This window comes from Staphylococcus hyicus (genome assembly GCF_000816085.1).
Lineage (GTDB): Bacteria > Bacillota > Bacilli > Staphylococcales > Staphylococcaceae > Staphylococcus > Staphylococcus hyicus.
This window is the reverse complement of sequence record NZ_CP008747.1, coordinates 1,153,433-1,211,103: the sequence shown is the minus strand read 5'-3', so window position 1 is coordinate 1,211,103 and position 57,671 is coordinate 1,153,433. Positions and strand designations below refer to the sequence as shown.

Below are 57,671 nucleotides of genomic sequence, written 5' to 3'. Positions count from 1 at the left end.
TGCTCAATTGGTAACTCTAAATCATACAAGCGTTTGAAGTTATTAGGTTGTTCGATGACTTCTAGAACTTTTTGAGCTAAGTCAACGCCGCCTTCTCCGCCTTTTTCCCAAACTTCCGTTAATGACAGACGGACATTATTTTGTTCCGCCCATTTTTGAACAAATTGCGTTTCTGCTTCCGTATCATGAATAAATGCATTTAATGCAATAACAGGTTCAACACCAAACTTACGAATATTATTGACATGGCGTTCTAAATTTTTAATACCTAATTGAAGCGCTTCAACATTTTCTTCTTTAAGATTGTCTTTTGCCACGCCACCATGCATTTTTAAGGCACGTACTGTTGCTACTAATACAACTGCACTCGGTTCGAAACCAGCTTTTCTTGATTTAATATCAATGAATTTTTCAGCACCTAAGTCTGATCCAAAACCAGCTTCAGTTACAACAATATCCGCAAGATCACGAGCAGTTTCAGTCGCAATAATAGAGTTACAGCCGTGTGCAATATTGGCAAATGGACCACCATGCACTAATGCTGGCGTGCCTTCAATCGTTTGTACTAAATTCGGTTTAATTGCATCTTTAAGAATCATCGCTAAAGCACCCTCTACTTTTAGGTCTTTAACTGTCACTGGTTTACGATCACGTGTATAACCAATCGTAATGTTCGCAATGTTTTGTTTTAAGTCTGTAATACCCGTGCTTAAACATAAAATAGCCATAATTTCAGATGCAACTGTAATATTAAATCCATCCTCACGAGGCACACCTTGTGTCGGTCCACCAAGACCAACAACAACATTTCGCAATGCACGGTCGTTCATATCAAGGACACGTTTCCATTCGATACGACGTTGATCAATGCCAAGTTCATTACCTTGATGGATGTGATTATCGATAAATGCAGAAAGTGCATTATTTGCTGTTGTTATCGCATGGAAGTCGCCATTAAAGTGAAGGTTAATATCTTCCATAGGTAAAACTTGTGCGCGACCTCCCCCAGTTGCGCCACCTTTAATACCAAATATTGGTCCTAACGCTGGTTCACGTAATGCTACCATAACGTTTTGATTAATTTTTTTAAATGCATCTGCTAAACCAACTGTTACTGTTGATTTACCTTCACCGGCTGGTGTTGGACTCATCGCTGTAACAAGAACAACTTTACCCTTTTCACCTTTTGTGTTGATTTTAGAAATATCAATTTTAGCTTTATAGTGACCATATTGCTCTAAAGCATCCTCTGAGATGCCTGCTTGATTCGCAATTTCACTAATATACTTCAATGTAGCTTGATTCGCAATTTCTAAATCTGATAAATGACTCACAATATTCAGCCCCTTAAATGATATTCATTAACAATAACGCGCGTGTAAACGCATACAAACAATTATAAAAAAACTATTTCCACGTTTAATAATAACGAACTCTTGCGCTATTGTCGAATAAAAGCGGTTGAATAGTGAGGATTAAAGTCAGAAATAAATCATGGTGTGGGATATTAATGTCCACACCATGATTTAAAGGTCACATAACGACTGCTATTCCATTATTGCAAGCTTAATCTTCCATCGTACTTAAATCACCAGTAGGAAGGTCTAATTCCCACGCTTTAAGCACACGTCTCATTATTTTACCCGAACGCGTTTTCGGTAATTTGTCTTTAAATTCAATTTCTCTTGGTGCGGCATGTGCTGCAAGTCCTTCTTTAACAAATTTACGTATATCTTCTTTTAATTCATCTGAAGGTTCATAGCCTTGTCTTAAGGCTACAAAAGCTTTAATAATTTCACCCCGCACAGGATCAGGTTTCCCTATCACACCTGCTTCTGCAACAGCTTCATGTTCTACTAATTTTGATTCAACTTCAAACGGCCCTACACGTTCCCCAGCCGTCATGATAACATCGTCAACACGCCCTTGGAACCAGAAATACCCATCTTCATCTTGGTACGCAGAGTCCCCAGATACATACCAATCTCCAATAAAATAAGATTGATATTTTTCGGGATTTTTCCAAATTTTATACATCATCGATGGCCAGCCTTTTTTAATTGCAAGATTACCCATACGGTTCGCTGGTAATTCGCGACCTTCATTATCAATAATGGCAGCCTCAATACCCGGAAGTGGTTTACCCATTGATCCTAGTTTGATATCCATACAAGGATAATTAACAATCATATGTCCCCCTGTTTCAGTCATCCACCACGTATCAAGCACACGTTTTCCATAGACTTTTTTCGCCCATTTGATGACCTCTGGATTAAGAGGTTCGCCAACAGATAAAATTGTACGAACAGAAGATAAGTCATATTTTTCTACCAAATCATCTCCTGCACTCATCAACATTCGTAATGCAGTCGGAGCAGTATACCAAATTGTAACTTTGAATTTTTCTAACATACTGTACCACGATTCTGGAGAAAATCGACCACCAGCAATACAGTTAGTGGCACCATTAAGCCACGGTGCAAATATGCCATAAGATGTCCCTGTAACCCAACCTGGATCAGCTGTACACCAATAGACATCATCTTCTTGTAAATCTAGTACATAACGCCCTGATATGTAATGCACTAACATCGCATTTTGTACATGTAATACCCCTTTAGGTTGACCAGTAGAGCCAGATGTATAATGTAAAATCAATCCATCTTCTTTTTCCAACCATTCAATGTCAAAAATGTCACTTTCATCATTTAGTGCTTTATTAAAATCAACATATTGCGCATCGACCTCATCGTCTACGATAATGATTGTTTCTAAATTCGGCAGTTCATCTTTAGGAATACGAGACAGTAAACTGTTCGTTGTAATAATTACTTTTGCATCACTATTTTCTAAACGATCTTTCACGGCCTTTTCCATAAACGCTTCAAATAATGGTCCCACTATCGCACCGATTTTTAAAACACCTAAAAATGCAAAATAGAGCTCTGGCGTACGCGGCATAAATATAAACACACGGTCACCTTTTTGTACATTCGCCTTATTTTTCAAGACATTCGCCGCTTGGTTCGATTTTTTTTGCAAGTCTTTAAACGTATATTGTTCGGTACGTAAATCATCTTTATAATTCAAGGCTATTTTATGTCCTTTACCTTCATCAACATGACGATCAATACACTCATAAGCCATGTTTATTTTTCCTGTTTCATACCAGGAAAATGCTTTTTCAACTTCTTCCCATTTAAAGTTTTTATACGTATTCTCATAATCCTTTAAATTGAAGTTTCCTTGTTCCCCTTTATAAACTTCGACTTTCATGTGGATTACCCCCTTGTTTGAAATCGCTTTCATAGCAATTATAGCTTAAGGGAGACGCGTTTTCAAAAAATTATACTTATTCTGAATAATGCGTGAAAATAACACACTTCTTGGCTATACTATGGGTAGTATAGAAATTGGAAAGGAGTCTCTCATGGAACATATTAAGACATATGAAAAAGAAACTGTCATTGTGAATGATAAGTCAATTATTATAGAGGGCCCTGTTGAGAAAGACCAATTACAAAAAATGACATTTGACGATGGTCTTAATGCATTTCGCACACCAATTGAACAATTTGAAGCCATTCAAGATATCAGCACATTGGATGAAGGTCGAATTTATATCATTCGGGATGATATGCATATTGTGGGCTATGTGACCTATTTATATCCAGATCCAATGGAACGATGGTCGACAGGCAATTTGCCATATTTATTAGAACTTGGTGCAATTGAAATTAGCTTACCTTTTCGGAACTTTGGACTTGGTCGTGACCTCTTAAAAATAAGTACACGCAGTAAAGAATTAGAGGATTATATCATTATTACCACTGAATATTATTGGCATTGGGATTTAAAGAATTCAGGACTCGATGTTTTTGAATATAAAAAATTAATGCAACGTATGATGTCAAATGGTGGCCTAGAAGTATTCGCAACGGATGATCCAGAGATTACAAGTCATCCGGCCAATTGTTTGATGGCACGTATAGGCAAGAATATAACTGTTGAACAAATGCGCGCTTTTGATGACATTCGATACATGAATCGGTTCTTTTTTTAATGGGGGTATAATGATATGGGAGATATTCAAGCACTTCAAACGGGCTATGTTTATGCCGATACACTTTTGCAATATCGGTTTCATAATAAGCACCCTTTTAATCAAATGCGCCTAAAACTAACGACGGAATTATTACTTTCCACTGGTTTATTACAACCATCACAAATAATCAAACCTAGAATCGCAACCGTAGATGAAATTGCAACGGTGCATAAATATGATTATATACAAGCAATTAAACGGGGTGAGCGCAATTTATTAAATCCTGACGAAAAAATAAAATACGGTTTGGATGATGAAGATACGCATGTGTTTCCAAAAATCCATAAAAGTACCGCAACAATTGTTGGTGGTGGCTTAAATTTAATCGATGCGATTATGGACGGACAATATGTCAATGGGTGTCATTTAGGGGGTGGTTTACACCATGCATTAGAAGGTCGTGCCAATGGTTTTTGTGTGTATAATGATGCAGCCATTTATATCCATCATCTTATTCATAAATATCATCAGCGCGTATTATATGTAGATACCGATGCCCATCATGGTGATGGTGTACAATGGTGTTTTTACACTTCTGATGATGTCATGAATTATTCCATTCATGAAACGGGTAAATTTTTATTCCCAGGCTCAGGACATTATACTGAACGTGGTGATGATCAAGGTTTCGGTTACACCGTAAATATTCCCCTCGAACCTTATACGGAGCACGAAAGTTTTATGACAGTTTTTAAAGATACTTTAGAATCTGTAGCTGCTACATTTAAACCAGATTTTATAGTCAGTGTCAATGGCTCTGATATACATTATTTAGATCCACTGACGCATATGCATTGTGACTTAAATACGTTATACGAAATCCCATATTTCGTAAATGATATTGCTAAGAAATATGCGAATGGAAAAATCATGATGTTAGGTGGCGGTGGGTATAATATTTGGCGCGTTGTCCCTCGAGCTTGGAGCCATGTATATTTAAGCTTAATTGATCACCCTAAATTAGAGGGACGCTTGCCAGAAGCATGGTTAAATAAATGGAAACATTATAGCCCAGTACCTATTCCAGAGTATTGGGAAGAAGACTTTCCTGAATATGAAGCTATACCGAGAGTAAGTGAAATTACTCAAAAAAATCAAAGTGTGGCCTCTAAAATAAACAATTGGTTTTAATCTCATTATTTAAGATATATTAAAACCCTTGTATAATAATTGCATGACCGTGACATATGTATCTATGTGTCAGTCATGCATGAATACAAGGGTTTTTTATTATACTTTAGTCGTTCCGCGGTATCTTAATTTATGCGGCAAAATCACATTCGGTTCTTCTATATCTTCGTTGTTCATATACTTAGTAAGGAGACGCATTCCCACTGCACCAATATCATAAAGTGGTTGAATCACACTTGATAATTGTGGTCTAACCATCTCAACAAGACGCGTATTATTAAAACTGATAACTTGTAAATCTTCAGGCACACGAATACCTTGATCCATTGCACCATGGACAATACCAATCGCTTGTTCATCACTAATTGATAGCACAGCATCTGGTTGATACGTGCTTAATTTTTCAAATGCACGCAATCCATCTTTGTATGTTTCATTCCCCACATACATCAAATGTTCATCTACTTCTAAACCATGTTCAGAAAGCTGTGTTTTTAATCCTTTTAAGGCATCTTCTTGTGCTTTCTTAGAATAACCGCCACCAACAAATGCAAACTTTTTCGCACCAGTCTGTATTAAATGCTCTGTAATTTCTTGACTCGCTTTTTCAAAATCAATGTTTACAGAAGCAATACCATCATCTTTACCGTTTGTTCCTGAAACAACGACTGGAATGGAAGCTTTCGAGATTTGTTCTTTTATTTCAGATGTCAGTGTACCACCTAAAAAGATGATGCCATCTACTTGCTTACTTAACAAGTTATTGAAAATCTCTTTTTCCTTTTCTGGATCATCATCTGAATTCGAAATGATAGTGTGATATTTATACATCGTTGCGATATCTTCCAACCCTCTAGCAAGTTGAGAATAATATATATTTGATATATCTGGAATGATCACACCTACAGTAGTTGTTTTTTTACTTGCAAGACCTCTAGCTACTGCATTTGGACGATAATTTAATCGTTTAATTACTTCATTAACCTTTTCTCTCGTCTCTGGTTTAACATTTTGATTCCCGTTCACAACACGAGAAACTGTCGCCATTGATACACGTGCTTCACGTGCCACATCATAAATGGTTACCGTCATAATTTTTACCTCCTTGGAAACGCTTACCCTATTATTATATTCCGTTTTCATCACATTTTCAAAGTTTACCATATTATGAGTGGATAAGAAATATAAAATTGAGGTTGTCATACGTTTGTCACGAATAAAAATACATGTTAGGTATTATAAATAAAAAAATGAGGCAAATCGAATACATTTGCCTCATTCCATCGTATTATTTTAACGTTTTATTGTTATACATCTCAGATAATGGTTTGATTTCATTGTAAAATGCATCAAATTCGTTTAAATCCATTTGTTGTGCACTGTCGCTTAATGCAACAGATGGATCAGGATGTACTTCTGCCATCACACCATCTGCGCCAATGGCAAGTGCCGCTTTAGCCGCTGGTAACATAATATCTTTTCGTCCTGTGCTATGTGTAACATCAACTAAAACTGGTAAATGTGTCCCTTGCTTTAAAATAGGAACCGCTGAAATATCTAAAGTATTTCGTGTCGCTTTTTCGTAAGTTCTTATACCGCGTTCACACAAAATAATATTTTGGTTACCTTGTGCTGCAATATATTCAGCTGCATACGTAAATTCTTCAATGGTTGCTGATAAGCCTCGTTTTAATAAAATAGGTTTATTGGTACGTCCTGCTTCTTTTAACAGTTCAAAGTTTTGCATATTTCTCGCACCAATTTGAAAAACATCTAAATATTGATCTGCAAGTGCAAAATCATTAGGATGAACGATTTCGCTTACAACATTTAAATCATATCTATCTTTAATTTGTTTTAAAATCTTTAAGCCTTCTTCACCTAAACCTTGAAAATCATAAGGTGACGTACGCGGCTTAAATGCCCCACCACGAATAAATCTTTCACCTTTTTCCTTTAAATTTTTAGCGACAGCTTCAACTTGTTCATACGACTCGACAGAGCATGGACCAAATACGAAGGATTTCACACCTTCTCCTAACTTGCCACCATTTTCAAAAGTTACAATCGTATCCTCAGGTTTTAATTTACGGGATACGTATAAATGCTTTTCATTATCAGATTTTTGTAAATCAGTTGAGGCTTTAAAAATTTCTTTAAACAATTGTTTAATAACATTGTCATTAAAAGGACCCTGGTTTTTATCAATTAATGTATTTAACATTTCTTTCTCTCTTTGAGGATCATAAATGACTGTACTCTGTTTTCGCTTTTCCTCACCAATCTTTTTAGCAAGTTCACCTCGCTTAGAAAGTAATGTTAATATTTGCTCATTAATGTTTTCGATTTCTTTTCTGTATGTTTCTAAATGATTTGTCATGAAAGTCACCCCAACTTAAAAATTCTCACTTGCTTTAAAGCGGTAAAATAAATAGTGATATTTGGTATTCTAACAAGAAAAAATATGAATTTCAACCCATCTCTCAAAATAAGCCTAAATTTTAAGAAAATTCAATTAATACGAGTCAGTTTTCTCATTTCAATTGTGCTTCATTGTCTTACTTTTAAATATAACACGACATACAAAACGAGGCGAGAACAAATAAATTTGTTCTCGCCCCATCAACTCGTCACTAAGAAGTTAAATATTTATTTATCAAATGTATGTTTATCAACTTTACTATTCGTTTTTTTAGCTTCTTCACTTACTTTATCATTGTGACTCGATAATTCGAAATCTGAATCTTTTTCTTTATCATGCGTAATGACACCATTTTCAAGGCGTACTTCTTTTTGATCTTGTGTTGTTTGAGCTGTTGAATCAGTAGTTTTATCACTTTGATTCATATTTAATAAACGACGCTGTGCTCCTAAAGATGAAGAAGATGCATCTGTGTTATTTTGAGATTTAACAACATCATTGTTTTCATGTTCCACAGTTTTTGTAGGACCTGTTTGACCTTCTAATCGGTCTGAATCGACTTCTGAACGAATCGCTCTTTTTTGCGCAGCTAATGCATCATCACTTACTTCAGTTTGACCATTTTCTGTCTTCTTCTCATTATTTTGTTGTGAAGCGTGCGCAACGCCTGTTGCAGTAACGCCTGCTGTAGCAACCCCAGCTGTAGCTGCTCCATTAGATGAGTGGTTTTCATCTGAAGCATCAGTAGCAAGAGACGTCGATGCTGATTGACTCGGCTTTTGACCTTCTAAACGATCACTATCTACCTCACTTTGTATGGCACGTCGTTGTGCGGCCAATTCTTTTGATGACGGATCATTTGAGTCTGTTAACGCTGTACGTTGCTTCTTAGAGTCTTCTCTCACTCTACGTGCTTGCGCTTTTAATGCATCTGCTTTTCTTTTAGCTTCATCACGTAAAGTAGAATCTTGATCATTCACCTTTACAAATTTTTTTTGCTTATTAGATGATGTTTTGCTTTTCTTTGATTCTACTGTAGGTTTCAAAATGAGACCTAGCGCACTTCCTAAAATAGCCCCTGCTACAAAACCAAACACTAAATCCAAACGTGCGCGTGGTTCACCCTCGTATTGCGGTACTTCGTAACTTTCTAAACCTTTTGTATGCAAATCACGATTATATTTTTCCATTTAAAATTGCCTCCTTAAAATAAAAGCACTTAAACAAAGGTATTACCTCATTTAAGTGCGTAAAATCAAGACTTATTTAACTAACCGTCAACTTACTTACGATTTGAATCATTATTTAATGTTGTATATTTTGTGTTTACTGATTCAGGGTTAGTGTTGAAATCATTCAAGTCTTTGTTTTCATACTCACTATTAACTAAATCGTCGTTTGATAATGAAGAACTTGATTTAGAACCTTGTTTTGCATCAGAAGACACATTATTTGTTTTGTAAGCTGCACTATTTCGACGACTTTGACGGTTTTGCCATTTGTCGGCAATTTCCATTGCAACATTTGACCATTGAACAACTTGAGAAATTTTGTCTTCATTTTGTGAAATGTTGTTTGTTATTGAGTGCGTTACACGATCAACTGAACCATTCAACGTTTGAACTGATTCACCAACACCTTTAACAGCATCAACTACTGAGTTTAAACGATTTGATTTATCTTGGATATCTTCAGTTAAGCGATTTGCTTTGTGAAGTAAATCCGTTGATTCACGTGTAATACCTTGGATTTGGCCTTCAACACCATCAAGTGTTTTAGCAACATGATCCAAGTTTTTCTTAACAGAAATTAAAACTACAACAATTCCAATACATAAAATTAAGAACGCGATAGCAGCAATAATTCCTGCAATTGGTAAAATCCATTCCATTCGAAAACGCCTCCTATTGACTTTTAAAATATGCTATTTATTTTATATAGATACCCAAACAGCTCGTACTCAAACATTAAAAGCTATGTTCAACACCAATTTTTTCTAAATATGCTTTTAAAACTTTTTGGATGTCTCCAGCACCCATAAAAAGAATAACTGCATTTTCATGTTTTTCAAGTGTCTCAACAGTAGACTCAGATATTAAGCGACCATTGTCCACTAAATCTAATAAATCATTTATTGTGAGTTCACCTGTATTTTCACGAATAGAGCCAAAGATGTCGCATAAATACACAGCATCTGCTTGATTTAAAACATCAGCAAATTCTTTTAAGAATGCTTTCGTTCTAGAGAAAGTATGTGGTTGGAATACCGCCACCACTTCTTTATTTGGATATTTTTTCCTAGCTGACTCAATTGTAGCACTAATTTCTCTTGGATGGTGAGCATAATCATCAACTAACACTTGATTTTTTGTAAAAATCTCATTAAATCGACGCTTTACACCACCGAAAGTGATTAATGCATCCTTTATATTTTGCGTATCAAGTTTTTCTAAATATGTGATCGCTAAAACTGCTAACGCATTTAAGATATTGTGATCTCCATATTGTGGTGATATGAAATGATCATAATATTCACCACGTATATACACATCAAAAGCTGTTCCTTTTTCTGTAATTTCAATGTTATCGGCATAAATGTCCATCGACGAATCAAAGCCATAATAGTAGACTGGAATATCTACGTTAATGTTTTTAACATACGGATCATCGCCCCACGCGATAATCGCTTTTTTTACATTGTTCGCCATACCTTGAAAAGCGTTTACAACATCGTCTACATCCGAGAAATAATCAGGATGATCAAAATCAATATTTGTAATGATGGCATAATCAGGAGAATAACTTAAAAAGTGACGACGGTATTCACATGCTTCAAAAGCAAAATATTCACTTTGAGGCAAGCCCATACCCGTACCATCTCCGATTAAGAATGATGTTTTTTTATCACCATTCATCACATGTGATAATAATCCAGTTGTAGAAGTTTTACCGTGAGCACCAGTAACAGCAACGGAAGTATATTTATTTATGACTTCTCCCAAGAAATCATGATAGCGCACAACTTTTAAATTCAATTCATGTGCGCGTTCAACTTCTTCATGCGTGTCTTTAAACGCATTTCCTACTATAACAGTAAGATCTTCAGTAATGTTATCCGCATTAAACGGTAAAATAGTAATTCCTTTATTGTTTAATGCAATTTCTGTAAATACATATTGTTCAATGTCAGAACCTTGAACATCATATCCTAAATCATGAATAATTTGAGCCAATGAACTCATTCCTGCGCCTTTAATGCCGACGAAATGGTATTTGGTCATGATTTTATGCCCCTTTCTATATTTATGAGTCTTGTAAGTCTGCTTCAGTGAGAAAGACATCGCGCGGTTTGGAGCCATTAGCACCTGAAATATAGCCCAATTGTTCTAATTGATCTATGATACGGGCAGCTCGGTTGTAACCGATTTGAAAATGTCTTTGAATAAGAGATGTTGAAATATGTCTCTCTTTAACCATAAATTCACAAACTTCATTGAATAATTCATCTTTTGTTGGTTCTTCTGTTTTCTTTAGGAGCTCTTTCTCTTGAAATAAATATTCAGGTTCTCTTTGTGATTTAATGTATTCCACTACTTCATCAATTTCTTCATCTGAAACGAATGTGCCTTGAACTCGAATTGGTTTATTCATACCTCCACCAAGATAGAGCATATCACCATATCCGAGCAAGCGTTCTGCCCCACCACTATCCAAAATAGTCCTTGAGTCAACACTTGAAGATACCATAAAAGCAATACGCGTAGGGATATTCGCTTTAATTAATCCTGTAATGACGTTAACAGAGGGTCTTTGAGTAGCAACAAGCATATGAATCCCACACGCACGTGCTTTTTGAGCAATACGGGCGATTGATTGTTCAACATCTTGTGGTGCCATCATCATTAAATCTGCCAATTCATCTATCACAATGACAATTTTTGGCATACGTTGATCATAATTCACTTTTTTGTTAAATGCAGTAATGTTACGTACATGAGTTTGTGCAAACAATTTGTAACGACGTTCCATTTCCTCAATAGCCCATTTTAAACTTTGGGTTGCCGCTTTAACATCAGTAATGACTGGTGCAACCAAATGTGGAAGATCGTTATATGGAGCTAATTCAACCATTTTTGGGTCTATGAGAAGTAATTTTAATTCTTCAGGATGATTGCGATAGAGTAATGATAATAAAATACTATTAATTGAAACAGATTTACCTGAACCTGTAGCACCAGCAATCAAAGCATGTGGTGTTTTAGCAATATCCATTAATAACGGTTCATTGTTAATGCGCGTCCCCATAGCAACTGTTAATTTAGATTCAGCATGTTTAAATGCTGGTGTTTCTAAAATTGAACGTAAATTCACTTTAGTTGGATGTTGGTTAGGAACTTCGATACCTACCAAACTTGTCCCTGGAATAGGTGCTTCAATTCTGATATCTTTAGCTGCTAATGCCATTTTAATATCGTCTTGTAAAGCTGTAATCCGAGAAACTTTAACACCACGTTCAACTGATAACTCAAAGCGTGTGACACTTGGTCCTTCAATGACATTCACCACTTCTGCAGGAACATTAAAGTAGTAAAATGCATCATTAAGTTGTTGTTGTTTTTCTTCAATCCATGCATTATCTTTCTCGTGAATTTCAGGTTGATCAAGTAAATCAACGCTTGGTAGATTTAACACTGGTCCTCTACGGATTTTTTTCTCTTCGTCTTTAACTTCAACATTCACTTGTGATGCCGATACAATTTCCGGACTATTTACACGCTCACTTGATGGTTTTACCTTTGAAGCTATCGACTCTTCTGACGTGGCTTGTTTATCTTGGACGATGACTTGAGTCTTATTATTTGATGTAGAAGGTTGCGCGTTTTGTTCTGCTTTTCGACGCTCTAACATTCTTTTTTTGTCAGAAGGTGTCATTACAACATTAAATGGCTTACTCCCTTTTCGTATAGGAACTTTATTTACATTTTGTGTTTGTTTTACCTCTGGTTTTAGTATTGGTTCATTTTGTTTAGCCACAGGTGGATCCGCTTTAATGTCATCAAAATGCCCTTGACTATCCCGATATTGTGCCATGTTGTCATTTGGTTGAGGTACATCGACATTCGTTGATGATTCCACTCGGACAACTTCTTTGTTCGATTGTTCTATGTTAAGACTCTCAGCCGGTGCATCCTCATCTTGAACTTCATTTACATTTGAATTTGAGTAATCCATGTCATGTGAATGCAATGTCGTTTCAAATGTATGCTCTTTTTTGGAATCTTTCATATCATAGCCATCTACTTCATCAACGTCTAATTGGCTTTCTTGGGTATTTTGCTCTAAGTTTAAATCAGAGTCATTTGTAGTTGCCAGTGATGATACGTTGGATTGACGTGCATGTTGCGAATTTGCATCTGATATCACATGTTCACACTCAGACTCATCTTTATAAGAATTATTATCATCATTATCATCTATAGTAGCTTCAGGCTCTTCATTGACATCTGTACCAATTTGACTCAAATCTATTTCTTCATATTCAATACTTGATACATTTGTATCAGGGTTTGTGAAGTCTTTATCTTCATGTGGCGAACATGATGTCGCTTCATTGCTGTTTGAGCAGTCATTTTCAGCCGATTTAACATAGTCTTCCCCTAATAATTGTCGTGCTTGAGAAGCATGCATCGCATCAATTGCTTTTTGAATATCTGCATGCGGATCTTCTTCTTTAATTGCACGTTTTTGCTGTAAGGCTTCTTTAAAACGCTTCTTCTGTTGTATTTTCTTTTCGCGTTCTCGACGAATTTCATCAACAATTTGTGATGCATAGATATTTTCAATATTAATTGTGTTGTCACGTTTTGAATGGTTCGGCGTTTTCTTACGTTCACCTTGTTTGTTCATCGATGTTTGTGAAGAATTTGCTCGTGTACCTGGAGGTTGGCTTAATCCACTATTTTTAATTGATTTTCTTTCTTGCGTTCCAAAAATAGCAGAAGGCACTTCACTCGCTTTAAATTCTTTAGTTGGTTTCACGTACGTTGTATGTTGATATTGTGTCCTAGATGAAGACGCCGCTTGATTTGGGTTTGAATCACGATATGTACGTTGTAGGTGGTCGTTATTTAACTTTTCTTTAGATCCTGAACCTATATCTTGGAAAAGTTGAGAAGCCGTATGTTGTTGACTCGGACGCGTACGATTACTTTGATAAACTTGTGTTGACTTGCCATGTGAAACGCCATGCGTACGATGGCGACGTGATTTACGATCAATACCATATGACGGTCTTGAACTGATTTGAGCGTCACGTCGTGTTTTATTTTCTTTAACATTCTGTTGTTTGTTCGTATTACTTGTTTCATAATCCATCGTGATTGGAAAACGAAACTTCCCTCGAGGTCGTTGATACACATCATTTGTTTGAGGTATCAAATGATGACTCGTTTTTTTTGGTGCTGTCGAGCGTTTATTTTCTGAAGATGTTTGGTCTGATGGTGTCTCTTCCCCAAACAATTTATCAAACCAGCTCATATATTCACGCCCTCCTTTTAAGCATTAAAAAATGATTGACCTGTTTTATAACGATCGTCTAAAACCATAATACCTTTTTCTTGTGGCGCATTAGGTAAATTAAGTTCTTTCATCGAACATACCATACCACTTGAAGCAATCCCTCTCAATTCCGCATCTTTGATTAACATACCGCTTGGCATCACTGCACCAACTTTCGCCACGACAACCTTTTGTCCAGCTTCAATATTAGGTGCACCACAAACGATTTGTAAAGTTTCATCACCTACATCAATTTGACACACACTAAGTTTATCCGCATCAGGGTGTTTTTCTTTAGATTGAACGTATCCTACGACAAACTTTGGTGAAAAATCAGCTTCCAACTTAAAATCAATATTAGACTGATCTAATAAATTTTGAATTTCTGTCGCATGTGTTTCATTGAAAGTAATATGACCATTTCCCTCTAAAGAAAGATGTTGATTAGCGTTGAATATGTTTAAACCAACGACTTTTTGTGCTTTCTTAATGAGTACGATATCGTTGCATTTTTCGTATTCAAATGGCCCTTCAACTGTTTCTATTTGTAAAAAGGCTACATTGCCAACACCTTTGGGATTATAAAATAAATTCATGTTATTCATCTACTCCTTATTTGCGGTTCTTTTGTTCCTTAGTAGCCCCTAAATGCTGAATCACATTAGGAGATGTATTGGGTTTGTGTTTATTATTTTTACCAAGTATGAAAATTGGTTCAAAGTGACCATCTTTATAACTTAATGATAATGATGTAATCGGAACAAGTCCATTCGTAAAAAATTCCATCGTCATATGTGCCATAATATCATATCCTGTTTTATTCCTAATATCTGCGATGATTAAAACATCTTGATGTGGCACAGCTACAAGCATTTCACCTTCAATACGTTGTTCATAATCACTTAATAACGCGGTGTTTAAGATACGACTTGCATCATATCCATCATTTGTATTAATAAAATAAAAAATGTTCCCTTGCACTTCGTCTGATTTAAATGAATTGACAAGCTTCCGCACATTAAATCGAGCCATTTCTTTAAGTTGTTGTGTCGTTAAATTTAATTCATTAATTAATACATCATCTATAAGTCGATACGATTTACCTAAATCTAATGCATAATAAATTCTTGTTTCTGCTGTATGCGACTCTGTTATAAACGCGTTTCCTGCTTGCGTATGAGTGGGGAAACTCGTTGCACGGATGACTGGCATAATCCGTTTTTCGTTTAACGTTTTATGCGCTTCATCTTCCATTTGATATATGGTCTCTTCAACATAATATATTATTTCATCAATAATTTGCGTCTGACCTTTATTGTATTTAGCTACAATAGGAGATAATTTTACAGTAACTCCTTTTTGATTGTCTATTCGATATATTCTCAGCGATTCCTTATCACGATTAAATTGATAATTCACATCTAAATGGGATAATCGTGATTTTATTGCATCTCTCATTTTAAAGACATTCATTTTTTCACTCCTAAATACATGCCTTATATTAGTTTACAATAAAAACACCCTCAGGACTAGAGAAAAACGATGTCCTAAGGGCGAAAAAGTCATTAAAATTGTGATAAAAATGTATCAATTTGTTCTATTGATTTTCTTTCTTTACCAATATAATCTCCAACACGTTCTCCATCTTTATAGACAATAAAACTAGGAATTCCCATTACACCTTCTTTTATCGCTAAATCAATGTGCGCATCGCGATCAACAGAAACAAAATTAAAGTTTGGATATTTAGATTCTAATTGTGGTAAATCTGGTTCAATCACTCGACAATCTGGACACCAACTTGCTGTGAACATAAAAACGGTTTGAGCTTGACTGAGTTGTTGATATTCAGTTTCATTTTGAATGGCTTTCATTATATATTCCTCCTTTAGTCCTCATATTGTAATTGATGGATGGCCCTGTCGTCTAATTGTTGAATTGAAAAGTACAACCATTTTTTAGCATTTTCATAATCTCGAATATCAAATACCGCATCCGTACTGTGTATATATCGTGCACAGACACCAATGACTGCAGTTGGCACACCCGTTAATGCTTTATGTATGACACCCCCATCTGTACCACCTGGAGAGATGTAATGTTGAAATTGAACGTGGTGTTCATTTGCCACATCTATTAAAAATGATTTGAATGCAGGCTTTAATAACATTGTGCCGTCTTTGATACGTAATAGCGCACCTCCACCTAACTTCCCTGAAAGGCCTGATATCCCTTTCATATCATTTGCTGGGGAACAGTCCACGACAAAAGCGACATCTGGTTGTATAAGTTCAGTAGCTGCTTCAGCGCCCCGCAATCCAACCTCTTCTTGAACATTTGCACCTACATACAAATCAAAATCTAATGACACGTCTTTTAAAGCTTCTAATATTTCTATTGCTAATACACAACCATATCGATTATCCCACGCCTTCGCTGCAAAGCGATGTTCAGATAATTGTAACAGTTCCGTGTGCGGTACTATTGGATCACCTAGCGCAATCCCCTGATTATATACATCATCCTCATTTTCCGCACCGATATCAAGTAACAAATCTTCAATTTTAGGCTTTGTTTCATTACCGGTTTGAAAATGTTTCGGTATGTTTGCTACCACGCCGACAATGTCGTTCCCGTTTGCAGTTCTAACTTTCAAACGTTGACCTTGCCATATATCACTCGCAACACCACCTAATGCTGTAAATTTGATGAAGCCGTTTTTTGTTATTTCTGTTATCATAAATCCAATTTCATCCATATGTGCAGCAACCATCACTTTTGAGGCGTTTGGATTCCCACTTTTTTTCACGCCATAAATTCCACCCATTTTGTCACGAACGAATGTGTCAACATAAGGAGCCATTTCTTGCTTTAAGTAACGCCGTATCGGTGCTTCGAAATTAGGTGCCCCGTGCATTTCTGTTAAAGTTTTAATTCGATTAAATGTTTTATCATTCATATGCCTCACTCCTTTAAATAAATTCACTTTATTACAGTATATCATTTAAATTATGATAAACTGTATCTAAGTCTTTCAAGGAGGAGATAGCAATGTTAAACAAAAAAAATTGGCCGTTATTAATACCAATTGCAATCGGCACATTGTTAGCTGGAAGCTATTTCTATATTCTTCGTCTTGAACGTGATAGAAATCATACCCCTCATGATGTATTAGAAACTGTCAAACAATATTTTAATAATGTGACAGGGTCATACATTTTATACGAAGTCGTTGAATTTCAAAAAGGTTTAGAAACATATTCGGCATATAAGGGTGGAATTACTACTTCACGAAATGATGTTACACATCACTACACTTTTTATGCAAACGCAAAGACTGGAGAAATATTAGATATTACTGAAAATCAAACCACTTAAAATCAAACGCGTTAGGAAACGTAATAGATACATGAATGTTACGTTTACTAACGCGTATTTAAATTATATCTTTCTTTTGATAACCTCTTGAATCTCCTTACCATCCTCAGTAAGTTTGATTGCCAAATGGGATGCGTCATGATAAAACAATATCCAATATCCTTGTGCGGCATATAGTCGTGTTAATCGTTCTTTTTCGTATATAGATTGCATCGGATAATCGTCATAAGCAGTGACCCATAATGGATTAATGTGTGCTGAAGTTGATAAAATATCTGCCATATGAACGGCACGGTCATTTTCACTTTGAATTTCGATAATACAATGACCAAAACTATGCCCTCCCGTATGTTTTATTTTAATCCCAGGATAAGGCTCCATTTCTTTCTCGAATAAAATTAACTTTGATTCATAGCTCCCTCTATTTTGAGACCAATACGTCGCTTGGCTTCTCATATTAGGGCTTATAAATTCATGCCATTCATCTTGTTGAACATAATGCCAAGCATTAGGAAACGTTGCATTTCCTTCACTATCTGTTAAACCTGTAGCATGATCAAAATGCATATGTGTCATGAGGACCATATCAATATCATTCACAGTTAAATCCCGTTTTGCCAAATCTTTTTCAAGTTGGCTTTCATTTTGAACCCCATAATTTCGATGTTGTTTTTCAGTTAATTTTCCATTACCTATACCAGCATCTATTATAATATTTTGATCTCCGGTTTGAATTAATAACGGATGCGTAACGAGAGGAACTTGATTTTTAACATTTGCAGGATATTTTTTAGACCACAATGGTTTAGGTACCACTCCAAAAATAGCACCACCATCCATTTGTGTATCCCCTCCATTTAGAGCTGTAATTTCAAATGATCCAATTTTCATTAAACTCTCTCCTTAAAAAAAGTGAGACACGAATCAAATCATGTACATTTGATTACAGTATCCCACTTTTAACTTTATAAATCATGTCGTAACACTTTAGTCCTGATTTACGTAATCAGAAAAATGGGGGTGAAATTTAGCTTCCATGCGATAAATTCGAGATCCTTTTTCTGAAAATTTGTGTTCATATTCGGTTGTAATATTGTCACCTTCATCTTCTTGATGTAAATGCAAATTGATTTTAGTGAAATACATCCCAAATTGAGACATACTTTCCAGACTATAGGCATATAGTCCTCGGTTATCTGTTTTAAAGTGAATTTCTCCATTTTGATGCAATATTTCTTTATAAATTGCTAAAAAACGATGATTTGTCAGTCGGCGTTTCGCATGTCTCGTTTTAGGCCAAGGATCAGAAAAGTTCAAATAAATACGATTTATCTCATGTGACTTAAAATATTCCGTTAATACAACTGCATCATTACATAACAATTTGATGTTCGTCAAACCTTGCTCACGTACTTTGTCTAAAACCCGAATCATCACATTTTTATCGCGCTCGATGGCAATATAATTAATATCGGGATTTTTTGCCGCTAATGACGTTATATACTTCCCCATACCAGATCCTATTTCAATGTGAATGGGTTGCTCTTTATCAAACCATTGAGACACCTTTTGCTTATGAACACAGTCTAAATCCACAATATTTGCGTGCGCTCTTAAATATGTTTCTGCCCATGGTTTATTTCGCATTCTCATGATTCATTATCTCCTTAAATAAACACATCACTCTTCATGACAGCATGCAAAAACTTGAGCCATGTATTCATATCTTTAAAACGTTTATGTTCTTCATTCCATTGAACCATTCCAATAGATTGAATGACTGTATACCATTTCATTCGTTTCTTTAAGTTCATCGTTTCTTTTACATCGTATATTTCAAACCAGTTAGACCATTCATTTTTAGGAACGTAATTGTACAAGAGCATTCCTATATCTATGGCTGGGTCTGCAATCATTGCGCCTTCCCAGTCCACTAAAAAAAGCTCATCTTTATCAGATAATAACCAGTTATTATGATCAACATCACCATGTACAACCGTATAAAAACGTGGATCATATTCTGGCACGTGTGATTCCAAATAACTTAACGCGTGGCGAATAATATGATGCGTTAATACATCACTTGATAATGATGCATTAATTTTATGTAACATAATATCAGGTGTTATTGGTGTCATTTCCATACGCTTTAACATCGTTAAAAGTGGACGTGATTGATGAATTTTTTTCAATAAGTGAGCAACTCGGTGTTGATTCATTTCATCAGCCTCAAGTTCGCGGCCGTTCTTCCAATGTTGTGCCGTCACAACTTCTCCAGTTTCTATTCTTTTCGTCCAAACAAGTTTTGGCACTATACCTTCAGCAGATAACGCTGCAATAAAAGGGTTAGAATTACGTTTTAAAAATAATTTTTGACCATCTTGTTCTGCCATATATGCTTCACCAGATGCGCCGCCAGCTGAATCGAGCGTCCAACCTAGTTGATAGAACTGCTCCACAACACGTTCACCTCACTTTCAAAAGAGAAAAGGCTCAAGAAAAAGTATTCAAGAGCCATATTAATAACAATTATTTGCTACATTAACGTTCAATATCTTATTTAGCACTCATTAAAGATTTTATAATTAATAGGCGCTTTTTTCAACCAAAAATGAGACACTAAAGGTCACTTTTTTCTATTTTTAAATGTTTAAGTTAAATCTAGTAAGTATTCTTATATTAACACATTATTCAGAGTGAGATTGAATATATTTTTCAAATCCCTTTTGTAACTGTCGTGTGATACGCCCCACCTTACCGTCTGCCACAGGTTCGCCATCAATTAAAACAACGGGCATAACTTCAACTGATGTACTTGAAATGATGACTTCATCTGCTGATTTGAGGAAATCTATTGTAAATGGTTCTTCATTAAATTCAATATTCTGATCTTCACAAACCCATTGAATCACGCGTCGTGTAATACCATTTAAAATAAAATTGTTTGCTGGATGCGTATGAACGACACCATCTTTAATAGCATAAACGTTACTAGATGCGCCTTCAGTGACAATTTCGCCACGATGTTGAATCGCTTCTTCTGCGTTATATTTTGTAGCATATTCTTTAGCTAACACATTGCCTAAAAGATTTAAACTTTTAATGTCACATCTTAACCAACGAATATCTTCAGTTGTAACAACAGAAACGCCTTCTTCTAACGCTTTATAAGGACGGTCATAGGATTTTACAAAGCCTGTTAAAACAGGTTCGACACTTGGCGTTGGAAATGCATGATCACGCGGAGCAGCACCTCTAGTTACTTGAATATAGACTCCACCGTTTGTAACTTGATTGACTTGCGCAAATTCACGCACAAGTGTTGTTAATGATTCTACCGTATGATTTAAATCTAAACCAATTTCACTCGCACTTCTTAAAAGGCGTTCAAAATGTTCTTTTGCCGTAAATAATTTGTTATCGTATATACGCACATATTCGTAAATACCATCACCAAAGTTATATCCTCGATCGTTGTATGCAATTTTAGCATCTTGTTCTTCAACAAATGATTCGTTTAATAAAACTTTTACCATATTACCCCTCCACGCAAATCGAATAAATTGCCTCTAAATAAATACTAGTTGCGTCAAACAATTGTTTTTTTGTAATGTATTCATTTTTTTGATGCATTAAATCTTCTGAATCCTCAAACATCGCTCCAAAAGCTACACCTTTTTCAAGGTTTCTTGCATAAGTTCCTCCGCCAATTGTAAAGGATTCACGCAAATCACCTGTTTGATTTCGATAAGCAGTTAATAGTTTCTGAACAAATGGATCTTTAGGATTAACAAAATGTGGCGTTTGAACTTTTCCAACTTTTATTGAAAATCCTTGTGTGTTGATTTCTTTTTCAAACTTGCGAATAGCTTCTTCAAAGCCAAAGCCTTCAGGATATCTTAGATTTATACCGAATTGTCCCCCTGTAGCTTTAGTGTATTGAATTATGCCGATGTTGGTTGTCAAGCTTCCCATTGCTTCTGTATGGAATCGCATACCCATTTTTTCACCAAAATGAGATTCAAATAAATAACGTTCACTAAATTCCACCCAATTTTTTGCATTAATGTCTAATTTCAAGGCACTTAGGAAGTGAATTAAATGTAAACCAGCATTAACGCCTATAGATGGATCCATTCCATGCACCGCTTTACCTTCAACAAATAATTTGAGTACACCACTATCCACTTCATGCGCTCCTTTTAAATGATGCTTTGAAAGGTAAGCTTCAAATTGTTGAATACAATCGGTCATATTTTCCTTAACTAAAATATCGGCTTTCGCCTCGTCAGGAACCATGTTATAGCGTTCTCCGGATGCAAAGCTTATGAGTTCATGCTCAGGTTCATCGTGATCAGAAGACATCTGACTTTGTTTAATATCAAACGTTGTAATCCCTTTCTCACCATGAATAAGTGGAAATTCTGCGTCTGGTGCAATTCCTATCGTAGGCATTTCTTCTGTTTTAAAATAGCGTTCAGTACATAACCAATCAGACTCTTCATCTGTACCCAAAATGATATGAATACGTTTCTTCCAATCTACATTCATATCATTTAAAATTTTCACAGCATAATAAGCTGCAATTGTAGGCCCTTTATCATCTAAAGTTCCCCTAGCGATTACTCGGTCTTCCGTCACTACAGGTTCAAATGGATCAGATGCCCATCCCTCACCAGCAGGTACAACATCTACATGTCCTAAAATCCCAAATAATTCATCGCCTTTACCCGCTTCGATACGCCCTGCAATATGATCAACATCAACAGTTTTAAAACCATCACGTTTTGCTAGATGATACATGTATTCTAACGCCTCTCGCGGACCAGGTCCTACCGGCATATCTTCTGTAGCTAGCGCATCATCTCTTACTGATTTAATCGCGAGTAATCCTTTTAAATCTTCAACGATTTCAGTTTCATATTCTCGTACTTTGTCTCTCCACATGACGATCATCTTCCTTTTATGTATTCTGAATTCTATTTTACATGATTTAAGATATAAACAACAGTAGAACCCTCGATATTATTTTAATTTTTCTGAAAACAGAATGGTCAACAACTCTATTTGTGAAAACGATATTTTAAGTGCAGCATTTTTACATAAATAAAAACTAGGACATGCATTCACGTCCTAGTTATCAAAAATTTATTGATTTACACCGCTATTTTTATTTGATTTTAAATCCTCTTCAGTGACAACACGAAGATTGTTAGAAGGATCGCCGCCACCTTCGTCATCAAAAGCCGCTTCTCTTTTACCATCATGTGACACTTGACTGTTTTGAGCGAATTGGTCTTTCTTTTGATTCAAAAATGCTTTTGGATCTTGTTTCGCTTCATTCATATAAGCTTTTGGATCTGCTTTCACCTTATTAAATTCTTCAGTAGCTAAGGCACTAACATGAGAAACCTTTTCTCGTGCATTTTGCTTATAACTTTCAGGATCTTCTTTATATTTATCAATTTCTTGTTTCAAGACATCGCGATTTTGTTTTTTTGATAAAACAACCGCTAATGCTGCACCACCAATACCAATAATTGCTCTAAGTAAACTTGTTGACTTCGCCATTTTAATCACCTCTTTAAATTCTAACTATACCATACCCACATAAAAAGATATGAAACATCTTTGTATATCTTTTCTTAATTTAATGATGCCTCAAAACCTAATGCTTTAAAGTCATCCGCCGTCAATTTGCGATATGCACCAGGTGCTAATGACGTATCTAAAGATAAGTTTGCAATTTTAACGCGTTTTAAATATACCACTTCATTACCCACACTATGAAACATGCGTTTAACTTGGTGAAACTTCCCTTCTGAAATGGTTAAAAATGCATGCTTTGCACTGATAATTTGAAGTGTCGCGGGTTTTAATACACCTTCTTTTAAAGTCACACCAGTTTTAAATACAGTAATATCTGTTTCACTTATAGGATTTAAAGTTTCTACATAGTACGTCTTTGGCACATGTTGGTTTGGGTTCATCAATTGATGGTTAAATTGACCATCATTCGTAATCAATAATAATCCCTCAGTATCTTTATCTAAACGTCCGACTGGAAAGAGGTTGAGATGAGCATATTCTTGTATCAAATCAATCACTGTTTCATGTTGATCATCTTCGGTTGCTGATATGACATTCTTAGGTTTATGCATCATTAAGTAAACATATGGTTCATACTGGATACGTTGACCATCCACTTCAATGACATCTTGTGTCGGATCAATTTTTAATTTAGGTGACTTAACAACATGTTCATTAAGTCTCACCTTGCCTGTCTTTAACAACGTTTTCACTTCTGTACGCGTTCCTTGTCCCATTTGAGATAAAAATTTATCGATTCGCATTATAGAAATCTCAGTCCTAACTTGCGACGTAACTTATTAGGGATATCCCCTAAAAATTTATCTGCTAAGCGTGTACGCATTGTTATCGAACCATAGATGAGTCCCCCTACAATCACACATAGTATCGTTATAACTAAAGCGCCGACTTGTGAAGCTGGAGATATAAATAATTGAAGTACAAAATAGGTGATTTCTACACCTATCATCATCATAAAACCAACTAATAAAATTCGACACACATCAAAGATAGTATCTTCAAATTTAAATTTCGCATATTTCTTTAACACGATAAGATTACATAGGATTGCAAATGTCAAAGCAATACATGTACTTAAAATAGCACCTGCCGTATGCAATAAAAATACTAATGGCGTGTTTAAAATAAATTTAATCATTACAGAACCTATGACAATAAATACAGTAAGCTTTTGCTTATCAATACCTTGTAGCATCGATGCGGTTACACTTAACAATGAAATTAAAATTGCAGCTGGCGCATAATAAAACAACAGTCTACTGCCATCAAAACTAAATTCATAAAAGACGGTATACAGTGGTATTGCTAATGCCATAATACCTAAACTTGCTGGCACAGTAATAAACATTAATACACCTAAAGAGGTACGAATTTGCTTATGCATTTCTATATAATCGCCAGATTCATACGTTTTGGTAATATATGGAATTAAACTAATAGCAAAACCAGCAGCTAATGACGTTGGTATCATCACAATTTTATTCGTAGTCATATTCAACATCGTAAAGAACATATCTTGTAATCGCGGCGCAAAACCAGCCATGCTTAATGCGTTATTATGCGTAAGTTGGTCCACAATAATGAATAACGGAAAGTTCAGACTTACGATAACAAATGGGATACTGTAAGAAATAATTTCTTTGTACATTTTTCCGTAAGACACATCGATACCCGTCGTGTCAGATTCAACCATTTTTTGAATATGTGGTCGACGCTTTATCCAATACCACCAAAGTGTTAATAATCCTACTATCGCTCCAATGGCAGCACCAAATGTAGCAATACCATTTGCAAATAATACAGATCCTTTAGCGATATTTAAAACGATATAACTCCCAACTAAAATAAATAAAATACGCGCTATTTGTTCAGTAACTTCTGAGAGTGCTGTCGGTCCCATGGATTTATATCCTTGGAAAACGCCTCTCCATGTTGCGAGTAACGGGATAAAAATAACTACGAAACTTATCGTACGAATAATCGAAGTGATTTCTGCAACTGTCCAACCATCAGCATCATTAGTGTTGTTGGCAATTGTAATCGATGCAATTGTTGGTGATAGCAAATATAAAATAATAAATCCTAAAACCCCCGTAATACTCATAACGATAAAGCTAGATTTGTATAACTTTTGACTCACGCGATAGGCGCCAATGGTATTATATTTGGCGACATATTTTGATGCAGCAAGAGGGACACCTGCAGTAGCTACTGCAATGGCGATATTATATGGACCGTAAGCATAGTTAAAAGGCGCTAAATTATCCGCACCCCCTATTATTTTGTAAAAAGGAATGATATAGATAATTCCTAATATTTTAGTAATAAGTATACTTACTGTTAGAAGAAAGGTCCCTCTGACTAATTCTTTATTTTCACTCATAGTTCAACCTACCTAACCTACTAATTTCAAAAATAAATTATAACACAATATGGTTATTATACACGTAAAAGTATTATGTTAAAATCGTTATATCAAGAACAAGGAGAATTCACGCTATGTGCTATCAAACAATTGTCATCGGCGGCGGCCCAAGTGGCCTAATGGCTGCAATTTCATCAAGCGCGCAAGGGCAAAACGTTTTATTATTAGAAAAGAAAAAAGGCCTCGGTCGTAAATTGAAAATTTCAGGTGGCGGTCGTTGCAACGTGACCAATCGACTACCATATAATGAAATTATTAAACATATTCCCGGAAATGGTAAATTTTTATACAGTCCTTTTTCCGTTTTTGATAATGAATCTATCATCTCGTTTTTTGAATCGCGAGGCGTTCCTTTAAAAGAGGAAGATCACGGTAGAATGTTTCCAGTCAGCAATAAATCTGAAGATGTGTTACATGCACTTGTTGAAACGTTAAATCAGCAACATGTCACAATTAAGGAAGAAACAACCGTAACCTCTGTATCTAAAAATAGTGAGCAATGCTTTGAAGTTGTCACAGATGACCATCAAACATATGTCTCAAAATCATTAATCATCGCAACAGGTGGAACGAGCGTCCCTCAAACAGGTTCAACTGGTGACGGGTATCGCTTTGCTAAAACGTTTAACCACACAATAACAGAGCTTTTTCCTACAGAAGTGCCCATCAAATCAAGTGAAGCGTTTATTAAATTAGAAACGCTAAAAGGATTAAGTTTAAAAAATGTAGCGTTATCTGTACTAAAGAAAAATGGTAAAAAACGTGTAACACATCAAATGGATATGATATTCACTCATTTTGGAATCAGTGGCCCGGCTGCTTTAAGATGTAGTCAATTTGTATATTATGAACAAAAACAACAAAAGCAACCTTTAATTGACATGCATCTTGATGTCTTTCCTGACATGAATGAAACTGAATTAAAGGCGTACGTAACGACTTTACTTTCATCAACACCTGATAAAATAGTAAAAAACAGCTTGCATGGTTTAATTGAAGAACGTTATTTAACATTTATGCTTTCAAAAGCTGAAATCGACACAAATACTACATATCATCATTTAACATCACAACAACTTAATCAATTTATCCATCTATTAAAAAACTTTACATTTAAAGTAAATGGCACACTCCCTTTAGACAAAGCCTTCGTTACTGGAGGCGGTGTTTCGATTAAAGAAATTATGCCCGCTACAATGGCATCAAAGTTAGTACCTGGTCTGTTCTTTTGTGGAGAAGTACTGGATATTCATGGTTATACTGGTGGTTATAATATTACAAGTGCACTTGTTACTGGCTATGTAGCTGGCTATTATGCTGGATTCCATACGCTTTAATAAATGGCCTTGGACATAACTCCCCTGTTAATCCAAAAACCAACAAAATTCTTCGCATGATGTGCACCCCAAAAGTTAGACAAAAAATCTAACTTTATGGGGTGTGTTTATGTGGGTAAAAGATACCAATTCGAATTCTAGTTCGCCCCTCTAATTGTATTCAGAACTATCAAATATAATTGCTTTCTTGCTTTTTTATTTCCTCTACGATTAATAGTACCTTGATAATTGATTGTCCTAATTGAAATATACGAATACCAACGTATGCATTTAACTTTTTATTCTTAGAAAACTTTATAATAAATCCTCCGATGAATAAAGCTGTTGTTAGTCTTCCAAAACCAGGAAGAGAAAGAAGCATTTCGAATTCCGAAAGTTGTTGGACTAAATTAATCTTTTCTTGATTGTAATGTTTTCTTTCTTCTCGAAGATGTAAAAGGATATTCACTACGCATCTTACTTTATTAATTAAAAAATGATCTTTAGATACGCTCGGAGAACTTTCATTAGCTAATTAAATACGTTTGTCTCCATAGTTTTCAATTTTAATAGCGCGCATACCCTTTAAGGAAACTTTTGAGGCTGAGACACAGCGAGCTCGTTAATCAAAAAAACCAAAATTTCTCGGACGTGAACTTTGTGGGTTGTATATATAGTTTTCATGAGGGGAAGAATGGTGAAAACATCACTTTGATTGCGTCCTTACCCGAGACATCTGAGGCATTAAGCCGAAACTAAAAATCCATTTTGAGCGACGAAATCCAAGATATTTCTGCGCTCTAAATTAGTTGAGGTAAGGCGCCTAGAAAAGCGAGCATACTCCTTTAATTCTTTATATCATTATTAAAGTTAATCAGTTTGATAATACAGTTTTATTAACCAAGGGACTAGACAACCTATTTCTTTCAAACACTATAAAAAATAGCGGTGAAGAATTCTATCTTCATAAAATTCTTCACCGCTAATCTTAGTATGTTTATTTTTAAATACGTTTAAATTCTAAGCCTTCACTACCCCATGCATTCATACCACCTTCGATATTTACAGCATCGATACGATGGTCAATTAAATAATCTGCAACCTTTGCGCTACGTACACCACCTGCACAAACGATATAATACGTTTCGTCCGTATTAAATTCATTCAAATGATTAGGAATAGTGTTCATTGGGATATGCTTTGCGTTTGGAATCATTCCCATAGCTACTTCTTCATCCTCACGAACATCAATCACATTTACAACATCATGGCTTAATAATAAAGATTTTAATTCGTCAGTGGTGATTTCTTTCATTTCTGAACATCCTTTCATCAATCTATTTTGCTACAATATTAACAAGTTTTTGAGGTACGGCAATGACCTTCTTGATTTCTTTACCCTCAATAGCCCCTTTAATATTCTCATTTTCAAATGCAAGGCGTTCCATTTCTTCTTTAGAAGCATCTTTAGAAATTTCTAATTTTGCACGTACTTTGCCGTTGACTTGAACTACAATTTCAACCACTTCACCCTCGAGTAATTGCTCATCATAGCTCGGCCATGGTTGATAAGTAATTGTACTTTCGTGTCCTAAAATCGACCATAATTCCTCACCCACGTGCGGAGCAATTGGTGCTAACATTTTTACAAAACCTTCTACATAAGATTTGTTGATTTTTTCAGCTTTATAACACTCATTTATGAAGACCATTAATTGACTAATTGCAGTATTAAAGTTTAACGTTTCAAAGTCTTCAGTAACTTTTTTCACCGTCTGATGATATATTTTTTGTAATTGCGGTGTATCTTCGTCAACAACTTTCGTACTTAATTCATGCTGATCTGAAACAAGCAAACGCCAAACTCGGTCTAGGAATCGTCGAGAACCATCGAGACCATTTTCACTCCAGGCAATAGAAGCATCTAAAGGTCCCATAAACATTTCATATAATCGTAGCGTATCCGCACCATGCGATGCTACGATATCATCAGGATTTACGACATTACCTTTCGATTTACTCATTTTTTCATTACCTTCACCAAGAATCATACCTTGGTTAAATAATTTTTGGAAAGGCTCTTTTGTCGGTACGACACCAATATCGAAAAGTACTTTATGCCAAAAACGCGCATATAGTAAGTGTAATACCGCATGTTCTACACCACCGATATAGAGATCAACCGGTAACCAATGTTTTAATTTTTCAGGATCTGCTAACATTTGGTCATTTTTAGGATCGATATAGCGTAAATAGTACCAACAGCTTCCCGCCCATTGTGGCATAGTATTTGTTTCACGTCGCCCTTTCATTCCTGTTTCCGGATCGACCACATTCACAAACGCATCGATATTTGCTAATGGCGATTCACCTGTTCCCGAAGGTTTAATTTCATCTGTTTTAGGAAGAAGCAAAGGCAATTCATTTTCAGGTACTGTCGTAATTGACCCGTCTTCCCAATGAATGATTGGAATCGGTTCGCCCCAATAACGTTGACGGCTAAATAACCAGTCTCTTAGTTTATAGTTTACCTTCTTCTCGCCTAATCCTTTTTCTTCTAAAATTTCAATCGCTTTAGCAATTGCATATTTATTGTTTAAACCATTTAATTCATTCGAATTCACATGAATACCGTCTCCACTGAAGACACCATTTGTCAATTCACCTTCAATAACATAGTGAACTGGCAAATTAAACGTTTGAGCAAATTCATAGTCACGTTCATCATGACCCGGAACCGCCATGACTGCACCCGTACCATACGTAGATAACACATAATCTGCAATCCAGATCGGTACACGTTCACCGGATAATGGATGTTGTGCATAAGCCCCTGTAAATACTCCTGACTTTTCTTTCGCTAAATCAGTACGTTCAAGATCAGATTTTTTTGCCGCTTCTGACTGATACTGTATTATTTTATCTTTTTGAGCTGGCGTTGTAATTTGATTCACTAATGTGTGCTCAGGACTTAACACTAAAAATGTTGCACCATAAATGGTATCTGGTCGTGTTGTAAATACTTCAATCGATGCGTCACTGTTTTCAATACCGAATGAAACTTTTGCACCTTCAGAACGACCAATCCAGTTACGCTGCATATCTTTAATAGATTCCGGCCAATCAAGTGTTTCTAGATCTTCTAACAATCTGTCTGCATACGCAGTGATTTTTAAAACCCATTGTTTCATCGGACGACGTACAACAGGATGACCACCACGTTCAGATACACCATCTACAACTTCTTCATTAGATAATACAGTCCCTAACGCTTCACACCAGTTGACCGGAATTTCATCAATGTATGCAAGCCCTTTTTTATATAATTGAATAAAAATCCATTGTGTCCATTTATAATAATCAGGGTCTGTTGTACTCACTTCTCGATCCCAATCATAACTAAAACCAAGCTCTTGAATTTGACGCTTAAACGTTTGAATATTTCTTTTTGTAAATTCCGCCGGACTATTACCTGTATCTAATGCATATTGTTCAGCTGGTAGTCCAAATGCATCCCATCCCATTGGATGCAACACATTATAACCCTGCATACGCTTATATCTAGAGATAATATCTGTTGCCGTATATCCTTCTGGATGCCCCACATGTAACCCAGCACCTGAAGGATAAGGAAACATATCTAAAGCGTAAAATTTCTTTTGGCCTAAGTTATCTTTCGTTTTAAAAGTTTTATTTTCTAGCCAATAGGTTTGCCACTTTTTTTCAATCTCTTGATGATTATAATTCACAATCATTCCTCCTAATTAAAAAAACATCTCAACCCAATTATGTCTACAAATAGGGACGATTTTCACCGCGGTACCACCCTAGTTCACTTGTGTGCGCTTCATTACATAATGGATTGAGATGTCATTAAATTCATTTAGTATCGGCAAGTTCATTCATCCTATAACGTTAGTTTCCAGCACCACTAACTCTCTTTAGATATAACAATGAATTACTACTCCTTGATTTATTTTAAAACTATAAAATAAACCCTTGTCTCTGTATTGAAACATCACTTGAGACATGCTTCTCATACGATTCATTACTATCATATGAAATTTATAACGATTATGCAAGCTAATATCTTTACTTATCGATATAACATTTTCTTATCTATACGTCTATCAAAAATAGAGATAAATCCGATGGACACCATTAACAATCCAATCATTGAAAGAAACATCACTTGCATATTAAATACATCTACAAGGATACCACCAATTAATGGTCCGAACGCTTTGCCTACTGTAGATGCAGAGTTAACGATACCTTGATAGACCCCTTCTCTTCCTTTAGGAGATAAAGTATTCGCTATGGTTGGCACGGCAGGCCAAACAAACATTTCAGCAAAAGTTAATATCACCATACCAACGATAAACATTGTAAAGCTTTCCGCAAAACTTGTAATAAAAAAGGAAATGATGAAAATCAACACCCCAACATAGAGTTGCTTTTTCAGTTGACCTTTTAATACATAAATAATCGGTGAAATAAGGGGTTGTCCTAGCAGTATCAGCATACCATTGATAGTCCAAAGCAAGCTGTATTGACTCATTGAAATCCCAATTTCTTGCGTAAAGGATGCGATTGTTGTTTGCCATTGTACATATGCAATCCAACAAATTGCAAACATCACACAAATTAATAGTAATGCTTTAAAATGTTTTTTATTTTGTACATGTGTCATACCCTCTAACGTTTCCGCAGTTTTAACAGTAGCACGATATTCTATTTTAAAATTCAATAGTGCTACAAAAAAGAAAACTACATACATGAGTAAATTTGCTAAGAAAATATAGTTAAAACTAAGTTCAGCAACAAATCCACTTAACGCTGCTCCCACTGCGACACCAATATTTTGCGCGAGATATATAGCGTTAAACGTTTGGCGACCACCTCTAGGCCAAACCGCTCCCGCCATTGCATAAATCGCTGGTATAATCATTCCCCCACCAAATCCTAAAATGATAAGCCATAAGGGATACCATGGCCAACCATGAAAAAAATTCAACCCGGCCGTAGCAAACAAACTGATCCACGTACCTGACATAATGGTTTGATATCCACCTAAACGATCAAATAGTGCGCCTCCTAATAAATTACCCACGACCATACCAAAAGCATTTACCATCAATACAATTCCCGCTGTACTTAATGATTTCCCTAAAACTTCACTCATATAAATTGTATTTAATGGCCATAAAAAACTGGCACCCGTGATATTAATTGCCATTCCAATCACAAGCCACCAAATTTCTTTCGGCATTTTCATATGTTTGACACCTCTTCATTTCTTTGTCTTTATTTTTTCACTATAACACGACTACCACAAAATATGTTAAAATCTTGAAATACATTTAATTTAGAAAGGAAGTTTCTTCATATGGGTAAATACTTTCCCTATGCATTTGAAAACAAAAGGTATCACACGCTAAATTACCATCTGAAACAGCATTTTGGACAAAAGATTTTCAAGGTCGCTTTAGATGGAGGTTTTGATTGCCCAAACCGAGATGGTACTGTTGCTCACGGCGGGTGCACGTTTTGTTCAGCCGCTGGCAGTGGTGACTTTGCAGGAAATCGAGCCGATGCCATTCATGTTCAATTTAAAGAAATTAAAGAACATATGCATGAAAAGTGGCATGAAGGTCAATATATCGCTTACTTCCAAGCTTTTACAAACACACACGCACCTGTACATATACTACGCGAAAAGTTTGAAGCAGCCTTAAATGAAGAAGGTGTTGTTGGGCTTTCTATAGGCACGCGTCCAGACTGTTTACCTGATGATGTGGTGGCATATTTGGCTGAACTGAATCAACGTACCTATTTATGGGTTGAACTCGGGCTTCAAACCGTTCATCAAGAAACATCAGACCTTATCAACCGTGCTCATGATATGGCGTGTTATTATGAAGGCGTACAAAAATTAAGAAAACACAATATTAATGTTTGTACTCACATAATCAATGGTTTGCCAGGTGAAAATTATGACATGATGATGGAAACTGCGCGCGTCGTATCTCAAATGGATGTACAAGGCATTAAAATCCATTTACTTCATTTGTTAAAAGGCACACCTATGGTCAAACAATACGAAAAAGGATTATTGCAATTTATGACTAAAGAAGAATACATTCATTTAGTGTGTGATCAACTTGAATTATTACCTCCATCTATGATCGTGCATCGAATTACGGGTGACGGGCCAATTGATTTACTCGTAGGTCCTATGTGGAGTGTCAATAAATGGGAAGTATTAAATGAGATAGATGCAGAATTAGAGCGAAGACAGTCCGTACAAGGTGCTCATTATCATCCTAATCAGAAGGTGTTACAATGATAGTCCAACGTATTTTGCCATTTGCAAAATCATTAATCAAATCCCATGTTAGAGATGACAGTATTGTTATTGACGGTACATGTGGAAATGGTCATGATACCGAATTTTTAGCACAAACAGTCCCTAATGGTCATGTCTATGCATGTGACATTCAATTACAAGCAATTGAACAAACGCGTCAAAAAGTTCAATCTTATTCTAATGTCACAGTAATTCACACTGGTCATGAAAACATTACACAATACATCGATACAACGCATCGCTCAACAATTGATGCCGCATTGTTTAATTTAGGCTATTTGCCTAAAGGAGACAAGACCATCGTTACCAACGCGCCGAATACAATTAAAGCATTTGAAAGTATATTCGAATGCCTACGCCCAGAAGGTATCATAGTTTTAGCGATATACCCGGGTCACCCAGAAGGTTATGAAGAAAGCCAACTATTAAATGCATATTTTGAACAATTAAATCAACAACAAGCCCACGTTATTAAATATGAGTTTATAAATCAACAAAATCATCCCCCTTATATTATTGGTATAGAAAAACGGAAGTGAGTTAATGCCCTCACTTCCGTTTTATTCTATACATGTATTCAAACTTAATTGAATCATTTTACCATTAATATCAACGTTAATTAGGAACCATCCATAGATTTATATTTCGCAGCCATTTATGATGGAATTAAGTTGATTTTTTAAGTTATCTTGCCTATTTTCAATGGCAGTACATGTAAAATCAATAAGTTCTTGTTTATCTTGTGATTTGTTCTCATTAAAGTGGATAATCACAGTGCGTTCATCGTCTGAAGGTCGTTCTTTTACAATCCATTTTTTTTCGACTAAATTGTTAAACGTTCGTGTTCGTTTATAAGCTTTTACTTTGACATAATTGTCCATATCTTTTAAAGTCATAGAACCTTTATCCCACAACGTAAGTAGAATAAGAAACTCTTCTTTAGATAAATTAAATTGTTTGTCAATCTCATCAAAAATCTCTTCGACTTGCTTTTGCAAATTATCCAAAAGAACGATATCACTTACATCATATTTTGATTTTTTTCCCATGATTAAGCCTCCAATATAGATTATCCTAATTGATACAATAGTCATTATGATATGTGTACCCTAAACATTGAAAGCTTAATCATATCGTTAATTAATTATCGACTTTTAATTATTCAAATAAATATTCAATAGAATCTTGCATATCTTTTAATACTTTGCAAGATTTCGCAAATTTTTCTTTTTCTTCATCATTTAATGGTGTTTCAATAATTTTAACTGCACCTTCTCTATTGATTAAAGTAGGTACGCCTGTATACACACCTTCATGACCATATTCGCCTTCTAAATAACTTGAAACTGTTAATACAACATTTTGATTACGTAATATTGCTTTAGAAATGTGCATTAATCCCATTGCAACGCCATAATATGTCGCACCTTTAGCTTTAATGATATCATACGCTGCGTCTCGCGTTTGTACATAGATATCTTCAATTAAATGACTTTTAGCAGGGTCTTTTTTCAATTCGTCATAAAGAGATACACCTGCAATTGTTGCGCTAGACCATACTGGTACTTCAGAGTCGCCATGCTCACCAATAATGTTGGCATGTACACTTGAAGGTGCAACATTAAATGCTTCACTTAATAGATGTTTGAAACGCGCTGTATCTAAAATTGTACCCGAACCAATCACTTTATGTTTTGGTAAACCAGAATATTTTAATGTTACATAAGTTAAAATATCAACAGGGTTTGCTGCAATTAAGAAAATTCCATCAAAACCACTGTCCATAATAGAAGTAATAATACCTTTATATATTTTTGCATTTTTTTCTACTAAATCTAAGCGAGTTTCTCCAACTTTTTGCGGCGCGCCAGCACAAATCACGATTAAATCTGCATCGCCACAATCTTCATATTTACCTGCTTTTACTTTTACTGGAGACATCGCATACGGTGCACCATGGTTTAAATCTAATACGTCACCACGAACTTTATCTTCATTAATATCAATGATGAGCAATTCATCTGCTACACCTTGACTTACCATAGTAAATGCGTAACTCGCACCTACTGCACCATTTCCTACTAAAACTACTTTGTTACCTTTTTTTGACATACTGACACGCTCCTATCTACGTAGTCCTTTAATCAATTATGTTATATGTGATATTTTTCACATTATTAATTTACCATGAATTCTATTTGCATGCAATATTTTACATGTGATTGTCATAACCATGTCACTTATAACGTGACCTGATCTTCCACTACAAATCCCGCTGCAAAGACACGATTATTTAAAAAACTTAAAACATAACGCATTACCGCTTCACGTTCTATTTCATTGTGTATTTCATGCACCATCCCTGGCCACGCTTTATAATACATTTCATCGCACATACACTGTTGTATGACATGCTGCGTAACTGTTGTATCAGATACTGTATCTTTCGTCCCGTACATAACACATAACGGCAACTTAGGAAGGGTATCCAAGTGTTCTATTGTTTTCTTCATAGCTTGCGTCACTTGCTTATACCAATGATAACTCACTTTTTTTAACATTAATGCATCTTTTAATGTTTCCTCTTGTACTACTGGGTTCATCGTTAAATCTTCTATTTGGAAACCCAGTTCAAATTTTGCACTTTTCGAAACATCTCCGAGATGTGAAGTTACCAAATGTTTTCGAGTTTGATTGGTTTGATGAAACGCAAATAGCGGTGATATCAAAACAAGACCCTCTAGAGCTAAATCAAATTTTTCAAGAACATTGACAGCAATAAGCCCACCTAGACCAACCCCAAATACAAATGTAGGTAGGTGATATTCTTCTGCAATTTGAATCCATTCTAGCACACGTTCTTGATAGACATCAAAATGATCGATTTGTCCTTTTTTCGTTCTCGAACTTTGCCCTTGTCCAGGTAAGTCTCCCATAATGACATGATATCCATTTCGACGCAAATGTGTAATGACATAAGCATACCGCCCCGTGTGTTCTAACATATTATGTATTATCACTACGACACCTTTAGCTTCATTTTCTGTTTCCCATTTCCACATACTATTGTTCCTTCCTATTTCAGAAATCTTTAATTTAATCTTATCAATTCTTTACAAAATGTGCCATCAAATATAAAACGTACGTCTATGTCAATTTATGACAATAAACGTACGCCAAAATCATTCATCAATATAGCGCCTATAACAGCTCTTTGTAACGACATTATGCGAGTTTAAATTTGCGTCTAAAAAATGGAATGCGTGAAATTAACACTACAAGTAGGACTTCATAAAATGTAGGGAAAAATTTAGCAACTATCATTAAGAAAAATTGCCCGATTAAAGTCCCTTCACCTTGCATGGCATTAAAATTACCGACAATCCCTGCATCAATTAAATTTAATCCAATAATTAATGTAATAGCTATCCATAATTTTTTACTGAAAAACACGATAGCCAAGCCGATTAACGTTAATAAAATAAGCTCAAAAACAAAATATTGGAAAAAGGTATCCAAATCGGTGCCTAATGTGTAAAAAATCAAATCTCTAAACATTTAAAAACTCCCTTACATATGCTTAATACTATTTTAACATGGTATCGCCATTTTAAATTTAAAGTTATCGTTAAGATTTACATCTTATCGTTTACATCATTTTAACAATTCGGAAAGTTCATTGAACCTTTAACGTAGGTTTACAATCTCTTTGCAGCACATTTAAACCAGTATGCTAAGGTACAAGTAAGTCAAACTGTAAAGGAGTTAAAACATGAAATTTTTCCTAAAGTGTGCACTTAGTTTTTTCATTATTTTTAATCTCCCTATTTTTTCAGCTGCCCTACAAGAGCCTATTGATGCAAGTATACAGTTTACACGATAATTTGTTACTTTATTCGTATGTCCATATGAATATGATCCTCTGCGCCTCCCTTATTTTTATAGCCATCAATATTCATGAATAAATGTTTTGATGGCTATTTTAAGAAACGCTAGGGTAATTTCACACCCCCTACTCCCTCTCTTTTTCATTAAATTCTAAAAACTTTTTTGAAACCGTTTTCTTACACTATATAATCGTGATACACTATCACTATGAGCATTACAGAGACATGGGAGGAATCAATATGGGTTTAGTTAAGAATTTTTTTATGGCGTTATCTAACAATGCTTTTTTAAATGCGACGGCAAAAAAAGTGGGACCTTCACTTGGGGCAAAAAAAGTTGTAGCAGGAAATCAATTGCCTGATATTGTTAGCACGATAAAACGTCTGAATGATAAAAACATCGCTGGCACTGTAGACATCCTTGGAGAATTTGTTCACAACCGTCAAGAAGCGATTGACGCTAAAAATGAAATTTTAAAAGTAATGAAAGTATTACATGAAAATAAGCTCGACGCACATATGTCTATAAAATTAAGTCAACTTGGTATTGAATTTGATCGTGCTTTAGCATATGACAATGTCTACGAAATCGTAAAAACAGCTAAATCTTATAACAATATGCACATTAATTTCGATACAGAGAAATATGACAGTTTATTTGATGTAACACAAACATTAGATCGTTTAAAAAGTGAATTTACGAACGTTGGGACTGTAATTCAAGCATATCTATTTAAAGCTGACGTTCTCTTAGATAAATATCCTGATTTGCGATTGCGTTTAGTCAAAGGGGCATACAAAGAATCGCCACATATTGCTTATCAAACTAAAGAAGAAATCGATAACAATTACATAAGATTAATCGAAAAACGTTTACTAAACGCTAAAAACTTCACCTCAATCGCGACACATGACCATCATATCATTAATCATGTTAAAGCATTTGTAAAAGAAAATAACATTGATAAATCTAAATTTGAATTTCAAATGTTATATGGTTTTAGAACTGAATTAGCTGAACAAATTGCGAAAGAGGGATATCACTTTACGATATATGTTCCATATGGTGATGACTGGTTTGGTTATTTTATGAGAAGATTGGCTGAACGTCCTCAAAACTTAACACTTGCTTTTAAAGAGTTTGTTAAGCCAAAAACACTTGCAGTTGTTGGTGGCTTAGCACTTTTAGGTACATTGTTTAGTTATTCTCGTAAGAAATCCAAATGTCACAAGCAGAATAATTCGGCAGAAGAAAAGCAACGTTGTATTAAAACGTTATAACGAACAATTTTGTATATAACTGGCAACATAGAGAAAAATTAGGAGTGGGACATCCCAATCCCGTTCATTAAAAACATCCAACAACATTCATGAGTATATGAACAGTGTCGGATGTTTTTTATTTTTATTCAAAGATGTGGTCTTTACGAGAAGGATTTTGATGGAGTTAACATGTCATTTCATTTTGATTGATACCCCAAATCCTTTTATTAAGCAAATTCAAACGCTTCATAAAGACATCTACATATGTCATGTACGCATATTTCATACATGTTATATTTACAGGGTTTTAAGAAGATTTGCCATTTCAATTGCACCTACTGCAACTTCAGCACCCTTATTCCCTGCTTTCGTACCAGCGCGCTCAATCGCTTGCTCAATATTTTCGGTCGTAACGACACCAAAAATTACCGGCACACCTGAATCATCACTCGCTTTGGCAATGCCTTTAGCTGCTTCATTGCAAACATAATCATAATGTGTCGTTGCCCCTCTAATAACACAACCTAAAGTAATAACGGCATCATATTTGCCTGATTGTGCCATTTTCTTAGCAACGATTGGCAATTCGAATGCACCTGGTACATATGCGATATCAATGTCATCTTCCTTTACCTGATGACGTTTGAGCGCATCATTCGCCCCATCAACGAGTCGACTTGTAATAAAATCATTAAATCGACTCACGACAATCCCAATTTTTAAACCTTCTCCAATAAGTTGACCTTCAAATTTCATCATTTTACCTCCTAAATTAAATGTCCCATTTGTGTTTTTTTAACTTCTAAATAGTCATGATTATTTTCATTTTCGCATGTAATTAAAGGAATACGTTCCTTAATATCAATTTGATATTTTTTTAATCCCTCAAATTTCTCGGGATTATTGCTTAATAAATTCACAGATGATACGCCCAAATGTTTTAACATTTGGGCCGCAATATCATAATCTCTTAAATCAGGTTCAAAACCTAATGCTTCATTTGCAGAAACAGTATTATAACCTTGCTCAATTAATTCATAGGCTTTTAGTTTATTCATTAAACCGATTCCGCGTCCTTCTTGAGGGAGATAAAGAATGATTCCATCATGTTCTTGTATATATTGCATTGCTTTTTCCAGTTGTTCGCCGCAATCACAGCGTTCACTATGAAAGATGTCACCTGTGGCGCAAGCAGAATGAATGCGCACATTCATTTCAGGCTTAATGTCGCCTTTAACAATTGCCAAATGTTCTTGACCATCAAATTCAGACGTAAAACCCAACATGTCGAATGTGCCATAACGTGTTGGCAGTTTTACTTTTGCTTCTTGTTTAATTAATTTACGATTTACTTTTATATAGGACACTAAAGACTCAATTGTAATCATCTTTAATTGATGTTCATCCTTAAAAACTTGTAATTGATGACCACGTGCCATTGTCCCATCTTCATTCATAATTTCACATATAACGCCAGCTGGTTTGGCATTGGTTAATAATGCTAAATCAACCGCTGCTTCTGTGTGACCACGTCTTACAAGCACACCATTATCTTCTGCAATCAATGGGAAAATGTGTCCAGGTTGATGAAACGTGTGTTCATTCATTCCTTCTTGTACCAGGGCTCGTACAGTTTGTGTACGTTCAAACGCACTAATGCCCGTTGTAGATGATACATGGTCAATACTCGCTGTAAATGCTGTTCCGTTTGGATCTTTATTTTCATATACCATAGGGACTAATCCAGCTTGAGTAGCGATTTCTTTTGAGATTGGCGCGCATATTAACCCCCGACCATATTTGGCCATAAAGTTAATGGTATCATCGTGCATCCATTCTGTAACAGCTACGAGATCCCCTTCATTTTCTCGATTTTCATCATCTAAAACGATAATAGGTTTACCGTTTTTAAGTTCTTCTAAAGCTAGTTCAATTGAATCAAATTCCATCCTAATTCCTCCATTAAAATCCCGCTTTTAACAAATCATCGATTGCGAGTTCTTGTTTTGTTGTATTGAGTGCTTGAACGTATTTGAATAACATATCTGTTTCAAGATGCACAAAATCTCCATGTTTTTTTTGAGACAAAGACGTTGCTTGACGCGTTTCAGGAATTAAATGAATGTTAAAACTGGTTAGATGTTTCTCGAATACTGTTAAACTAATACCATCAACCGCAATAGAACCTTGCGGAATCATTTGTGCCAGTAGAGTGCTTGGCGCCTCAATTGTATAAATCCATTCATTCGCTGACTTTTGAATGTGAACTATTTTACTTTTACCGTCTACATGTCCTTGAACAAAATGACCACCAAGACGTCCTGTAGCAAGTAATGCACGTTCAAGATTAACGCAATCACCAACTTTTAATTGGCCCAAATACGTTTTATTTTCAGTGCCTAAAATGACGTCTACATTGAAACTGTGGTCATTGAATGCGGTCACAGTTAAACATGTACCATTCACACTTATAGAGTCACCGATGGACATGTCCTCAATAATTTTTGAACATGAGATAGTTAATTGAGTCGTGGGATTTTGTTTGCGGATAGAAAGAATTGTTCCGACTTCTTCAATGATACCAGTGAACATGTTGTCACTTCCTTTTCATGTGGATTTTCACATTTGTATCTATTAATGATGTCTCAACAATTTCAAATTGGTGGGTGTCACTAAGCTTACATACAGTTTCGGTTTGATAGAACTGATTTACGCCTCGTCCACCTATTAATTTCGGGGCTAAATATAAAATGAAATGCGTTACCATTTTAGATGATAAAAATTGAGAGGTTACATTTGGACCTGCTTCGACAAGAACACGTCCAAACCCTTTTAAATATAAATCCCTTAAAATATTGTCTACATCACAACATTCTAAATTTATCACTTTTATGTTAGAAAGTGAGGATTTTAAAGTTTTATTTTCGGTATAAATTAAAACCGGACTATCATTATCATGAAACATGTTAGAACACCAATCAATGTCACCTTTACGTGCCAAAATGACTCTAACCGGTTGCCTTCCTTGTTCAGAGCGCACAGTCAAGCTCGGATTATCGCACTTTAAAGTGCCAGAACCTGTGATAATTGCATCATGTTTATGACGTAAACGAAATACATCCTTCTTTACAGAGGGATTCGTAATCCACTGACTTTCAAAATGATCTGTGGCTTGTTTGCCATCCAAACTCGCGCTTACTTTCACAGTAACTATCGGATGTCCCTCTTGCTTGCTTTTAAAAAATGATGCATATAATTGTGCAGCTTTCGGGTGAGGTCGATAATCTACTTTAACCCCCTCCTGTTCCATCATATGATGACCCGTCGCAGGCAACGTAACATCGCGCGCTGCATAGACAACATGCGTAATTCCCGTTTCGATTATACGCTTTGCACAGGGTGGCGTTTTGCCAAAATGAGAACATGGTTCTAACGATACATATATCGTTGCACCTTTCACCTGGTCTGCGCCTGCCATATCAATTGCTTGGATTTCTGCATGACGTTCACCTTGTTTTAAATGCGCACCCATACCAATGATACGGCCGTTTTTCACAATGACTGCGCCTACAGGTGGGTTTAAACCAGTTTGACCTTCTACCATTTGTGCTAACGTAATTGCTTTTTCTAAAAAATGATTCACTCTTTCACCTCAAAAAAAACCACCCGATTGTCGATTCGAGTGGAAGGTAATATGAAAAATAGACATCACAAAATAAACTGATGTTCTATTATTTTTCATCAGCAAATAAACATAAACATGTTATGTTTGTCACCGTTATTCTTCCTCCCATCCAGACTTTCACTGTCGGCTCTAGATTCTCACTAGATCAGCCATAGTTAAAAACTATGGGTCGCAGGCTTAAAATTACTGCCGGTTGGGAATTTCACCCAGCCCCGAAAGAATATAATATAAAATTGTGTTGAGATAAAAAGATACTCAAGCACTTATGAATAAGCACTTGAGTCTATATTAGCTCAACAGATTTTATTTTACAATCATTTGGTTTTTTTTAGGTATTTTTTATTCATTCTTTTTTCTTCTTCTTACTTTTTTTCTTTTTTTTCTTCTTTTTCTCTTTCTTATCTTTTTTATGCTTCTTATCTTTTTTATCTTTATGCTTTTTATTTTCTAACTTTGTTTTTTTCTCGTTTGCACTTTCAATTGAAGTCACCTGTTGATCAATTTTAGGGCCATGTCCATGTTCTTTGTTTAAAGTATCACGGTCGTCTAATGTATCATACAAATTTTGAACCGATCGTACAGCTTGTTGAACAATAGAGGGTATACCATTTCTATAATAATTAACACCATTCGTTACTTGTCCAATTGCTCTTAAGTTATTTAAAGTGCCATATAATGGACTTATGACTTCGTTACTTGAAGGAACGATTTGAATTCCTCCCATTGGATGTGATTGAATGATTTGTCGATTTGCAATATCTAACAACAATGCATCGTCATCATCTAATTGACTTAAATGTTTTTTCGCTCCAGTTGCATTGATCACCACATCAGCTTTAATCGCCTCATCTTTATTTCTAAATTTTAATCTGAATTTACCATAATAGTGACGAATGTCTTCTAAGCCTGAATAAATTTTTATGTTTCCTGATTTAATTTCTTGTAATAATAATCTTGCAGTTTCTTGAGGCATTGGATTTGAATTTTCAACAAGATAACGTTGATATTTATGAATGAAACGCTCTTGATCTTCATGACTAAAACTGTTCCAAATCCAATCCATATTTTCTTTAATCACTTCAATGAGACTTTGCAATGCGCCGAGTTCTTTTGGGTGATTTAAGTCATAAGTCAAATCGCGTACAGAATCATATTTTCTACGTTTAAGCAGTCGTTGTAATGGAATATTTAGAGACTCACACTCTTTTTTAAATAAAGTTATTGCCTCATCTAAAGGAACACATCCCAAATTCTTTTGCTTAATTGTTTCAAAATTGGCAGTCGTTACGTATTGTAATGTCACATCAATCATGTCGCCACGAACGCTTGGTAATTTGCCGCTACGACTTGCAACGACAATCGGCTTTTTTTGATGATGATTTACAGCATAGCGGATAACATCTAAACTTGCCAATCCACTTCCTATGATTGCAATTTGATCCGTTTCCTTTACATCATCTAGCGTTCGATTGACAGGATATGGCGAATGAATATAGTGGTTTTTCCCTTTAAGATTGTAAGGGTCATTATAACTCAATGTACCTATTGTTAGAAAAACATAATCATACTTTTGGCATGAGGATAAATCGTTTCCTGTACAAACATTTATCGTTCGAGGGATAATCGCATCATTCACTTCTTCAATGTACATATGCGTCACTTCTTGAGTGATAACATGAATATTTGAGAATGACGATTTAAATGTATTCAAATAGTCTTTCATATAATGCCCAAATACGAATCTTGGGAGATATTCTACTTTGCCATATTCATATTCGTCATGCGCATCATACCACTCTTTAAATTCATTTATGTTATCTTGATTTAAAGAAATCATTGAAACGGGTACATTTGTTAATAAATCTTCACTATCATCTTGAAACGGTTTACCTTGTCCCATATTTACTTCATTATCGTAAACATCAACGTCCAACTGCTTAAACTTTTCAAACTTTACTAAATGACGCAACACACTGACGCCAGCAGTACCCATACCTATAATTGCGACTCTCATTTCAACCACCCTTTCTCCGAGTTTTCTTTTAATTTTACCCTAATCTTTCCAAGATTAATAATAATCGGATTAATTTTTAGCTGCGTGCCTGTGTGTTAAAATATACATATTATAAATACACTGATTTCGGAGTGACGCACATGTTAAAAAAATGCACAAAAATCTTTATATTGGTTGTCATATTTTTCTTTTATTTTGGCAAAAACAATAAAGCAGAATAACTATTGAATCATATAACGATAAATTATATTTAACTTTGAAAAGAGAAATATCATTGAATTCTTTTATTACCACATATAAAAAACGACTTTCAAAAATATTGAAAGTCGTTTTACTTATTATTCATGATTTTTACCATCTTGATGTTTTTGATCATCTTTATATACATACCAATTAAAATATTTACCCTCAGTTTTCATATCTTTATAAAAGTCAGCCATAATTGTTGCATTACTTTTAGCCCAATTAATATCCGTAGCGTACTGATGTTCTCCAGGATTACTAGGGTTCCATCGCATACTATAAAGTGTGTTTTGTTCAGGGTTTTTTAAGTAGTGATCATGTATAAATTCTGCACCACCATAAATTGCTTTTTCAGGTGTGTCCCATCCTTTTTTCTTAGCGTATTCCGCACCTGTTTTAATTGGATCTTCGTCAAGTGCCCCTACACCATAAAAGTTATAGTATTTTTTACCGTCAATTTCAACACCATTTGAAAGCTCTGATGCCACAGAGCCTGTTTCAAGTAAGGCATGGGAAATCAAATAAACTTCATTCACTTGTTTTGCTTTCGCAGCATTAAGAAAGTCTTCTGTATGATTTAATAATGTAGGGTGATTAATTAACATTCTCTTAATACGGTTCTCATCTATACCTTGATATTTTGATAAATCTAAAAATTGATATTTTTGCTTTTTATCATCCATAAAACTTGAGCTGTTCATCGCTTCTCGAATTTCAGTAGGAGAAGCGTCACGCCAGTTCGTATGATTCTTATTAGATACTTGTTGACTTGTATAATTATCAATTTGCTTTTTTGCAGCCTGTTCAAGTGTCACATTTAGTTTTTCAACACGCTCAACTTGCTTGACTGATTTAAAGAAAATTTGGTCTTTAATCATTGAAAAAAATAAAAACCCTGCAATTGCCGCTACGATGAGTAACACGATTACAGAAATCAATGAACCTTTTTTGTGCTTTCTCATAAACACACCTCTTCATTAAGTTGTTTCAATGGATAAATGATTCATCTATTAAACATTCACGCTTGAATACAAATTTTACCACCAATGTGAGACGAACACAATTGAAGATATCTCTTGTCATGAATTCATAAAAAAAAAGTAATGAATATGTAAAGAAATTCATTACTTTTCTTGACGATAATAATCCATCATAATGAAACTTGCTGCTTGAGACCGATTTTTATAGTAGTACTTTGTCAAGTCAATCGCACCTTCAATTTCTCCATCACGATACATCATTTCTTTTGTCATATTGTTAATCATGACGAAATCAGCTCGGTCACGAATGACATCTAAATCATCATTTCGCGCAAAGAAATGCTCTAAATTTAAATGTTCATAGTCCATAGTTTCCTCCATAACGTCCTTTTTTTGATAAATGATGTCGTTAAACGGGTAAAAATGTACCTATATATCAAAAACGTCTTATTTTTATTATCTTAATGTCGAATTTAATCTAAAAATATCATAAAAATGCAGGTGTCTCAATCATTTTAAACTGGTATGACTTATTTAACCGGTCAAAGTATGGCAAGGAGGCAATTTATGAATTTCAAAACATTATATGTAAAATATGAAAAGTTTCTGCATTATCTTCTAAAAAAGTACAATATCTCTTATAATTATGACGAGTACTTTCAAATGTTGTTCATTCGGCTATGGGAATTACAATGTAATTATGATGCCGAACGATCTAAAGATTTTCATCGTTATATAAGGACCAAACTTCATTTTTATCTCATTGATTTATTACGTCAACATTGGCGTCACCCTACTACAACAGAAATTTCGAATTTAAATATCTCTGTAATCCCCTCATATTTCTACCTTCAATTATCTTTAATTTCAAATCATTTATCCCCACAACAATGGACATGGCTAACACTACACTTAAATGGTTATAATCAAAGTGAAATTCAAAATAAAATGCAATGTTCCCTCAGTACAGTAAAAAACTATAAAAAACAAACGTTAGCCATTTTAAAATCTCACTTAGAATATCAATAGAAAGGAATGCATGAATGACTCAATTTAATTCACTTCTCTATGTAGAAACACCACTTGTTATGACACACGAACTTAATATTCAATTCCGCTACTTTAATATTCATTCCTCTATGTCATTGACCTCGTTTTTAAATACTTTAGTCAAATCTCATCATAAACATTTAAATACACAAATAGCGTTAGCCAGCAACATGTTAAATATTGGTCAGTTTATCCCGATTTACATTTCTCCAGAACTCATTATATGTCCGCTATTTCCAAAACGCTCCACCTATCAAGTATATATTAATATGACCGAAGTCATTGGGTTAACATCAATGAAAGATCGCACACGCATTCACTTCAAACAGAATCATCAATTCATTGCAGATGTTTCAATAACGTTTTGTTTAAAGAAATGGAAAGAGTGTCTATTATTACGTCAATTAATGTTAAGTCAATCTGTTTAGCTTGTAGTCAATTAAACGCTTTGTCAAAAAGCCATTTACAGGTTTAACTAAAAGTATAGTAGTTATTATCATACAGCCACTTGCAATAAGAATAAGAAAGACATGTTGCAGTTGTAATGAATTTGTAGGCGATATTAAATATTTAATCGAGGCTAATGACAACAACAATCCCGTTATAAAAAAACCTATAATTATTGTGTTTAAAAATATCAGCCCTAGCAATGTAATCACTAAATGTAATTGTGATTTTGGTTTAGAATTAAATATATGGCGAGATAGAAACAATATGACAAATTGATTTTGTGAGCGATATTGTGCTTTAAACGTTTCGGCATTGAATCCACTTAATTCTGAATTTAATATCTTTCGTTCTTTTCTGTTTAAGTACCATAATTGTTTCTCTATTTTAGCTTTAAACATCGGTTGTTCCATGATGCACTCCTTTAAGTTTAATTTATTTAAAAAGACTCAAACCTTCGTAAAAGATCGAAGTGTTTGAGTCTCTATTTTATCAAAACTGTTCGATTATAAAATACTTAAACCTGAGCTTTGAATATCTTTTGCAAACCCTTTTACTGTATCTACTGATAGTTCATCGATGTTTCTACCAATATTTGGGATTTTCTTAACGACATCACCAGGGCATGTAATAATATCAGCCCCAATTTCATCTGCTTGAATAACATTATACAATTCACGGCAACTAGCCCATAGTAATTGTACACCCTTCTTACTGTGTGTCACTTTAACAGATTCTTTCATTAGTGGTAATGGATCCACACCTGTATCAGCAATACGTCCTGCAAATACAGAAACATATGTTTCGACACCCTCAGTAACTGCTTCAGTAATTGCTTTTACTTGTTCAATCGTATAAACTGCTGTCACATTAAGTTTAACACCTTTTGCTGATAACTTTTCAATTAAAGGCAACATCGATTCCCCTTTTGTATTGACAATTGGTATCTTAACGAAGATGTTCTCCCCAAATTGTTGGATAATTTCAGCTTCTTTTTCCATTGTTTCCATATCATCACCAAAAACTTCAAATGAAACTGAAGCATCAGGTATTGCTTTTACGACTTCTTTAGCAAATTGTGTATAGTCCTCTACACCTGCTTTAGCCATCAAGCTAGGGTTCGTAGTAAAACCATCTACTTCTTTATTTACATACGCTTGTTTCATTTGATTGATATCTGCACCATCAGCAAATACTTGTACTTTTAAATTTTTCATAATGTCCTCCTAGATGTGAGTATTGATAGTTATGTTATATCATTTTTTAACATAGAAATGCTATATTTACGCTTACGAAAGATGAAAAGTATCCATTTTTTTAAGAAAATAAAATATAATATGATATGATATTAGTCGACAAGGAGGCACACGCATGTCAAAATCGAAGAAATATTTCTATTTAACTGTACTCTTATTATTAGTAAGCTTATATTTCAATGCATTTAACCCCCTATTACATATTCACTTTAATACTATTATAAAAATAATTATTGTAAGTGTGTTTTTGAATGCATTAATTTTAATTTTCACAATCATTTTTGCCGACAAAGCTATTAAACATTTACCTGAAAATAAAAGCTGGATTCATCGTGCATCTAAACGATTACCATGGTTTATTTTATGCGTTTTAATCCTACATATCATTTCAGCATTGTATTTGTTTGGTATTATTTAAGGTGTATTGGAGGGGATTTAATGGGATACTTATATATTTTTATCGGCGGTGCCATTGGAGCGTTTTGTCGTTATATACTTTCCTATATCCCCCAATGGTACGGATTCCCCATAGGCACTTTTTTTGCCAACATCGTAGGCGCTTTTTTTATGGGGCTTTTATTTTCAAATTCAATCTCTTTGTTTCATACGCATCCGTATTTAAAAAAAGGCATCACTACTGGTGGTCTTGGTGCATTAACAACGTTCTCTACATTTCAATTTGAATTATTTCACTTCCTGACAGGTGATGAATGGCTTAAAGGAATGCTCTATCTTATCTTAAGTAGCTTAATAGGATTATCGAGTTGTCTACTCGGCTTGAAGTTAGGGGCTAATGTTTCATGATCATCCTCCTCGTTATGATAGGCGGCGGTATCGGCGCAATGTTACGTGCGTTGTTATCCAATCTGATAAATAGATCGACCAAAACTAATTTTCCAGTTGCCACATTAGTAGTTAATTTGCTTGGATGCTTTTCCTTCGGCCTAGTCAGCCCGCTAATGTCTTCCGAAAGTGCACACTTTCATTTACTCATGATTGGTATACTCGGAGGATTCACTACATTTTCGACGTTACAACTTGAATTGTCAACACAGATACGACGTCAAAAATGGTTTCAAGTTTGGCTAATACTTATGTTTCAATATATTGGTGGTTTCTTAAGTTTGATTGCGGGTTATGCACTATCATATTGCGTCATCAGTTAATCACCATTGAAACACATAAATTTGCCATAGAAAATATAGGTAAACACTTTAACACCATCTCTTTTTAAATTTAAATACAAGGTAATGGGCTACGACACTTCTCCCCTGTTAATCAAAAACCAACAAAATTCTTCGTACTTGAATTTTGTTGGTTATTTATATATAAATTTTGTCTTTGTGCGAGGAAAGATGGTGAATTAAAAAATCGCTTTGATTGCATACACAGACGAGACTTCTAAGGCATTAAGCCAAATCCGATAATACCTTTTGAGGTAAAACACCTCAAAAGCGAGGCGTTAGGAACAATCAAAATAGAAATGATTTTTAAACCAGGCCCATTTAGATACGTGAACCCTGTTGTATGAACATTATCAGTTAATATTATTTACCATTAAACAGTAAAGGATCCGGACCTATTCTTTTATTTTCATTACACGCATTGAGTTGTGTCATATGCGTTTGTGATAATTCAAAATCAAATACCTTTATATTTTCATCAATTCGATTTGGCGTAATTGATTTAGGAATAGTGACAACGCCATTTTGAATATTCCATCTGATTATGACTTGTGCAGGTGACTTTTGAATTTCAGTTGCAATCGCCTTCACAGTCTCATCCTCTAAAATTTGAGCATTCATTAACGGCGACCAAGATTCCATTTGAATTTTTTGTGCTTCTAAATATGTTTTTAATTTTGTTTGAGTTAAATAAGGATGAAATTCCACTTGATTGACTACAGGTTTAATTGATGTTTCAGTCAATAATCGTTCTAGATGTTCAATATTAAAATTACTTACACCAATATTTTTTACCTTTCCCGCTTTATATAAGTCTTCCATCCCTTTCCATGTATCTATCATAAGGTTTTCATCTTGACCTGGCCAATGCATTAAATATAAATCTAAATAGTCTAACCCTAATAATTTTAATGACTCATTATAGGCTTGTTCTACATTGTCCCGACCATAGTCATCTAGCCATAATTTTGATGTGATAAATAAATCTTCGCGTTTAATATCAGATTCCTCAAGAGCTGCTTTAATACCTTCGCCAACTTTTTGTTCATTTTTATAAATCATTGCTGTATCAATACTTCGATAGCCATTTAATATTGCGTGTTTTACCGCTTCTTTCGCTGTTTGGTCGTTTTTAACACGAAATACGCCTAACCCAACTTGAGGCATCGTATTCCCATTATACAATTTGATTTCTTGCAAAGCTCTCACCCTTTCTTATTTGAATTTATCATATCGAAGTCCTCGCATCGCGTAAATCATTTTGTCTCAACTCCCACATAGACAAAAAGAGCAGGACATGTTCTGTCCTACTCTTTAGTCATTCACTTATTATTATGTCATTCTTATTTATTTTCTAAGCTATGACACGCTTAAATAGTATTAGTTAAATGATTCAATTTCATCCATAATGGTTTGTAAATCATTTACATCGTATTGGATACGGCCGTGAAATACAAATTTATTAAAGAATTCATCAAGTTGCTCAGGGCCCACCAATACTTTTGTGCCACTTTGCGATGCGTAATTCGAAATGGTAATATCGCCTTCATGTCTCGGATTGAAATAAAGAATCGCAGTTGGTACATATTTGAGATTAAGTTTTTGCTGTAAAGTCGTTGCCAATGTTTCGATAGACTGAAGCTGCGATGTGTAATCAATTACAGACAAAGCTTGTTTTTCATCATTTTGATCAAGCACAAGTGTTTGTGGTGATTGTGTATCTAAATTCAACGTTTTAAACACCTGTTCCATCATAGGATTTTCTTTGAATTGACTTTGACTTACACCTTGATATACATGTCCTTTTAATAATTCTGAATCAATAATATATAGACCTGTACGCGTTAGTACAAGATGACTAATGCGTGTTATCTCTTCTAAAGAATTCGTTGGCATGAATATGTTTGCCATAATGTGCATATCTTCAGGACGGATACGTTTTTCTTTTACAAGACGTTCTCTAATTCCTAACAAACGCATATCTGTAATATATTCACTATCATTTTTAGAAAATAATTTTAATGCATCAATTTCACGATTTTTTGATGATACCATTGCATCATATTGTTCTTTATGACGCGTATCTGATTTTTTCTTTTCAATTCGAACTTCTTCTAAAGCTTCTTTATGTTCAGCGTTTAATTTTTCTTCTTTAGATTGATACTGACTCGAATATGTTTCTTTAACTTTTTTCTTACTGCGCAATGCAAATAAAAACATGATAAGAAATAAGAATGCGAGCACACTCGCAACGATTAACCCAATTTGAATGGGATCTAATTGTGACATGGACATTGACCTACCTTTTCCTTCATTTGCTTTATTATAATCATTATATAAAAAAGCGAATAAAATCGCGAATCTTTATTGAGAAAATTTATTTAAGCGTTTCTACCGCTTCCTTTAAAATATCAATTTTGTTTGTCTTTTCCCAAGGGACATCAATATCATTGCGTCCAAAATGACCATAAGCCGCAGTTTGTTTATAAATCGGTCGTTGTAAGTCTAACATTTTAATGATTCCGGCTGGACGCAAATCAAAATTTTGTCTAACAGCTTCTATTAAAATGTTTTCCGACACTTTTCCTGTGCCAAATGTATCAATAGCTATCGATACCGGTTGTGCGACACCGATTGCATAAGCAATTTGTACTTCACATTTATCTGCTAATTCTGCAGCTACAATATTTTTAGCAACATAGCGTGCAGCATATGCAGCCGAACGGTCTACTTTCGTAGGATCTTTACCAGAAAATGCACCGCCACCATGACGCGCATAACCGCCATACGTATCAACAATGATTTTACGACCAGTTAAACCTGCATCACCTTGAGGACCACCGATAACAAAACGTCCAGTTGGGTTAATAAAGAATTTCGTATCTTTATCAATTAAATGATCTTCAACAGTTGGATAAATCACATGTTTTTTTAAATCTTCTTGAATGTCTTCCAATTCAATATCTTCATGATGTTGAGATGAAATGACAATCGTATCGACACGTTTAGGATGATTATTTTCATCATATTCAACCGTAACTTGTACTTTACCATCTGGTCTTAAATAACTTAATGTTCCATCTTTACGAACCGTCGTTAAACGCTTAGATAACTTATGCGATAAATCTATCGGCAACGGCATAAATGTGTCTGTTTCGTTTGTCGCATATCCAAACATTAATCCTTGGTCTCCAGCCCCAATATTTAATACTTCATCTTGATCTTGGTCGCGATATTCTAAAGCACGGTCTACACCTTGTGCGATATCAGGTGATTGTTCATCGATAGCTGTAAGTACAGACATTGTTTTATAGTCATACCCATATTTTGCTCGAGTATATCCGATTTCTTTAACGGTCTCACGAACAACTTTAGGTATGTCTACATAAGTAGAAGTTGTAATCTCTCCAGCAATTAAAGCCATACCAGTCGTAACAGTCGTTTCGCACGCCACACGTGCATTCGGGTCACCTTTCAAAATTTCATCTAAAATTGCATCTGAAATTTGATCGGCAATTTTATCTGGATGTCCTTCAGTAACTGATTCTGAAGTAAATAAGCGTCTATTGTAAGTCATATTAAGCTCCTTTTTATTTTATTACGAAGTTCTCTTTGTAACTGAGCCAATAAAAAAAGCCTTTCATACTCTTAAATAGAGAGAAGGCCTTTAACGTCCATTCGCTCTTATCGTTCAGACTGTATATGTCTGCAAACGGTTTGGCACCTTTCTTCTATAAAAGAAGAGGTTGCTGGGTTTCATTGGGTCCATGTCCCTCCACCACTCAGGATAAGAGAATCCGTTAGTCCTATATTACATAAATTTTTTAACAGTGTCAATTCAGTTTGAGTTTATGTAACACAAATATAAAACCGATACAGCAATCTAATTATTTTACTATTTTTCTCTCCAAATTACCTAATTTCAGTATGGATAATGAAATCATTGTGTTATACTCTTGAATTGTAAAGGCTTACATCGCCGAAATCACTATTGGAGGGATAAACCATGTCGTTTGATACACAAGCAATTGACGCTTTAAAAACCAAGCCTTCATCTCATTTTCAACTTACTACTACTGAACTCTACAACAAAATTTTAAAACGAGACGAAGCTGAACTCACAGAATTTGGGGCCATTAATGCAAAAACGGGCGTATATACAGGACGTTCTCCAAAAGATAAATATATCGTAGACAATCCTCAAGTCAAAGATGATATTGATTGGGGTACGGTTAATCAGCCGATTTCAGAAGAAAAGTTTTTAAACTTGTACTACCAAGTGATTGATTATTTGGACAGTAAAGATGAGATATTTGTTTTCAATGGTTATGCTGGAAGTGATAAAGATTCACAACTTGATTTAACAGTCGTCAATGAGTTTGCGTGGCATAATTTATTTGCTCAAAATTTATTTATTAAGCCAAGCTCTAAAGAAGAAGCTTCAAAAATCAAAGCTGACTTTACAGTTATATCGGCACCAACATTCAAAGCCGACCCAGACAAAGATGGACTACGGTCTGAAACGTTTGTCATTATTTCATTCAAACATAAAACCGTTTTAATCGGGGGCACGGAATATGCGGGTGAAATGAAAAAATCAATTTTCTCTGTGATGAATTACTTATTACCAAAACAAAAAATAATGAGTATGCATTGCTCTGCAAACGTGGGTAATAAAGGTGATGTTGCATTATTCTTTGGATTATCTGGTACTGGAAAAACGACTTTATCAGCAGACCCTAATCGTAAATTAATCGGTGATGATGAACATGGATGGAATGAAAATGGTGTCTTTAATATTGAAGGTGGCTGTTATGCCAAGGCCATTTCATTGTCCGCAGAAAAAGAACCACAAATTTTTAAAGCCATCAGATATGGTACGGTTTTAGAAAATTGCGTCGTGGATTCACAAGGATATGTCGATTTCGACGATAACAAATTCACTGAAAACACGCGTGCTGCTTATCCAATTCACCATATAGATAACATTGTCGTTCCGTCCAAAGCGTCACATCCAAATACAATTATTTTCTTAACAGCAGATGCTTTTGGGGTATTACCTCCTATTTCTAAGTTAACAAAAGATCAAGCAATGTATCATTTCCTAAGCGGTTTTACATCAAAACTTGCGGGTACTGAACGTGGTATTACTGAACCTCAACCCTCTTTTTCAACATGTTTTGGGGCACCATTCTTGCCATTAAGTGCGAAAGTCTATGCTGACCTTCTCGGTAATTTAATTGATAAACACGAAGTTGATGTGTATTTAGTCAATACAGGTTGGACCGGTGGTAAATACGGTGTGGGTAACCGTATTGAACTAAGACATACACGAAAAATGGTCAATGATGCGATTAGTGGAAAATTAAAAAATGTTGAATTTGAAAAGGATCATATTTTCGGTTTAAATATTCCTAAAAAAGTAGAAGATGTGCCGACTACAATTTTACAACCTATTAACGCATGGACAAATAAAGAGGCATATGAAACACAAGCAAAAGATTTAGTGGCACGTTTTAAAGAGAACTTCAAAAAATTTGGTGATGATACGCAACATCTTGAAGAGACAGGCGGCTTCAAAGGATAAGACAAAAGCTGTGACACATGACTGATTTCATGTATCACAGCTTTTACTTTTTTCAATCGTCTTCATCCATCTTTGAATATATGATAATACTTCTTGCATCGCATGTGGCTTCGGGACATGCCCTTCATCCATTTGATAATAAGTATCAAAGGATGCGCCAACGTATTTTAATCGCGCCGTTAAAACATGTGCATGTTGTATACCCACTTGCTTATCTTTATGACCATGAATAATGAGTATAGGCGGCGATTCTTTATGAAGGGTTTTTAACGCATTTCGCGCTTCATATGCAGCTATATTTTGACTCGGGTGTCCAATCATACGTTTTAGCATTCCTCTTAAATCGACACGTTCTTCAAACATCAAACGCAAATCGCTTACCCCACCCCATATAATAAAACTGTGAACGGGGATATGTTGAAAGGTTAATAACCCTTGAATACCACCCCTTGAAAAACCAATAATATGAATGAAGGCTTCTGGGAATTGCGTTTTTAAAATTGATGCTACGATCTCCACGTCATTCAAATCTTTTCCTGCAAACTCATCCCGTCCTTCACTTCCATTATTCCCTCTATAATAAGGCGCAAAAACGAGTGTGTGTGGTTGTATAAATTGAAGTAATCGGGCTAAACGGACGCGTCCCACCTGCCCTTTTCCACCTCTTAAATATATTATGATACGTTGTACAGGTTTGATTGGTGTTAAGCACAATCCTTTAACGTTCAAACCATCCACTTGGTAAGTCAGTTCTTCAACTTTGTGCGTTTGTATTTCAGTTGGCATTAACTTACGTGCTGTAAAACCCAAGCATCATCATCCTTTCCACACATTTTAAAATGGCTGGATCATCCAACAAAAAACTCTTATTTTGTGGAGGAATATTATCAATGGTAGAAAAACAAATCGGTCCCTCTGTCTCTAAATAATCCTGTTTCGATTCGAGTTCACTTACAACACATACAAAAACATCTTTAGTAAAGACCCGCTGTGCGTTTGTAACAGTATATTGCGCAATATAGTACGCCACTTCTAGGTGTCCACCTGTCTCTTCATAGATTTCTCTCGATAATGCTTCTATACTTGTTTCACCTTTTTCACACTTACCACCAGGAAATTCTATCCCCCGTTTACGATGTTTTGTAAATAGTAATTTATTACGATATTGCGTTAACCCTAACACATGATCCCCTGTAGGTTCTTCATTTGGTCCACAATAACGCAATTTTATATGTTGATTTTTCTGGTCAATAAACTCCAATTCCCTTTCCCCTTTACGAACTGTGTTAGAATAGATTAAAAATAATGAGAGGAGGTATTAGTTTGAGACATTTGTTTATTTTGCCTATTCGCTTTTATCAAAAGTTCATATCTCCACTAACACCGCCGTCGTGCAGATTTTATCCTACATGTTCAAACTATACCATAGAAGCCATTCAAGTTCATGGTGCGTTTAGAGGCATATGGCTAGGAATTAAACGTATTTTAAAATGTCATCCTTTGCATAAGGGAGGGTTTGATCCTGTCCCACTAAAAAATGAAAAGAAACATTAATCCGGCATTAACTGTTTTCGGTCAACTTTAGGTGGTGCAAATGTTAACACACCTTGCTGAAGTTGGCCGGACGTTTCACATAAATCGTGCTCAAAATAATACCCATGCGGAGGAATGTCACCTGCAAAATCTCCATATCGACTCAGCCACGCAGTATAATAACGGCTCAGTGCAGTTTCATACATCCCTCCTATAACCACTTTAACCCCTTGGCCTTGTAAACGTTGCATCGCTAATAATGTACGATCAATCCCACCTAGACGAAATGGTTTGAGAACTACAACTGAAATTGGGTAGGATTCAATTAACTGTAAAATACGTTCTAAAGATATAGCAGATTCATCGATTGCAACAGGCGGCACCCTCATATCTTCATGTAAACGCGTCAATTGTTCAAAAGGTTCTTCAATATATGCAATCTCTTCTTTCCATAACGCTTTTAATGTAGCGTCATCTCCTTTATTTAATGTCCGGTTGGCATCTAAACTAATTGGTACATCTGGATATATCGTACGTATCATATGGACTTGGTTTAATATATTTTGGGACCACTTTAATTTAAGTCGTGCAATATGATTCAAATTTAATACCCTTTGATTAAAGTCTCCATTTATCGTTTGAACCGGTTCCACCTTAAAAGTAGGCAAATCATGAAACATCGGATACAGAGCCATCATTAATGTTGCTCGTGCTGCAGGTACATGATTAAGACTTTCTAATCGTTCAATACAATCTTCAAAATGCGAAAATGACTCATTTTTAACTTTTATAAACCATTGCATTATGTCATTCTTAACAGTATCAATGGTTTCTTCATAATACCAGTCGGTTTCAAAAACATTCGCTTCGCCAAACCATTCTTTACCGTTTTCATCTATAAGGCCAACAATAAGTGTAGAGCGATAGGTCATTGCAACTTTCGGCGTAACAATCGGTTGTTTAAATTTGGGGTTAAAACTATAAAATTGGATGTCGACAATCTTCATTTTTCTACCTCTACCAAATGTTGACGTTGTAATTTTCCAGTACTTGTATAAGGCAATGCACTTACAATATAAATTCTTTTAGGATGTTTGTATTTTGCGAGGTGCACATTTAAATAATGATTTAATTCAGAAAGAATCGCTTCCCCAGTTTCACTCACAATATATAATACTGGTACTTCCCCCCAAATTTCATCTGTAGCACCAACACACATAGCATCTG

At 35.1% G+C, this 57,671-nt stretch carries 57 protein-coding genes, 2 riboswitches and 1 other annotated feature (2 of these 60 running past the window's edge); of the genes, 14 read left to right on the top strand and 43 right to left on the bottom strand.

Translation table 11 applies throughout. The features are described from left to right. Nucleotides 1-1,334, bottom strand: the 5' portion of a protein-coding gene (locus SHYC_RS05780; protein ID WP_039645251.1) for a formate--tetrahydrofolate ligase. Its footprint begins 334 nt before the window's first position; only the first 1,334 of its 1,668 coding nucleotides appear in the window; its start codon is at nt 1,332-1,334; the stop codon falls past the left edge of the window. Nucleotides 1,335-1,566: 232 nt separating this feature from the next. Next, complete coding sequence (gene acsA, locus SHYC_RS05775; protein ID WP_039645248.1) at nt 1,567-3,276, bottom strand: acetate--CoA ligase; 1,710 nt, start codon at nt 3,274-3,276, stop codon at nt 1,567-1,569. A 154-nt stretch (nt 3,277-3,430) separates the two neighbouring features. Here acsA and SHYC_RS05770 point away from each other — a divergent pair, with 154 nt between their 5' ends. Both SHYC_RS05770 and SHYC_RS05765 read left to right on the top strand, forming a co-directional pair. After that, nucleotides 3,431-4,063 (top strand): hypothetical protein, encoded by a 633-nt coding sequence (locus SHYC_RS05770; RefSeq protein ID WP_039645246.1) that lies wholly within the window; start codon nt 3,431-3,433, stop codon nt 4,061-4,063. Nucleotides 4,064-4,078: 15 nt separating this feature from the next. Then, complete coding sequence (locus tag SHYC_RS05765) at nt 4,079-5,236, top strand: acetoin utilization protein AcuC (protein ID WP_039645244.1); 1,158 nt, start codon at nt 4,079-4,081, stop codon at nt 5,234-5,236. 99 nt (nt 5,237-5,335) lie between these two features. Here the strand turns inward: SHYC_RS05765 and ccpA are convergent, their stop codons facing one another. The 10 genes from ccpA to SHYC_RS05715 all read right to left on the bottom strand — a co-directional run bounded on the left by ccpA (nt 5,336) and on the right by SHYC_RS05715 (nt 17,175). Then, nucleotides 5,336-6,328: a catabolite control protein A gene (gene ccpA / locus SHYC_RS05760; protein WP_039645242.1), complete on the bottom strand. Its 993-nt coding sequence runs from the start codon at nt 6,326-6,328 to the stop codon at nt 5,336-5,338. A 196-nt stretch (nt 6,329-6,524) separates the two neighbouring features. Then, nucleotides 6,525-7,616: a bifunctional 3-deoxy-7-phosphoheptulonate synthase/chorismate mutase gene (locus SHYC_RS05755; protein WP_039645241.1), complete on the bottom strand. Its 1,092-nt coding sequence runs from the start codon at nt 7,614-7,616 to the stop codon at nt 6,525-6,527. 269 nt (nt 7,617-7,885) lie between these two features. Next, nucleotides 7,886-8,848, bottom strand: a complete 963-nt coding sequence (locus SHYC_RS11870; protein ID WP_052257829.1) for a hypothetical protein — start codon at nt 8,846-8,848, stop codon at nt 7,886-7,888. A 92-nt stretch (nt 8,849-8,940) separates the two neighbouring features. Continuing rightward, nucleotides 8,941-9,549, bottom strand: coding sequence for a DUF948 domain-containing protein (locus tag SHYC_RS05745; protein ID WP_039645239.1), 609 nt, complete (start codon nt 9,547-9,549; stop codon nt 8,941-8,943). A 76-nt stretch (nt 9,550-9,625) separates the two neighbouring features. Further along, complete coding sequence (gene murC, locus SHYC_RS05740) at nt 9,626-10,939, bottom strand: UDP-N-acetylmuramate--L-alanine ligase (RefSeq protein ID WP_039645237.1); 1,314 nt, start codon at nt 10,937-10,939, stop codon at nt 9,626-9,628. 22 nt (nt 10,940-10,961) lie between these two features. Then, the gene (locus tag SHYC_RS05735; protein WP_039645235.1) at nt 10,962-14,195 is read right to left on the bottom strand and encodes a DNA translocase FtsK; all 3,234 of its coding nucleotides are present in this window, start codon (nt 14,193-14,195) and stop codon (nt 10,962-10,964) included. Nucleotides 14,196-14,212: 17 nt separating this feature from the next. Further along, nucleotides 14,213-14,812: a YtpR family tRNA-binding protein gene (gene ytpR, locus SHYC_RS05730; RefSeq protein WP_039645233.1), complete on the bottom strand. Its 600-nt coding sequence runs from the start codon at nt 14,810-14,812 to the stop codon at nt 14,213-14,215. Between the two features lie 16 nt (nt 14,813-14,828). After that, nucleotides 14,829-15,689: a DUF1444 domain-containing protein gene (locus tag SHYC_RS05725; RefSeq protein WP_039645232.1), complete on the bottom strand. Its 861-nt coding sequence runs from the start codon at nt 15,687-15,689 to the stop codon at nt 14,829-14,831. Nucleotides 15,690-15,781: 92 nt separating this feature from the next. After that, nucleotides 15,782-16,090, bottom strand: a complete 309-nt coding sequence (locus SHYC_RS05720) for a thioredoxin family protein (RefSeq protein ID WP_039645230.1) — start codon at nt 16,088-16,090, stop codon at nt 15,782-15,784. A 14-nt stretch (nt 16,091-16,104) separates the two neighbouring features. Next, nucleotides 16,105-17,175, bottom strand: a complete 1,071-nt coding sequence (locus tag SHYC_RS05715; RefSeq protein ID WP_039645228.1) for a M42 family metallopeptidase — start codon at nt 17,173-17,175, stop codon at nt 16,105-16,107. Between the two features lie 92 nt (nt 17,176-17,267). Here SHYC_RS05715 and SHYC_RS05710 point away from each other — a divergent pair, with 92 nt between their 5' ends. Further along, nucleotides 17,268-17,594 (top strand): PepSY domain-containing protein, encoded by a 327-nt coding sequence (locus SHYC_RS05710; RefSeq protein ID WP_039645226.1) that lies wholly within the window; start codon nt 17,268-17,270, stop codon nt 17,592-17,594. Between the two features lie 63 nt (nt 17,595-17,657). Here SHYC_RS05710 and SHYC_RS05705 read toward each other — a convergent pair whose 3' ends face one another. From SHYC_RS05705 to SHYC_RS05670, 8 genes are all read right to left on the bottom strand, one after another. Continuing rightward, nucleotides 17,658-18,485, bottom strand: coding sequence for a YtnP family quorum-quenching lactonase (locus SHYC_RS05705; RefSeq protein ID WP_039645224.1), 828 nt, complete (start codon nt 18,483-18,485; stop codon nt 17,658-17,660). A 96-nt stretch (nt 18,486-18,581) separates the two neighbouring features. After that, the gene (trmB, locus tag SHYC_RS05700) at nt 18,582-19,247 is read right to left on the bottom strand and encodes a tRNA (guanosine(46)-N7)-methyltransferase TrmB (protein ID WP_039645222.1); all 666 of its coding nucleotides are present in this window, start codon (nt 19,245-19,247) and stop codon (nt 18,582-18,584) included. A gap of 14 nt (nt 19,248-19,261) precedes the next feature. Next, nucleotides 19,262-20,053: a phosphotransferase family protein gene (locus SHYC_RS05695; protein ID WP_039645220.1), complete on the bottom strand. Its 792-nt coding sequence runs from the start codon at nt 20,051-20,053 to the stop codon at nt 19,262-19,264. Nucleotides 20,054-20,281: 228 nt separating this feature from the next. Next, complete coding sequence (gene dat, locus SHYC_RS05690; protein WP_039645218.1) at nt 20,282-21,130, bottom strand: D-amino-acid transaminase; 849 nt, start codon at nt 21,128-21,130, stop codon at nt 20,282-20,284. Between the two features lies 1 nt (nt 21,131). After that, complete coding sequence (gene pepV / locus SHYC_RS05685) at nt 21,132-22,541, bottom strand: dipeptidase PepV (RefSeq protein ID WP_039645216.1); 1,410 nt, start codon at nt 22,539-22,541, stop codon at nt 21,132-21,134. Nucleotides 22,542-22,742: 201 nt separating this feature from the next. Further along, a complete protein-coding gene (locus SHYC_RS05680) occupies nt 22,743-23,165 on the bottom strand; it encodes a YtxH domain-containing protein (RefSeq protein ID WP_039645214.1) in 423 nt (140 codons plus the stop codon). 74 nt (nt 23,166-23,239) lie between these two features. Continuing rightward, nucleotides 23,240-23,947 carry a pseudouridine synthase gene (locus SHYC_RS05675; protein ID WP_039645212.1) on the bottom strand — a complete coding sequence of 236 codons (708 nt, stop codon included), beginning with the start codon at nt 23,945-23,947 and terminating at the stop codon, nt 23,240-23,242. Continuing rightward, nucleotides 23,947-25,587 carry a putative polysaccharide biosynthesis protein gene (locus SHYC_RS05670; protein ID WP_039645210.1) on the bottom strand — a complete coding sequence of 547 codons (1,641 nt, stop codon included), beginning with the start codon at nt 25,585-25,587 and terminating at the stop codon, nt 23,947-23,949. Before SHYC_RS05670 ends, SHYC_RS05675 begins: the two co-directional genes overlap by 1 nt. Nucleotides 25,588-25,703: 116 nt before the next feature. Between SHYC_RS05670 and SHYC_RS05665 the strand changes: the two genes are divergently transcribed. Next, a complete protein-coding gene (locus SHYC_RS05665) occupies nt 25,704-26,966 on the top strand; it encodes a BaiN/RdsA family NAD(P)/FAD-dependent oxidoreductase (protein WP_039645207.1) in 1,263 nt (420 codons plus the stop codon). Between the two features lie 982 nt (nt 26,967-27,948). On the opposite strand, the gene SHYC_RS05655 is transcribed toward SHYC_RS05665, so the two are convergent. The 3 genes from SHYC_RS05655 to SHYC_RS05645 all read right to left on the bottom strand — a co-directional run bounded on the left by SHYC_RS05655 (nt 27,949) and on the right by SHYC_RS05645 (nt 32,223). Continuing rightward, nucleotides 27,949-28,260: a rhodanese-like domain-containing protein gene (locus SHYC_RS05655; RefSeq protein ID WP_039645205.1), complete on the bottom strand. Its 312-nt coding sequence runs from the start codon at nt 28,258-28,260 to the stop codon at nt 27,949-27,951. Between the two features lie 22 nt (nt 28,261-28,282). Then, complete coding sequence (leuS, locus tag SHYC_RS05650) at nt 28,283-30,697, bottom strand: leucine--tRNA ligase (protein ID WP_182736135.1); 2,415 nt, start codon at nt 30,695-30,697, stop codon at nt 28,283-28,285. A 45-nt stretch (nt 30,698-30,742) separates the two neighbouring features. Beyond that, nucleotides 30,743-30,927 (bottom strand) — a binding site (T-box leader). A 114-nt stretch (nt 30,928-31,041) separates the two neighbouring features. Further along, nucleotides 31,042-32,223, bottom strand: coding sequence for an MDR family MFS transporter (locus SHYC_RS05645; RefSeq protein ID WP_039645200.1), 1,182 nt, complete (start codon nt 32,221-32,223; stop codon nt 31,042-31,044). A 111-nt stretch (nt 32,224-32,334) separates the two neighbouring features. On the opposite strand from SHYC_RS05645, the gene SHYC_RS05640 reads away from it, so the two are divergent. Together SHYC_RS05640 and SHYC_RS05635 are read left to right on the top strand one after the other, a co-directional pair. After that, entirely contained in the window at nt 32,335-33,294 is a 960-nt protein-coding gene (locus SHYC_RS05640) for a tRNA modification radical SAM protein MnmL/YtqA (RefSeq protein ID WP_039645198.1), read from the top strand. Beyond that, nucleotides 33,291-33,854: a tRNA 5-(aminomethyl)-2-thiouridylate-methyltransferase MnmM gene (locus tag SHYC_RS05635; RefSeq protein ID WP_039645196.1), complete on the top strand. Its 564-nt coding sequence runs from the start codon at nt 33,291-33,293 to the stop codon at nt 33,852-33,854. The genes SHYC_RS05640 and SHYC_RS05635 overlap by 4 nt, the downstream gene beginning before the upstream one ends. A gap of 99 nt (nt 33,855-33,953) precedes the next feature. Here the strand turns inward: SHYC_RS05635 and SHYC_RS05630 are convergent, their stop codons facing one another. The 4 genes from SHYC_RS05630 to SHYC_RS05615 all read right to left on the bottom strand — a co-directional run bounded on the left by SHYC_RS05630 (nt 33,954) and on the right by SHYC_RS05615 (nt 36,873). Further along, a complete protein-coding gene (locus SHYC_RS05630; protein ID WP_039645194.1) occupies nt 33,954-34,364 on the bottom strand; it encodes a transcriptional regulator, SarA/Rot family in 411 nt (136 codons plus the stop codon). Nucleotides 34,365-34,473: 109 nt separating this feature from the next. Then, complete coding sequence (locus SHYC_RS05625; RefSeq protein ID WP_039645192.1) at nt 34,474-35,427, bottom strand: L-lactate dehydrogenase; 954 nt, start codon at nt 35,425-35,427, stop codon at nt 34,474-34,476. 128 nt (nt 35,428-35,555) lie between these two features. Further along, nucleotides 35,556-36,377, bottom strand: coding sequence for an alpha/beta hydrolase (locus tag SHYC_RS05620; protein ID WP_039645190.1), 822 nt, complete (start codon nt 36,375-36,377; stop codon nt 35,556-35,558). Between the two features lie 163 nt (nt 36,378-36,540). Beyond that, nucleotides 36,541-36,873: a hypothetical protein gene (locus SHYC_RS05615; RefSeq protein ID WP_039645188.1), complete on the bottom strand. Its 333-nt coding sequence runs from the start codon at nt 36,871-36,873 to the stop codon at nt 36,541-36,543. A 569-nt stretch (nt 36,874-37,442) separates the two neighbouring features. Here SHYC_RS05615 and SHYC_RS05610 point away from each other — a divergent pair. After that, the gene (locus SHYC_RS05610; RefSeq protein ID WP_052257827.1) at nt 37,443-38,483 is read left to right on the top strand and encodes a proline dehydrogenase family protein; all 1,041 of its coding nucleotides are present in this window, start codon (nt 37,443-37,445) and stop codon (nt 38,481-38,483) included. Between the two features lie 279 nt (nt 38,484-38,762). Here the strand turns inward: SHYC_RS05610 and ribH are convergent, their stop codons facing one another. The 7 genes from ribH to SHYC_RS05575 form a co-directional block, all read right to left on the bottom strand. Next, complete coding sequence (ribH, locus tag SHYC_RS05605; RefSeq protein ID WP_039645186.1) at nt 38,763-39,221, bottom strand: 6,7-dimethyl-8-ribityllumazine synthase; 459 nt, start codon at nt 39,219-39,221, stop codon at nt 38,763-38,765. An 11-nt stretch (nt 39,222-39,232) separates the two neighbouring features. Further along, nucleotides 39,233-40,414, bottom strand: coding sequence for a bifunctional 3,4-dihydroxy-2-butanone-4-phosphate synthase/GTP cyclohydrolase II (locus SHYC_RS05600; protein ID WP_039645184.1), 1,182 nt, complete (start codon nt 40,412-40,414; stop codon nt 39,233-39,235). Between the two features lie 13 nt (nt 40,415-40,427). Continuing rightward, nucleotides 40,428-41,057, bottom strand: a complete 630-nt coding sequence (locus tag SHYC_RS05595) for a riboflavin synthase (protein ID WP_039645182.1) — start codon at nt 41,055-41,057, stop codon at nt 40,428-40,430. Between the two features lie 4 nt (nt 41,058-41,061). Continuing rightward, nucleotides 41,062-42,108 (bottom strand): bifunctional diaminohydroxyphosphoribosylaminopyrimidine deaminase/5-amino-6-(5-phosphoribosylamino)uracil reductase RibD, encoded by a 1,047-nt coding sequence (ribD, locus tag SHYC_RS05590; protein ID WP_039645180.1) that lies wholly within the window; start codon nt 42,106-42,108, stop codon nt 41,062-41,064. Nucleotides 42,109-42,243: 135 nt separating this feature from the next. Continuing rightward, nucleotides 42,244-42,374, bottom strand: a riboswitch (FMN riboswitch). A gap of 119 nt (nt 42,375-42,493) precedes the next feature. Continuing rightward, entirely contained in the window at nt 42,494-44,164 is a 1,671-nt protein-coding gene (locus SHYC_RS05585) for an FAD/NAD(P)-binding protein (protein ID WP_039645178.1), read from the bottom strand. A 338-nt stretch (nt 44,165-44,502) separates the two neighbouring features. Further along, the gene (locus tag SHYC_RS05580; protein ID WP_039645176.1) at nt 44,503-45,369 is read right to left on the bottom strand and encodes a peptidoglycan release complex glucosaminidase SagB; all 867 of its coding nucleotides are present in this window, start codon (nt 45,367-45,369) and stop codon (nt 44,503-44,505) included. Between the two features lie 162 nt (nt 45,370-45,531). Next, nucleotides 45,532-45,756 carry a hypothetical protein gene (locus SHYC_RS05575; protein WP_039645174.1) on the bottom strand — a complete coding sequence of 75 codons (225 nt, stop codon included), beginning with the start codon at nt 45,754-45,756 and terminating at the stop codon, nt 45,532-45,534. Nucleotides 45,757-45,954: 198 nt separating this feature from the next. On the opposite strand from SHYC_RS05575, the gene SHYC_RS05570 reads away from it, so the two are divergent. After that, nucleotides 45,955-46,416: a sigma-70 family RNA polymerase sigma factor gene (locus tag SHYC_RS05570; RefSeq protein WP_039645172.1), complete on the top strand. Its 462-nt coding sequence runs from the start codon at nt 45,955-45,957 to the stop codon at nt 46,414-46,416. 14 nt (nt 46,417-46,430) lie between these two features. Next, nucleotides 46,431-46,865: a hypothetical protein gene (locus SHYC_RS11865; RefSeq protein ID WP_052257826.1), complete on the top strand. Its 435-nt coding sequence runs from the start codon at nt 46,431-46,433 to the stop codon at nt 46,863-46,865. Here SHYC_RS11865 and SHYC_RS05560 read toward each other — a convergent pair. Both SHYC_RS05560 and SHYC_RS05555 read right to left on the bottom strand, forming a co-directional pair. Next, nucleotides 46,848-47,297: a hypothetical protein gene (locus tag SHYC_RS05560; protein WP_039645170.1), complete on the bottom strand. Its 450-nt coding sequence runs from the start codon at nt 47,295-47,297 to the stop codon at nt 46,848-46,850. The two genes, SHYC_RS11865 and SHYC_RS05560, sit on opposite strands and share 18 nt — an antisense overlap. Nucleotides 47,298-47,390: 93 nt before the next feature. Then, nucleotides 47,391-48,101 carry a transaldolase gene (locus tag SHYC_RS05555; RefSeq protein WP_039645169.1) on the bottom strand — a complete coding sequence of 237 codons (711 nt, stop codon included), beginning with the start codon at nt 48,099-48,101 and terminating at the stop codon, nt 47,391-47,393. Between the two features lie 154 nt (nt 48,102-48,255). Here SHYC_RS05555 and SHYC_RS05550 point away from each other — a divergent pair, with 154 nt between their 5' ends. The 3 genes from SHYC_RS05550 to SHYC_RS05540 are packed head-to-tail and all read left to right on the top strand — an operon-like array spanning nt 48,256 to nt 49,306. After that, nucleotides 48,256-48,558, top strand: a complete 303-nt coding sequence (locus SHYC_RS05550; protein ID WP_039645167.1) for a hypothetical protein — start codon at nt 48,256-48,258, stop codon at nt 48,556-48,558. Nucleotides 48,559-48,578: 20 nt separating this feature from the next. Continuing rightward, nucleotides 48,579-48,944, top strand: coding sequence for a fluoride efflux transporter CrcB (crcB, locus tag SHYC_RS05545; RefSeq protein WP_039645165.1), 366 nt, complete (start codon nt 48,579-48,581; stop codon nt 48,942-48,944). Then, nucleotides 48,941-49,306: a fluoride efflux transporter FluC gene (locus tag SHYC_RS05540; protein WP_039645163.1), complete on the top strand. Its 366-nt coding sequence runs from the start codon at nt 48,941-48,943 to the stop codon at nt 49,304-49,306. The genes crcB and SHYC_RS05540 overlap by 4 nt, the downstream gene beginning before the upstream one ends. A 381-nt stretch (nt 49,307-49,687) precedes the next feature. Here the strand turns inward: SHYC_RS05540 and SHYC_RS05535 are convergent, their stop codons facing one another. The 3 genes from SHYC_RS05535 to metK all read right to left on the bottom strand — a co-directional run bounded on the left by SHYC_RS05535 (nt 49,688) and on the right by metK (nt 52,901). Beyond that, nucleotides 49,688-50,491, bottom strand: coding sequence for an aldo/keto reductase (locus SHYC_RS05535; RefSeq protein WP_197708984.1), 804 nt, complete (start codon nt 50,489-50,491; stop codon nt 49,688-49,690). A gap of 213 nt (nt 50,492-50,704) precedes the next feature. Further along, nucleotides 50,705-51,613, bottom strand: a complete 909-nt coding sequence (locus SHYC_RS05530; protein WP_039645159.1) for an NERD domain-containing protein — start codon at nt 51,611-51,613, stop codon at nt 50,705-50,707. Between the two features lie 88 nt (nt 51,614-51,701). Beyond that, complete coding sequence (metK, locus tag SHYC_RS05525; RefSeq protein WP_039645157.1) at nt 51,702-52,901, bottom strand: methionine adenosyltransferase; 1,200 nt, start codon at nt 52,899-52,901, stop codon at nt 51,702-51,704. 104 nt (nt 52,902-53,005) lie between these two features. Next, nucleotides 53,006-53,118: riboswitch (SAM riboswitch) on the bottom strand. 212 nt (nt 53,119-53,330) lie between these two features. Between metK and pckA the strand changes: the two genes are divergently transcribed. Then, on the top strand, nt 53,331-54,911 hold the full coding sequence (pckA, locus tag SHYC_RS05520; RefSeq protein ID WP_039645154.1) for a phosphoenolpyruvate carboxykinase (ATP): 1,581 nt from the start codon (nt 53,331-53,333) through the stop codon (nt 54,909-54,911). Between the two features lie 27 nt (nt 54,912-54,938). On the opposite strand, the gene SHYC_RS05515 is transcribed toward pckA, so the two are convergent. After that, nucleotides 54,939-55,721, bottom strand: coding sequence for an alpha/beta hydrolase family protein (locus tag SHYC_RS05515; protein WP_371129307.1), 783 nt, complete (start codon nt 55,719-55,721; stop codon nt 54,939-54,941). Next, nucleotides 55,702-56,172 (bottom strand): RNA deprotection pyrophosphohydrolase, encoded by a 471-nt coding sequence (gene ytkD, locus SHYC_RS05510; protein WP_039645152.1) that lies wholly within the window; start codon nt 56,170-56,172, stop codon nt 55,702-55,704. The genes SHYC_RS05515 and ytkD overlap by 20 nt, the downstream gene beginning before the upstream one ends. Before the next feature lie 44 nt (nt 56,173-56,216). Between ytkD and yidD the strand changes: the two genes are divergently transcribed. Further along, on the top strand, nt 56,217-56,465 hold the full coding sequence (yidD, locus tag SHYC_RS05505; RefSeq protein ID WP_371664991.1) for a membrane protein insertion efficiency factor YidD: 249 nt from the start codon (nt 56,217-56,219) through the stop codon (nt 56,463-56,465). Here yidD and menC read toward each other — a convergent pair. Both menC and menE read right to left on the bottom strand, forming a co-directional pair. Next, nucleotides 56,462-57,451 carry an o-succinylbenzoate synthase gene (menC, locus tag SHYC_RS05500; RefSeq protein ID WP_039645148.1) on the bottom strand — a complete coding sequence of 330 codons (990 nt, stop codon included), beginning with the start codon at nt 57,449-57,451 and terminating at the stop codon, nt 56,462-56,464. The genes yidD and menC overlap by 4 nt on opposite strands. Then, nucleotides 57,448-57,671, bottom strand: partial view of an o-succinylbenzoate--CoA ligase gene (gene menE, locus SHYC_RS05495; RefSeq protein WP_039645146.1) — the 3' portion only. It continues 1,186 nt past the right edge of the window; the window shows 224 of its 1,410 coding nt (coding positions 1,187-1,410); its start codon lies off the right edge, out of view — the gene reads right to left on this strand; the stop codon is at nt 57,448-57,450. Before menE ends, menC begins: the two co-directional genes overlap by 4 nt.

Bases quoted from the DNA above. Each gene is read 5' to 3' on its own strand.
- acsA (WP_039645248.1), bottom strand. From the start codon at position 3,276: ATGAAAGTCGAAGTTTATAAAGGGGAACAAGGAAACTTCAATTTAAAG.
- SHYC_RS05770 (WP_039645246.1), top strand. From the start codon at position 3,431: ATGGAACATATTAAGACATATGAAAAAGAAACTGTCATTGTGAATGAT.
- SHYC_RS05765 (WP_039645244.1), top strand. From the start codon at position 4,079: ATGGGAGATATTCAAGCACTTCAAACGGGCTATGTTTATGCCGATACA.
- ccpA (WP_039645242.1), bottom strand. From the start codon at position 6,328: ATGACGGTAACCATTTATGATGTGGCACGTGAAGCACGTGTATCAATG.
- SHYC_RS05755 (WP_039645241.1), bottom strand. From the start codon at position 7,616: ATGACAAATCATTTAGAAACATACAGAAAAGAAATCGAAAACATTAAT.
- SHYC_RS11870 (WP_052257829.1), bottom strand. From the start codon at position 8,848: ATGGAAAAATATAATCGTGATTTGCATACAAAAGGTTTAGAAAGTTAC.
- SHYC_RS05745 (WP_039645239.1), bottom strand. From the start codon at position 9,549: ATGGAATGGATTTTACCAATTGCAGGAATTATTGCTGCTATCGCGTTC.
- murC (WP_039645237.1), bottom strand. From the start codon at position 10,939: ATGACCAAATACCATTTCGTCGGCATTAAAGGCGCAGGAATGAGTTCA.
- SHYC_RS05735 (WP_039645235.1), bottom strand. From the start codon at position 14,195: ATGAGCTGGTTTGATAAATTGTTTGGGGAAGAGACACCATCAGACCAA.
- ytpR (WP_039645233.1), bottom strand. From the start codon at position 14,812: ATGAATTTATTTTATAATCCCAAAGGTGTTGGCAATGTAGCCTTTTTA.
- SHYC_RS05725 (WP_039645232.1), bottom strand. From the start codon at position 15,689: ATGAATGTCTTTAAAATGAGAGATGCAATAAAATCACGATTATCCCAT.
- SHYC_RS05720 (WP_039645230.1), bottom strand. From the start codon at position 16,090: ATGAAAGCCATTCAAAATGAAACTGAATATCAACAACTCAGTCAAGCT.
- SHYC_RS05715 (WP_039645228.1), bottom strand. From the start codon at position 17,175: ATGAATGATAAAACATTTAATCGAATTAAAACTTTAACAGAAATGCAC.
- SHYC_RS05710 (WP_039645226.1), top strand. From the start codon at position 17,268: ATGTTAAACAAAAAAAATTGGCCGTTATTAATACCAATTGCAATCGGC.
- SHYC_RS05705 (WP_039645224.1), bottom strand. From the start codon at position 18,485: ATGAAAATTGGATCATTTGAAATTACAGCTCTAAATGGAGGGGATACA.
- trmB (WP_039645222.1), bottom strand. From the start codon at position 19,247: ATGAGAATGCGAAATAAACCATGGGCAGAAACATATTTAAGAGCGCAC.
- dat (WP_039645218.1), bottom strand. From the start codon at position 21,130: ATGGTAAAAGTTTTATTAAACGAATCATTTGTTGAAGAACAAGATGCT.
- pepV (WP_039645216.1), bottom strand. From the start codon at position 22,541: ATGTGGAGAGACAAAGTACGAGAATATGAAACTGAAATCGTTGAAGAT.
- SHYC_RS05680 (WP_039645214.1), bottom strand. From the start codon at position 23,165: ATGGCGAAGTCAACAAGTTTACTTAGAGCAATTATTGGTATTGGTGGT.
- SHYC_RS05675 (WP_039645212.1), bottom strand. From the start codon at position 23,947: ATGCGAATCGATAAATTTTTATCTCAAATGGGACAAGGAACGCGTACA.
- SHYC_RS05670 (WP_039645210.1), bottom strand. From the start codon at position 25,587: ATGAGTGAAAATAAAGAATTAGTCAGAGGGACCTTTCTTCTAACAGTA.
- SHYC_RS05665 (WP_039645207.1), top strand. From the start codon at position 25,704: ATGTGCTATCAAACAATTGTCATCGGCGGCGGCCCAAGTGGCCTAATG.
- SHYC_RS05655 (WP_039645205.1), bottom strand. From the start codon at position 28,260: ATGAAAGAAATCACCACTGACGAATTAAAATCTTTATTATTAAGCCAT.
- SHYC_RS05645 (WP_039645200.1), bottom strand. From the start codon at position 32,223: ATGAAAATGCCGAAAGAAATTTGGTGGCTTGTGATTGGAATGGCAATT.
- SHYC_RS05640 (WP_039645198.1), top strand. From the start codon at position 32,335: ATGGGTAAATACTTTCCCTATGCATTTGAAAACAAAAGGTATCACACG.
- SHYC_RS05635 (WP_039645196.1), top strand. From the start codon at position 33,291: ATGATAGTCCAACGTATTTTGCCATTTGCAAAATCATTAATCAAATCC.
- SHYC_RS05630 (WP_039645194.1), bottom strand. From the start codon at position 34,364: ATGGGAAAAAAATCAAAATATGATGTAAGTGATATCGTTCTTTTGGAT.
- SHYC_RS05625 (WP_039645192.1), bottom strand. From the start codon at position 35,427: ATGTCAAAAAAAGGTAACAAAGTAGTTTTAGTAGGAAATGGTGCAGTA.
- SHYC_RS05620 (WP_039645190.1), bottom strand. From the start codon at position 36,377: ATGTGGAAATGGGAAACAGAAAATGAAGCTAAAGGTGTCGTAGTGATA.
- SHYC_RS05615 (WP_039645188.1), bottom strand. From the start codon at position 36,873: ATGTTTAGAGATTTGATTTTTTACACATTAGGCACCGATTTGGATACC.
- SHYC_RS05610 (WP_052257827.1), top strand. From the start codon at position 37,443: ATGGGTTTAGTTAAGAATTTTTTTATGGCGTTATCTAACAATGCTTTT.
- ribH (WP_039645186.1), bottom strand. From the start codon at position 39,221: ATGAAATTTGAAGGTCAACTTATTGGAGAAGGTTTAAAAATTGGGATT.
- SHYC_RS05600 (WP_039645184.1), bottom strand. From the start codon at position 40,414: ATGGAATTTGATTCAATTGAACTAGCTTTAGAAGAACTTAAAAACGGT.
- SHYC_RS05595 (WP_039645182.1), bottom strand. From the start codon at position 41,057: ATGTTCACTGGTATCATTGAAGAAGTCGGAACAATTCTTTCTATCCGC.
- SHYC_RS05585 (WP_039645178.1), bottom strand. From the start codon at position 44,164: ATGAGAGTCGCAATTATAGGTATGGGTACTGCTGGCGTCAGTGTGTTG.
- SHYC_RS05580 (WP_039645176.1), bottom strand. From the start codon at position 45,369: ATGAGAAAGCACAAAAAAGGTTCATTGATTTCTGTAATCGTGTTACTC.
- SHYC_RS05575 (WP_039645174.1), bottom strand. From the start codon at position 45,756: ATGGACTATGAACATTTAAATTTAGAGCATTTCTTTGCGCGAAATGAT.
- SHYC_RS05570 (WP_039645172.1), top strand. From the start codon at position 45,955: ATGAATTTCAAAACATTATATGTAAAATATGAAAAGTTTCTGCATTAT.
- SHYC_RS11865 (WP_052257826.1), top strand. From the start codon at position 46,431: ATGACTCAATTTAATTCACTTCTCTATGTAGAAACACCACTTGTTATG.
- SHYC_RS05560 (WP_039645170.1), bottom strand. From the start codon at position 47,297: ATGGAACAACCGATGTTTAAAGCTAAAATAGAGAAACAATTATGGTAC.
- SHYC_RS05555 (WP_039645169.1), bottom strand. From the start codon at position 48,101: ATGAAAAATTTAAAAGTACAAGTATTTGCTGATGGTGCAGATATCAAT.
- SHYC_RS05550 (WP_039645167.1), top strand. From the start codon at position 48,256: ATGTCAAAATCGAAGAAATATTTCTATTTAACTGTACTCTTATTATTA.
- crcB (WP_039645165.1), top strand. From the start codon at position 48,579: ATGGGATACTTATATATTTTTATCGGCGGTGCCATTGGAGCGTTTTGT.
- SHYC_RS05540 (WP_039645163.1), top strand. From the start codon at position 48,941: ATGATCATCCTCCTCGTTATGATAGGCGGCGGTATCGGCGCAATGTTA.
- SHYC_RS05535 (WP_197708984.1), bottom strand. From the start codon at position 50,491: ATGCCTCAAGTTGGGTTAGGCGTATTTCGTGTTAAAAACGACCAAACA.
- SHYC_RS05530 (WP_039645159.1), bottom strand. From the start codon at position 51,613: ATGTCACAATTAGATCCCATTCAAATTGGGTTAATCGTTGCGAGTGTG.
- metK (WP_039645157.1), bottom strand. From the start codon at position 52,901: ATGACTTACAATAGACGCTTATTTACTTCAGAATCAGTTACTGAAGGA.
- pckA (WP_039645154.1), top strand. From the start codon at position 53,331: ATGTCGTTTGATACACAAGCAATTGACGCTTTAAAAACCAAGCCTTCA.
- yidD (WP_371664991.1), top strand. From the start codon at position 56,217: ATGAGAGGAGGTATTAGTTTGAGACATTTGTTTATTTTGCCTATTCGC.
- menC (WP_039645148.1), bottom strand. From the start codon at position 57,451: ATGAAGATTGTCGACATCCAATTTTATAGTTTTAACCCCAAATTTAAA.